The 57,671-nt window shown below is 69.6% G+C and carries 44 protein-coding genes and 4 pseudogenes (1 of these 48 only partly in view); 27 read left to right on the top strand and 21 right to left on the bottom strand.

The genetic code is table 11. The features are described 5' to 3' along the window. Positions 1 to 46, bottom strand: the start of a protein-coding gene (locus DEJ48_RS07125; protein WP_150215359.1) for a sigma-70 family RNA polymerase sigma factor. It extends 539 nt beyond the left edge of the window; 46 of the gene's 585 nt are visible here — the first part of the coding sequence; it begins with the start codon at positions 44 to 46; its stop codon lies off the left edge, out of view. A 202-nt stretch (positions 47 to 248) separates the two neighbouring features. Then, positions 249 to 536 carry a hypothetical protein gene (locus DEJ48_RS07120; RefSeq protein ID WP_150215358.1) on the bottom strand — a complete coding sequence of 96 codons (288 nt, stop codon included), beginning with the start codon at positions 534 to 536 and terminating at the stop codon, positions 249 to 251. Positions 537 to 707: 171 nt separating this feature from the next. Here DEJ48_RS07120 and DEJ48_RS40200 point away from each other — a divergent pair. Continuing rightward, a pseudogene (locus DEJ48_RS40200) lies at positions 708 to 797 on the top strand (DNA-binding protein); the annotation flags it as partial. 319 nt (positions 798 to 1,116) lie between these two features. Beyond that, the gene (locus tag DEJ48_RS41035) at positions 1,117 to 1,557 is read left to right on the top strand and encodes a tyrosine-type recombinase/integrase (protein WP_411757527.1); all 441 of its coding nucleotides are present in this window, start codon (positions 1,117 to 1,119) and stop codon (positions 1,555 to 1,557) included. Between the two features lie 231 nt (positions 1,558 to 1,788). Here the strand turns inward: DEJ48_RS41035 and DEJ48_RS07100 are convergent, their stop codons facing one another. The 5 genes and pseudogenes from DEJ48_RS07100 to DEJ48_RS07080 form a co-directional block, all read right to left on the bottom strand. Beyond that, on the bottom strand, positions 1,789 to 2,028 hold the full coding sequence (locus DEJ48_RS07100; protein WP_223831937.1) for a hypothetical protein: 240 nt from the start codon (positions 2,026 to 2,028) through the stop codon (positions 1,789 to 1,791). 14 nt (positions 2,029 to 2,042) lie between these two features. Then, a complete protein-coding gene (locus tag DEJ48_RS07095; RefSeq protein WP_150215355.1) occupies positions 2,043 to 8,975 on the bottom strand; it encodes a polymorphic toxin-type HINT domain-containing protein in 6,933 nt (2,310 codons plus the stop codon). A gap of 98 nt (positions 8,976 to 9,073) precedes the next feature. Further along, positions 9,074 to 13,345: a LamG-like jellyroll fold domain-containing protein gene (locus DEJ48_RS07090; protein ID WP_190537242.1), complete on the bottom strand. Its 4,272-nt coding sequence runs from the start codon at positions 13,343 to 13,345 to the stop codon at positions 9,074 to 9,076. Positions 13,346 to 13,615: 270 nt separating this feature from the next. Beyond that, a complete protein-coding gene (gene aceB / locus DEJ48_RS07085) occupies positions 13,616 to 15,235 on the bottom strand; it encodes a malate synthase A (RefSeq protein WP_150215354.1) in 1,620 nt (539 codons plus the stop codon). A gap of 333 nt (positions 15,236 to 15,568) precedes the next feature. Then, a pseudogene (locus DEJ48_RS07080) lies at positions 15,569 to 16,174 on the bottom strand (NTP transferase domain-containing protein); the annotation flags it as partial. 174 nt (positions 16,175 to 16,348) lie between these two features. On the opposite strand from DEJ48_RS07080, the gene DEJ48_RS07075 reads away from it, so the two are divergent. Further along, positions 16,349 to 16,636: a DUF5955 family protein gene (locus DEJ48_RS07075; protein ID WP_150215353.1), complete on the top strand. Its 288-nt coding sequence runs from the start codon at positions 16,349 to 16,351 to the stop codon at positions 16,634 to 16,636. Positions 16,637 to 16,679: 43 nt separating this feature from the next. On the opposite strand, the gene DEJ48_RS07070 is transcribed toward DEJ48_RS07075, so the two are convergent. Then, a complete protein-coding gene (locus DEJ48_RS07070; protein WP_150215352.1) occupies positions 16,680 to 18,152 on the bottom strand; it encodes a PLP-dependent aminotransferase family protein in 1,473 nt (490 codons plus the stop codon). Positions 18,153 to 18,269: 117 nt separating this feature from the next. Between DEJ48_RS07070 and DEJ48_RS07065 the strand changes: the two genes are divergently transcribed. Then, positions 18,270 to 18,809, top strand: coding sequence for a universal stress protein (locus tag DEJ48_RS07065; RefSeq protein ID WP_223831936.1), 540 nt, complete (start codon positions 18,270 to 18,272; stop codon positions 18,807 to 18,809). A gap of 490 nt (positions 18,810 to 19,299) precedes the next feature. Here DEJ48_RS07065 and DEJ48_RS07060 read toward each other — a convergent pair whose 3' ends face one another. Further along, the gene (locus DEJ48_RS07060; RefSeq protein WP_150173842.1) at positions 19,300 to 20,115 is read right to left on the bottom strand and encodes an IclR family transcriptional regulator; all 816 of its coding nucleotides are present in this window, start codon (positions 20,113 to 20,115) and stop codon (positions 19,300 to 19,302) included. A 453-nt stretch (positions 20,116 to 20,568) separates the two neighbouring features. Here DEJ48_RS07060 and allB point away from each other — a divergent pair, with 453 nt between their 5' ends. The 3 genes from allB (at position 20,569) to DEJ48_RS40910 (ending at position 24,300) form a co-directional block, all read left to right on the top strand. Continuing rightward, positions 20,569 to 21,897 (top strand): allantoinase AllB, encoded by a 1,329-nt coding sequence (gene allB, locus DEJ48_RS07055; protein ID WP_190537944.1) that lies wholly within the window; start codon positions 20,569 to 20,571, stop codon positions 21,895 to 21,897. 4 nt (positions 21,898 to 21,901) lie between these two features. Beyond that, positions 21,902 to 23,017 carry an allantoicase gene (gene alc, locus DEJ48_RS07050; protein WP_150215349.1) on the top strand — a complete coding sequence of 372 codons (1,116 nt, stop codon included), beginning with the start codon at positions 21,902 to 21,904 and terminating at the stop codon, positions 23,015 to 23,017. Between the two features lie 602 nt (positions 23,018 to 23,619). Then, a complete protein-coding gene (locus DEJ48_RS40910) occupies positions 23,620 to 24,300 on the top strand; it encodes a hypothetical protein (protein WP_317850904.1) in 681 nt (226 codons plus the stop codon). A gap of 63 nt (positions 24,301 to 24,363) precedes the next feature. Here the strand turns inward: DEJ48_RS40910 and DEJ48_RS07040 are convergent, their stop codons facing one another. The 3 genes from DEJ48_RS07040 to DEJ48_RS07030 all read right to left on the bottom strand — a co-directional run bounded on the left by DEJ48_RS07040 (position 24,364) and on the right by DEJ48_RS07030 (position 27,373). Next, on the bottom strand, positions 24,364 to 25,281 hold the full coding sequence (locus DEJ48_RS07040) for an AraC family transcriptional regulator (protein WP_150215347.1): 918 nt from the start codon (positions 25,279 to 25,281) through the stop codon (positions 24,364 to 24,366). 70 nt (positions 25,282 to 25,351) lie between these two features. After that, positions 25,352 to 26,260: a zinc-binding dehydrogenase gene (locus DEJ48_RS07035; RefSeq protein ID WP_150215346.1), complete on the bottom strand. Its 909-nt coding sequence runs from the start codon at positions 26,258 to 26,260 to the stop codon at positions 25,352 to 25,354. Positions 26,261 to 26,632: 372 nt separating this feature from the next. Continuing rightward, on the bottom strand, positions 26,633 to 27,373 hold the full coding sequence (locus tag DEJ48_RS07030; protein WP_150215345.1) for a 3-oxoacyl-ACP reductase family protein: 741 nt from the start codon (positions 27,371 to 27,373) through the stop codon (positions 26,633 to 26,635). Between the two features lie 196 nt (positions 27,374 to 27,569). On the opposite strand from DEJ48_RS07030, the gene DEJ48_RS07025 reads away from it, so the two are divergent. Further along, positions 27,570 to 27,980: a ribonuclease gene (locus DEJ48_RS07025; protein ID WP_150215344.1), complete on the top strand. Its 411-nt coding sequence runs from the start codon at positions 27,570 to 27,572 to the stop codon at positions 27,978 to 27,980. A gap of 1 nt (position 27,981) precedes the next feature. Here the strand turns inward: DEJ48_RS07025 and DEJ48_RS07020 are convergent, their stop codons facing one another. After that, positions 27,982 to 28,188, bottom strand: coding sequence for a hypothetical protein (locus DEJ48_RS07020; protein ID WP_150215343.1), 207 nt, complete (start codon positions 28,186 to 28,188; stop codon positions 27,982 to 27,984). Between the two features lie 158 nt (positions 28,189 to 28,346). Between DEJ48_RS07020 and DEJ48_RS07015 the strand changes: the two genes are divergently transcribed. The 4 genes from DEJ48_RS07015 (at position 28,347) to DEJ48_RS07000 (ending at position 32,062) form a co-directional block, all read left to right on the top strand. Then, entirely contained in the window at positions 28,347 to 29,615 is a 1,269-nt protein-coding gene (locus tag DEJ48_RS07015; protein WP_150215342.1) for a sensor histidine kinase, read from the top strand. Then, entirely contained in the window at positions 29,612 to 30,280 is a 669-nt protein-coding gene (locus DEJ48_RS07010; RefSeq protein WP_150215341.1) for a response regulator transcription factor, read from the top strand. The genes DEJ48_RS07015 and DEJ48_RS07010 overlap by 4 nt, the downstream gene beginning before the upstream one ends. A gap of 87 nt (positions 30,281 to 30,367) precedes the next feature. Continuing rightward, entirely contained in the window at positions 30,368 to 31,597 is a 1,230-nt protein-coding gene (locus tag DEJ48_RS07005) for a cytochrome P450 family protein (RefSeq protein ID WP_411757430.1), read from the top strand. A 9-nt stretch (positions 31,598 to 31,606) separates the two neighbouring features. Then, positions 31,607 to 32,062: a PaaI family thioesterase gene (locus DEJ48_RS07000; RefSeq protein WP_150215340.1), complete on the top strand. Its 456-nt coding sequence runs from the start codon at positions 31,607 to 31,609 to the stop codon at positions 32,060 to 32,062. 48 nt (positions 32,063 to 32,110) lie between these two features. On the opposite strand, the gene DEJ48_RS06995 is transcribed toward DEJ48_RS07000, so the two are convergent. Beyond that, positions 32,111 to 33,124, bottom strand: coding sequence for a Gfo/Idh/MocA family oxidoreductase (locus DEJ48_RS06995; RefSeq protein WP_150215339.1), 1,014 nt, complete (start codon positions 33,122 to 33,124; stop codon positions 32,111 to 32,113). A gap of 138 nt (positions 33,125 to 33,262) precedes the next feature. Here DEJ48_RS06995 and DEJ48_RS06990 point away from each other — a divergent pair, with 138 nt between their 5' ends. From DEJ48_RS06990 to DEJ48_RS06950, 9 genes are all read left to right on the top strand, one after another. Then, positions 33,263 to 34,063, top strand: a complete 801-nt coding sequence (locus tag DEJ48_RS06990; RefSeq protein ID WP_150215338.1) for an SAM-dependent methyltransferase — start codon at positions 33,263 to 33,265, stop codon at positions 34,061 to 34,063. Between the two features lie 176 nt (positions 34,064 to 34,239). After that, positions 34,240 to 34,977: a GntR family transcriptional regulator gene (locus tag DEJ48_RS06985; RefSeq protein ID WP_150221015.1), complete on the top strand. Its 738-nt coding sequence runs from the start codon at positions 34,240 to 34,242 to the stop codon at positions 34,975 to 34,977. 161 nt (positions 34,978 to 35,138) lie between these two features. Further along, positions 35,139 to 36,143: a sugar ABC transporter substrate-binding protein gene (locus DEJ48_RS06980; RefSeq protein WP_150221014.1), complete on the top strand. Its 1,005-nt coding sequence runs from the start codon at positions 35,139 to 35,141 to the stop codon at positions 36,141 to 36,143. 115 nt (positions 36,144 to 36,258) lie between these two features. Then, positions 36,259 to 37,278: a sugar ABC transporter substrate-binding protein gene (locus DEJ48_RS06975; RefSeq protein ID WP_190537240.1), complete on the top strand. Its 1,020-nt coding sequence runs from the start codon at positions 36,259 to 36,261 to the stop codon at positions 37,276 to 37,278. Beyond that, positions 37,275 to 38,330 carry an ABC transporter permease gene (locus DEJ48_RS06970; protein WP_150215337.1) on the top strand — a complete coding sequence of 352 codons (1,056 nt, stop codon included), beginning with the start codon at positions 37,275 to 37,277 and terminating at the stop codon, positions 38,328 to 38,330. The genes DEJ48_RS06975 and DEJ48_RS06970 overlap by 4 nt, the downstream gene beginning before the upstream one ends. Before the next feature lie 8 nt (positions 38,331 to 38,338). Beyond that, positions 38,339 to 39,160, top strand: a complete 822-nt coding sequence (locus DEJ48_RS06965; protein WP_150215336.1) for an ATP-binding cassette domain-containing protein — start codon at positions 38,339 to 38,341, stop codon at positions 39,158 to 39,160. Between the two features lie 371 nt (positions 39,161 to 39,531). After that, complete coding sequence (locus DEJ48_RS06960; protein ID WP_150173868.1) at positions 39,532 to 40,689, top strand: ROK family glucokinase; 1,158 nt, start codon at positions 39,532 to 39,534, stop codon at positions 40,687 to 40,689. Continuing rightward, positions 40,690 to 41,298 (top strand): sugar kinase, encoded by a 609-nt coding sequence (locus DEJ48_RS06955; protein ID WP_150215335.1) that lies wholly within the window; start codon positions 40,690 to 40,692, stop codon positions 41,296 to 41,298. A gap of 71 nt (positions 41,299 to 41,369) precedes the next feature. Beyond that, entirely contained in the window at positions 41,370 to 42,686 is a 1,317-nt protein-coding gene (locus DEJ48_RS06950) for a sulfite oxidase (RefSeq protein WP_150215334.1), read from the top strand. A gap of 50 nt (positions 42,687 to 42,736) precedes the next feature. On the opposite strand, the gene DEJ48_RS06945 is transcribed toward DEJ48_RS06950, so the two are convergent. Then, a complete protein-coding gene (locus tag DEJ48_RS06945; RefSeq protein ID WP_150215333.1) occupies positions 42,737 to 43,663 on the bottom strand; it encodes an ornithine cyclodeaminase family protein in 927 nt (308 codons plus the stop codon). Positions 43,664 to 43,747: 84 nt separating this feature from the next. Here DEJ48_RS06945 and DEJ48_RS06940 point away from each other — a divergent pair, with 84 nt between their 5' ends. Both DEJ48_RS06940 and DEJ48_RS06935 read left to right on the top strand, forming a co-directional pair. Further along, a complete protein-coding gene (locus DEJ48_RS06940; protein ID WP_150215332.1) occupies positions 43,748 to 45,007 on the top strand; it encodes an arginine deiminase in 1,260 nt (419 codons plus the stop codon). Between the two features lie 272 nt (positions 45,008 to 45,279). Further along, positions 45,280 to 46,794: an FMN-binding glutamate synthase family protein gene (locus DEJ48_RS06935; RefSeq protein WP_150215331.1), complete on the top strand. Its 1,515-nt coding sequence runs from the start codon at positions 45,280 to 45,282 to the stop codon at positions 46,792 to 46,794. A gap of 182 nt (positions 46,795 to 46,976) precedes the next feature. On the opposite strand, the gene DEJ48_RS06930 is transcribed toward DEJ48_RS06935, so the two are convergent. The 6 genes and pseudogenes from DEJ48_RS06930 to DEJ48_RS06905 all read right to left on the bottom strand — a co-directional run bounded on the left by DEJ48_RS06930 (position 46,977) and on the right by DEJ48_RS06905 (position 52,804). Next, complete coding sequence (locus DEJ48_RS06930) at positions 46,977 to 48,662, bottom strand: acetolactate synthase large subunit (RefSeq protein ID WP_150215330.1); 1,686 nt, start codon at positions 48,660 to 48,662, stop codon at positions 46,977 to 46,979. Positions 48,663 to 48,899: 237 nt separating this feature from the next. Next, positions 48,900 to 49,198 (bottom strand): annotated as a pseudogene (locus DEJ48_RS41030) (IS5/IS1182 family transposase); the annotation flags it as partial. A 21-nt stretch (positions 49,199 to 49,219) separates the two neighbouring features. Next, positions 49,220 to 50,698 (bottom strand): MFS transporter, encoded by a 1,479-nt coding sequence (locus tag DEJ48_RS06920; RefSeq protein ID WP_150215328.1) that lies wholly within the window; start codon positions 50,696 to 50,698, stop codon positions 49,220 to 49,222. A 324-nt stretch (positions 50,699 to 51,022) separates the two neighbouring features. Continuing rightward, on the bottom strand, positions 51,023 to 51,214 hold the full coding sequence (locus tag DEJ48_RS06915) for a hypothetical protein (protein ID WP_150215327.1): 192 nt from the start codon (positions 51,212 to 51,214) through the stop codon (positions 51,023 to 51,025). A 475-nt stretch (positions 51,215 to 51,689) separates the two neighbouring features. After that, positions 51,690 to 51,872, bottom strand: a pseudogene (locus DEJ48_RS06910) (AraC family transcriptional regulator); the annotation flags it as partial. A gap of 11 nt (positions 51,873 to 51,883) precedes the next feature. Beyond that, positions 51,884 to 52,804, bottom strand: a complete 921-nt coding sequence (locus tag DEJ48_RS06905; protein WP_150215326.1) for an NAD-dependent epimerase/dehydratase family protein — start codon at positions 52,802 to 52,804, stop codon at positions 51,884 to 51,886. A gap of 397 nt (positions 52,805 to 53,201) precedes the next feature. On the opposite strand from DEJ48_RS06905, the gene DEJ48_RS06900 reads away from it, so the two are divergent. The 4 genes from DEJ48_RS06900 (at position 53,202) to DEJ48_RS06885 (ending at position 57,173) form a co-directional block, all read left to right on the top strand. Further along, positions 53,202 to 53,777, top strand: a complete 576-nt coding sequence (locus tag DEJ48_RS06900) for a TetR/AcrR family transcriptional regulator (protein WP_150215325.1) — start codon at positions 53,202 to 53,204, stop codon at positions 53,775 to 53,777. Positions 53,778 to 53,869: 92 nt separating this feature from the next. Then, on the top strand, positions 53,870 to 54,796 hold the full coding sequence (locus DEJ48_RS06895; protein WP_150215324.1) for an acetoacetate decarboxylase family protein: 927 nt from the start codon (positions 53,870 to 53,872) through the stop codon (positions 54,794 to 54,796). Between the two features lie 7 nt (positions 54,797 to 54,803). After that, on the top strand, positions 54,804 to 56,390 hold the full coding sequence (locus tag DEJ48_RS06890) for a succinic semialdehyde dehydrogenase (RefSeq protein WP_150215323.1): 1,587 nt from the start codon (positions 54,804 to 54,806) through the stop codon (positions 56,388 to 56,390). Between the two features lie 72 nt (positions 56,391 to 56,462). Then, positions 56,463 to 57,173 (top strand): type 1 glutamine amidotransferase domain-containing protein, encoded by a 711-nt coding sequence (locus DEJ48_RS06885; protein ID WP_150215322.1) that lies wholly within the window; start codon positions 56,463 to 56,465, stop codon positions 57,171 to 57,173. Positions 57,174 to 57,671 lie beyond the last annotated feature (498 nt).

Below are 57,671 nucleotides of genomic sequence, written 5' to 3'. Positions count from 1 at the left end.
CGGGCCCGGGCGCCGACCTGGCCCCGATGCGGACGACTTCATTCACGCGCAGACCCTCCAGGGCGCAGACCGACGTACACCTCTGATACGTAGCCGTTGGCGCCCCGGATTGGTCAACCGCCACGCGAACCGCGCCGGGTTCCTCAGCCCAGCCGAATTGCGTGCGGGGCCAGCGCCTCTCCGGGGTCGCGGCCAGGCGATCGAGGAGGCGCTGGTCTCGGCGGTGTGTGGATGGAGCTGTCAGCGCCTCAGGAGGTTGATTCGTCGCCAATGGCGCGAAGCACATCGGACAGCCAGACGAATCCGTACCCCACGACACGATCAGGGTCGGAGAGCATGTCTTCCAGGTGGCCCCACGACTCAGAAATCATACCGATCGTGAGGTCTTCGGGCTGGCTGTAGATTTCGTAAGCCCGATCCGGGGGAACGGACCAGAACGCCTCTTTGTTGATTTCCAGCACCTGTTCCCCGGAGTGAATTTTCTCCAAAAGTAGGCAGAGTACGTCTTTAAGCTTGTCTGCGGGGATCGCTACCACTAGCAAACACTCCTGTTAATTTTCGCAATATTGTCGTGGAAGGTTTGTATTTCCTTCCTCAAATGCCGTGTGCGCCCGTCAATGATTCGCTGACGAACCTCTTCGGTCGGTGCGTTTTTCAGGAAACCCTTGTTGTCGTAAGCATCCGGGTCCGCGAGGTAGTCGCGAACCTCGATTACCGTCGGCCGAGCCCGCCGCATCCCCACCCACGCCCTCACCGACTTCATCCGCACCCGCCTCGAACAGGAGGCCGCCGTCTGATGACCACAGCCCGCCCCACTTCGTCCGCCGCTCCCGCACCCGTGCGGACGGAGACGGAACCGTCTACCAGCGCAAGGACAACAGCAGGGAAGCCGCCTTATGTGTCCTCGTCCCCGGCAACGCCCGCAGGCGCGTCCGCGTCAACGGCACGACCAGGAAGGAGGCCCTGGCGAAGCTCACGGAGCAGATTGCCGCCAGCAACCGCGGCCTGCCGGTCGCAGCGCCCGGCAGTACCGTGAGCGCCTACCTCACGTACTGGCCCAACGGCGTCGCCGTTCACCACCTTCGGTAGAACGCCCACACCCGCTACGCCGCCTCCATCCGCCTCCACCTCACCCCCGGCCTCGGCGCCAAGAAGCTCGCCCTGCGCACCGGACTGCGCAAGGGCGAACTCCTCGGCCTCCACTGGGAAGACCTCGACCTCGACAGCGGCACCGCAACTGTCCACCGCTCCCTCCAGCGCACCCGCAGCCAGGGCCTGACCGTACTGAAGACCAGAACCTTCGCCTCTGAACGCCGCATCGTCCTCTCCACCGAATGCATCAACTCCCTCAAGATGCACCAGGAATGGCAGTGGGAGGATCGTCAGGCGGCCGGACCGGGCTGGGCGGACACCGGGCTCGTCTTCACCGCCTCGAAGGGCAGGCCGCTCGCCCCATCAACCTCACCCGCCGCTTCCGCTACGCGGCCGGGCTCCGGACGAACCGCTTCCACGATCTCCGCCACTCGACGGCCACGCTGCTCCTGGAACAGGGCGTAGGCCCGTCGTCATCGAGGAACTCCTCGACCACGCCCACATTGGTGTCACCGCCGACGTCTACGCCCACGTCCGATTCCGCCTCCAGCGCCGGGCCATCGACCCCTCGGCGACGCCCTCAACCCGACCGACACCCCCGACGACCCACCCGCCGCAGCCGTCGTCCGCTGACGTTGCTGTCAAACGGAGTGAGGCCCTCCCTGAATTCTCGGGAGGGCCTCATTTCGATGACTACTAGATTTCAGTCATCCATTCCCAGTCGCCGGGCCTGGCGCGCAGCTGTGCGAACCCTTGCTCCAGGCAGTCATTGAGGCTCGAAGATTCGGCACGGATAAACCCCTGCTCACCTAGCCCCGACCCGGACATCACCAACGTCCAAGGCTCTCCACCTTCCGTCATTCTCTCATCATCCACCTTGAGGATGACAGTGACGCCAGAGCGGCCCAACTTGTCCATAAGCTGCTCGATATCCATCACTTTTGCTCCCATCAATAGCCTCTCAAGGCTGCCGAGATATCGCTGACGTCATGCAGCTGACCTTTACCTACCCTGTCGATGACACCTCGCAGGTCAGCAGAAGTGGGGCCGCTCGTGATGCCGTTCCGTTGCATCAACTGTTCAACGGTAGCCTGAGCAGTTCGCTTATTCCCATTGTTGAACATGTGGCTCCCAGCAATATCCCGGATCACAACTGCCGACTTGTCCCAGAACCTGTTGTAGCGACTGGCGTTAGCCAGGGTGTTTGCTGGCGAACCGCTCAACAACGTTTCCCCACCGAAACCGCGGTTGATATCGGCGATCTCGTCCGCGCTGACGCCCACCTTAAACCCGCCAGTGTGCGGGCAGTTGGAATTGTGAACTAGAACCGGAGTCTGCCCCGCCAGCACATAGTACGTGTGGAGACCCTCAACGGTGAGGTTGTAGGTGCGTGCGTGATCTCGGTACTGGCGAGCCGCTGTGACGCTGACCGTGCGGCCCTCGTCCGTGCGCAGGGTCATGCCCGGCTTGAGGTCACCGGCCTTCACCCAGTCCTTCTTTTCGACCGACCAGAAGGGGTGCTCATACGTGGCCGTCAGCTTCTCGCTGCCCTCGGGGGTGGCGATGGTCAGCTCGGTGAACTGTTTGTCGTTGTCGGTGACGATCGTCGCCGTGACTTCGCGTTCGCTGGTCTCGCCCGTTTGCGGGTCGGTGGCCAGGACCTTGTCGCCGAGTTCGACGTCCTCGATGTTCTTGGACGACCCGTCGGCCATGAGGACACCGGTGCCGGCGAGGAAGCACTTGCAGCCCGAGGGCCTGCCCTTCTTCGCCTTGGCGGCCGACCCTGCTCCGTCCTCCACCCCCTTGACCAATTTCTTGATAGTGCCCTTGAACGGTTTGAGCCACTTACCAAAGGGGGCATCCATGGTCACGTCGAAGCAGTCCATGCTGACGCCGGGGTGCTGCCCGCATGACTTCCAGGAATTGACGTCAGGCAGAACGAAGTCCTTCACCGCCTCGGCTGCGCCACCGCCGGAGAAGAAGTCGTTCAAGTGGCGGAAAACGCCATGGTTCAGGACACCGAAACCACCGTCGATCCCGTACGAGGTCCGGGACATGCTCCTTGTCCCGCCCCCGCGGTAGACGGCGCTGCTGGCGTGCCCGCCGCCGTATCCGCGACTGCGGTATCCGCCACGATTCGCTCCGCCGCCGCCGCGGTAGCCGCCCCGGTTGGCCGAGACCACCTTGTGGAACGTCTTGATGGCAGTTTTGGTGAGTTTCGCGACCGCGCACATCAGGCAGCCGAAGAGGCGTCCCGTCGGATCGCTGAAGGTGACAGGGTTGTTGTTGCCGTAGGTGTAACCGTTGATCTGCTGAGGATCCGTCAGGTCCATGACTGGGTCGACGGAGAGGAAGCGGCCCGTCGTCGGGTCGTACTCGCGTGCGCCCAGATGGGTCAGGCCGGTGGACTTGGTGTCGTCGGTGCCGCCGACGAACCCCTTGGTGCCGGGCCAGGACTTCGGAGTTTCACCGCGCGGCCCGCCGAAGGGAAGCGTGCGGCGCTGGGTCAGCTTCAGATCGGCCGCGGCGACGGAGAGTTGTCCGGTGCCCTGGTGATCGGCGGTGGTGAAGGTGACGTTGCCGTTGTCGTCCTTGACGGCTTGGTGACCCCCGCCCAGGGGGGTGTAGCGGGTGGCCTTGGTCTTGTCCGCGCCGTTGGCCAGGGTGACTTCGGTGTGCCCGAGGTAGAGCGTGGTCTCGGTCGGGGTGCGTCCGATCAGACGGTTGCCGTCGGGGTCGTAGACGTACTCGGTGACCTCCTCCTTGCCGTCCTCGCCGGGTTCGGTGACCTTGGCGAGATGGCCCTCGGCGTCCCAGCTCAGGCGCTGAGTGTCGCCGTGCAGAGTGCGGCTGTCGGTGTTGCCCGTCTCGTCGTAGCCGTAGGAGTCCTTGGTGGCGGTGCCGCCCGGCTTGTCGGTGGTGACCGAGGTCAGCGTGTGTGGCTGCGGTGTGCCGGGCTTGGGGTAGTCGTAGGTCCGCCTGGTGTCCTGCTTGCCGTCTCCCGCGAGGTCGTGCAGGGTTTCGGTCGTGCGGTTGCCGGCCTTGTCATAGGTGTAGGAGTGCCAGTACGGGGCCGGGCCACCCGTCCTGCCCGCCGTCGGAGCCGTCGCACAGGTCTTGTCGCCCTGAGTCCACGCCTCGGTCATCCGCCGCAGATGGTCATAGCTGAAGCACTGGGTGTCGGTGCCTGTGCGGGAGACATCCGAGACGGACAAGACGTTGCCCGCCTGGTCGTAGCGGTAGGTGTCGTGCTGATCGACACCGCTCTGATCCTCGCGGTCGACCCGGGCGGTGGCCAGACGCTGTGTTCCCCACTCATAGGTGTTGGTGGCCCAGATCTTCTTGCCGCCCGTGCCGGCCAACTGGTACTGGAGCGCCTTTCCGGTCCACGAGTAGCTGGTGTCTGCCTGAAAACCGTCGCCCAGGATCGAGACGGGGCGGAGCGTCTCCTTTTCATAGGTGGTCGTGAAACTTCCCCCGGGCAGCGAGCCCGCCTCGGAGTAGCTCACAGTGCCCACCAGGCCGGAGGGCTTGTACGTGGTGCCGCTCTGGTAGGTGCCGGCCAGGGCCCCTTCCTTTCCGGGGATCACCACGGCGGTCTTCGTGGGCCGGTACTGCCGGTCGTAGCCGGTGACCTTGGAGGTGTAGGCGGCGCCGTCCACGTAGCGCGTGGACTCGGACAGCTGGCCCTTGGCGCCGGCCACGGTGTCGTAAGTCCACTTGGCGCGCAGCTCACCCGACGCGCTGTCCTTGTGCAGTTCGGTCTTGCGGCCCAGATTGTCGTAGACGCTGACCAGTACCGTTCCGCGCTGATCGGTGGTCGTGGTCAGCTGGTCCCGGTCGTCATAGGTGCTCTTGGTGGTGCCCCTGTCGGGGTCGGTAGTACGGGTCTGGCGACCCGATTGGTCGTACTCGTACGTCCAGACATTGCCTGCCGGGTCGGTCACCTTCCGCAGTTCGCCGCGTGGGGTGAAGGCGTACTTCGTGGTGTCGAAGTCCGCACCGGCGCTGCGTGTGTGGTGCTGACGGAGTTCAGTCGCCTGCCCCCGGGCATCGGTAAGGGTGGTGGTCGCCGTGGCGCCCTCGGGCGGGACGACCGTGGTGCGGTCGCCGCCGTAGAGGGTCCTGGTGGTGGCCAGCTCCTTGCCGCCGTCACCGTTTCCGGCGATCTGCCGCTCCTCCACGGCGCGGCCGAGACCGTCGTAGGTGGTGCGGGTCTGCGACTCCACGCTCATCGCGTCAGCCGGTTTGAACAGTTCCCGCTTGGGCGGGCCCTCGGTGTAGTACGGAGCGAACGTCTTGCTGTTCAGCCCTCGTTCGTCATAGAAGGAGTCGGCGAGTAGGCGACCGCCCTCGGGGCCCGGTTGCTGGACCTGGCGCTCGCGCAGAAATCCGTCGTACAGCGTGTAGGAGGCGACCTGCCCGCCTTCGTTGTTCAGGGTCTGGGTGCGGACCGCGACCGGCTTGCCCTCGTCCACGAAGTAGGTGAACTGGTAGCTGGGCGTCTGGCTGGTCCTGCGGTCGGCAAGCCAGACCTTCGCCGAACGGCCGAACGCGTCGTACGTCATCTCGGTGCGCTTGCCGTTGGTGTCCACCGTCGCCTTCGGCTGTCCGCGCAGCGGCTCCATCTCGGTGACCGAGGTCTGCGCCGACCCGGGATCGGCAGCCTTGACCGGCGGACCGGTCTCGGTGACCTTGCTCGCGAAACCGGTGGCGGGGCTGTAGCCGGTGGTCGTGGTGCGGCCGTCCTTGCGCACGGAGCGCACCGGATTGCCTTCGCCCGTGACGGTGACGTCCGCTGTGATGTCCGTGGACGTCAGCTTGCGACCGTAGGCGTCGAAAGTGACACCGGATTCCAGGTAGGTGGCCTTGGCGCCGTCGTGCTTCTTCAGCGTCGCGATCGTAGTGGCGTCACCTTTGGTGGGCGCCGCACCGTAAGCGCCGCCGTCGTACGCGGTACGCACGTCGGAGAGGACCTGCTCGGCACGGTCGGGGGCGTCGGCGCACTTGACCGCGACGGCTTCCACCCGCGAGGGCAGGGTGAGGATGTTGTCGTCGGTGTTGGTGGCGTAGGTGGTGCGGGTGCACTGATTGTCGGCCGCCGAGGTGCTGTCTCCGAAGTCGTCGACCTGGGTGACACGGCCCGCTACGGTGTCGAACCGGGTGGCCGTCGAAGTGGTCCGCCATTCCTTGCCCGCACCGTCGTCGAGCGACGTCCACGTCTTGGAGCGGTCTGCGCCCGTGAAGCTGGCGGTCACCGTCCCCCAGTCACGAACCTTCTTCGCGGTCTCGTGGTGCCAAGGACGGTTCACGGTCTTGGTCAGGACCTTGCCGCCCGGCCCGGAGAAGGAAACCGTCTTGTAGCCGAATCCGGCTGTCGCCTCATGGTCGGTGATCGGGTCACCTTCGCCCTCGCCGAGCTGGACGCTGACGGACCTGGTGCCGCCGGAGTCGTCCTTGCGGTCACCGTCCATGCCCCGCAGGAAGTAGGACTCCTCCTGTGACTTGAGGGCGTCGCCTCCGCCTTGGCCGCCGGTCCTCACCCGGACGTGACCATAGCCGCGCCACTGTGACCAGGTCTTGAACTTCTTCTTGGTCAGGCCGTCGTCATCGTCATAGTGCCAGGCGCCGCCGCCTAGGTAGTCGTACGAGGTGACGGCGTCCGGAGCGCCCCCGGTGCGGTCGGAGGTGGTCGTCGAGGTGACGACGTATTTGTTGAACCACTGGCGTTCGGGATCGTCGGAGCTGGAGCCTCCGACGTACTGCGGGAAGCAACGGGTGGTGTTCGAGTGCGGCGTGGGGAGTGCGCTCGCGTCGCAGGCCGGTGCCGAGTAGTTGACGTCGACCTGGCCGCCGGACTCGTCGGCGATCGTGGACAGCCGGGACTTGATGAACGGCGCGTAGCCGTCGCCCACCTTGTCCAGGCGGTTGGCGAGTTGGGTGTACGCGAAGGTGGTCTTCGGCAGCGTCAGGGTGGGCTTGGCGGTGTGTCCGGAGTGCTGCACGGAGTCGAGCAGCAGCTGGTAATCCACATCTGCCTGGCCCCATCGGTGGTCCAGTTTCCAGGAGTCGACGTTGCTGTAAGTGGTGCCGTTCAGAACCTGGGTGGTGACCCCGGTCAGTCGCTTACGGGTGAAGAACGTCGGGGAGAGGCGGCCCTTGTCGCACTCCTCCGTCTCCGTGCAGTTCATGTCCCACGGCGTGTCATACCAGTAGAAGGCGTCCTTGCCGATGTCCCTGCAGTCCGTCTTGCCATCCGGCAGACAGCGTTCTGCAGTGGTGAAGTCGACCTTGGCCAGCGGCTTGGTGCCGTACATCGAGGTTGACTTGAGGCCGTACTCGATTCGGTTCAGCGAACCACCGCGTACGTAGCGGCTGTTGTTCTTGGCCTTCAGGTTGCGGCCATAGGAATTCTTCTCCTGGTCGTAGTAGTACGCGATGGCGTTGCCATGAGGGTCGACGACGTAGTCGAGGTTCCACCGCCAGGCCTGCTGACACCAGGAGTCGGCGAAGGCTGCCTTGTGGCAGGGCTCGTCCTTGTCGTTGCCGAACACGGGAGCCGTCCAGGTCGACCCCGTGGTGGCCCTGCCGTCCTTCCAGCCGGGCAGCCGGTTGTACCCGAAGTAGTAGCGCACGCCGTCGGGGTCGGTCAGACGCCAGTACTCGCCGTCGTTGTCGCCGTTGCCGCGGTCGGCGGACGTCAGCCTCTTGATGCGGCTGCCGTCGTCCTGCTTGAACTTGAACTCGTCGCCACCGGCCGGGACCAGCTCACCGCCCTTTCCGTTGAAGGTGATGAATGCGTTGTCGTAGCCCCAGCACAGGTCGCCGGGCTTGTTGCCGTCCGCGTTCTGCTGTCCGTCGTCGGCGCACGGCTTGTAGCGGCGCTCGATATATCCGGGCCACAAGTCGAAGCCGTCACCGGCCCAGGACGACTGGTTGTTCGTGGTCCCGGTCCGCCCGTCTATGGCCCCGGAGGAGTAGGACAGGCCCACCTCTGGCTTCAGCTCGCCCGGTACCTCTGGCACCGGCATCTCGTACGACCAAGAGAAGTCACCGGTGTTGAGATTGGTGTCCCAGGTGGCGGAGGGCGACAGTGAGGTCGCCTTGTAGTCACCACCGGCACTCTTGTCGTCCGCGACGGCTGCCAGCACGGTCGGCCCCGACGCACGAAGGGCTACCCCGTTTGCCGTCAGGGTCTGCTTCTCCGTGTCGTTGATCGTCCGCACCGGCTCGGGCGTGTGGCGGCACTGTTGCTTCGACGGCGTGTCCAGGACACAGGCCGGAAGCTCGACGAGCGTGAGCCGGGAGGCGTAGCCCCCACCGAAAGCCTCGGCGAAGCCGGAGTAGTCGAGCTCGGCCCGGACTTCGCCGTGCCTGTCGTTTTTCGCGTCACCGTTCTCCAGGGTGAACAGCACGCCGTTCACACCCGCCCGCTCCGCGGCCTTCCTGCTCAGCACCTGGGCCGTGACCTTGCCCTGAGCGGCCGGCTCGGCGGCTCCGGCCCGCCGGCCCGCGCTCTTGGTGGACAGAGCCGGAGGGGCACCCAGTGCGAGCGGTAGCCCCTTCGCCCCGACGGGCGCACCGGCGGTCTTCGGCGATGCATCAGGGATGCGCACCACGGCGGACCCCGGCTTCGGCCAGGCCGCCTTCGGCGCTCTGCCCGGAGTCCTCGGCCCCTTGGAGACCGTTCGCGGTGTGCTCCTGCTGCCGTCGCTGCCCTCGATCGGATTCTCCGCGGAGGGAAGCTTCGGGCGGTTGTTGCCTTGCGCTGCCGCCGCTGGTGCGGCGGCCTGCAGCAGTGTGCCCACCAACGCGGTGGACACCACCAGCGCCGCTGTTCGCCGCAGCGCGGCGAATCGGCGGGGCCTTGTTCTGCCGTTCATGTTCGGAATCAGTCCTTCACACGACAACACCAGCACTCCGCGCGGCAGCGCGGAACGGTGTTGGAAGAGCTCGGTTGTCAGTGGTGTGCCGGGGAGGGTCAGCTGTCGCCCGGCACTGCGGTGGGGAGGCCGGTCAGGGAGCCGGCCAGTTTCTCGATCTGTGCGTCCGTCAGGGCACCCTGGAACGTCCACACGTCATCGATGGAACCGGGGAAGTACGTCCCCTTGGCGTCGCCCTTCGCCCTGCCGACCTGCAGGGACTTGGTGGCCTTGAAGGTCAGGGCGTTGTCACCCCAAGCGATCAGGTCCTGGCACGCGGTGTCGTCCGCGTCCCCGTCACCGTCCGCGTCCCCGCAGGCGACTTCCTGCAGCACGCCGTTGACGTAAAGACGGGCCTCCTTGGCGAAGCCGTCATAAACCACCGCGAGGTGGTTCCACTCGCGGGCGTCGAAGAACTCTGTGTTGGCCAGCCGGGTGACCACAGCGTCGGTGCCGTCCTCGGCGGGCAGCGAGAGCTCCCAACGCCCGAGCCCCTCGGGATCCTTGGTGTCCGGGACGAAGCGCACGTCGAAAGAGCTGCGCGTACCGCCCTCACCACTGACCACGGAGACATCATGCTCCGGGAGCGCCGCGGTCCTGGCCCAGGCGGTGGCGGTGAAACTGCCGCTGGTGTCCATGGGCATCGAAGAGGTGGCCGCGTACGCGTCCGTGCCGTTCAGCTCGAGCCCCTGCAGGTTGATCATGCCCTCGCCGAGCTGGGCACCGCCGTACAGACCCATCGGACGATTCTCCGGCGACGAGTCCGGTGTGGTGGCCGGGCTACTGGTGCTGCCGCCCTCGAAGTTCCAGCGGCCCTTGACGAGCGGGCGTTGGCGGAACATCTGCTGGACCTCTTCGGCCGAGACCGGGCGGTCGAGAAGACGTACGTCGTCGATGCTGCCAGGGAAGTGAGCGGCCACCTTGCCGCCGTAATTGCTCGCGCCCAAGTACATGGACTGGTTCGCGTAGAACGCCCCGGACAGCTTCGTCGACCCGGCCTCGACTCCGTCGACGTACAGGGTCAGGGTGTCGGCGACGGTGTCGTGCACACCCACCAGATGCACCCACTTCTTCACCTGGGCACCGGCGCCGTCCTGTTGCATGGCGCGGATCGGTTTCGCGTCGGCCGTGTCGGAGGAATACTGGTTCACTGCCCACCGGTCGTAGGCGGAGGAGTAATACAGCTCGAATCCAGGGCGTTCCTTGCCCGCCTGCGCGGCGATGACCGCTGCCCCGCCGGGTTTCTTGTCGAGCTTGGCCCATGCGGAAACGGTGAAGCTCCGTGACGTGTTCACATGCGGACCGCTGACCCGGCCGATCCGGGCGTAACCGTCGGTTCCGTTGAACGTCGTGGCCTTGCCCGAGACGCCAGCCACACCGGTCGTGACGCCGCCGTGGTACTCGGCGGGGAGCACGCCGCCGTACCCCGAGACCTCCCTCGCGTCTGCTGCCTCGTCCATATCAAAGATTGCTGTCGCGGGACGACCCGGGTCACCGATGCTCTGTTGTGTGTGCAGCTTGTCGACTTCGTCCTGGGCCAACGGCTTGTCGAACAGCTGGACGGCATCGATCGTGCCGGGGAAGAACCCTGCGGGGGACCCGCTGTAGGAACCGGCTCCGAGCTGAAGGCCGCGGCGTGCTTCCCACGGATTGCTGTGGCCTGTCCGGCCGACCAGCTTGCCGTCGACGAACAGCTCGAGGACATCGCGCGCCGAATCGTAGGAGCCGACCAGGTGGGTCCACTTGCCGGCCGTCACGCCGCCGGGCTCGCCTGCCATTGCGCGGACCGCTCGGGCCCCGGCGGAGTCGGACTCGTACTGGTTGAACACCCAGCGGTCGTAGGACGAGGAGTAATAGAGCTCGAAGCCAGGCTTGTGGTTACCCGGCTGCGTGGCGACGACGGCGGTGCCATCGGGAATACGGGACAACTGTGCCCAGGCCGAAACGGAAAACCCGCCCTTGGTGTCGACTATGGGAATGTCCGTAGAGGCATAACCGTCCGTTCCGTTGAAAGCGACGGCTGTGCCTTGAACGCCGGGCACACCTGGGGTGGCCCCGCCGTGCAGTTGTGCGGTGCGTGACGGGGTTGTCCCCTTGGCCTCGCCGGCACCCGCGGTCTCGTCCAGTTGCCAGGTGGCCCGCTCCGGTTGCCCGGCTTTCACACGGTACTGGTACGTGCGGATTTCGCTGCCGTTGCCCGCGCTGTCGAAGGCTTGGGCCGTGATGAAGTTCAGCCCCGGCTTGGCAGGCAGCGCCCGCGCGGACTTCACTGAGCCTCCGGAAGTGGCCATCTTGTTCTTCGGACTGGGGTCGTGATTGATGCCGTACCGGTAAGAGGTGACGTCACTGTCGGCGGCCTTCAGCGCGAACGATCCGTACTTGCCCACCCCGTCGTACCAGGGGTCGTTCGGGTCCTCGGGGTCGGAGGGCGGATAGTCGCTCGAGGTGACCGTCGGCGCCTTGGGGACCTTGGTGTCGTACACGAAGTAGCAGGCCGTTGGATTCCCGGCGTAGGACCAAGGCGAGTACTGCGCCCCGTCGTAGACGCGTGCGTACCAATTGATCTGCTTGTTCGTCGGGATCGAGGACGGTAGGCCGACGGCGAAGATGTTGTTTCCGGACTTCTTGGCCGAGGTCCGCTTCGGCTTCCAGCTGCCGCCGTCCCACTTGGCCTGGAACTGCACCGAGACGGTGTCGCCGTCCGGGTCCCTTACGTCGTTGGCGTAGATCTTCCCCAATGTGCGCACGTGCGCGGCGTTCCCGGACTTCTTGCAGGCGCCGCCGTATTCCATGCTCAGCTGCGAGCTCTTGAGCTGCGCGGGCGGGCGGTTGTACTTGACGCGCAGAAACGCCTTGTCCGAGAACCGCTTCCAGCCGTACGCGTCCGCCTCGTCAGCGGCTCGCAGCCCGAACGTCATCGTCTTGTCCCGACCGTCAGCCGCAGCCTGCAGGGCTGATGTCACGGAGAATTCGGCGTCCTTCGCGGCGCAGCCGGAGAAGCCGTGAGCGAAGGACGCAGAGGCCAGCCGCTTCTTCCAGAATCCGGATGCGTTCTGTGAGTTCCACGTGGTGGACGATGAGATGTCCTTGGTCCGCCACAGCTCCACCTCTCGCTTGTCGCAGGAGGCCGACCAGGTGTTGCGGACCACGAACTCGGCCGACAGGACCGACTTTCCGGCGAAGGTGGAGACGGGGATGCGGTAGAAGAGCCGTTTGGTGTCATGCGGCTTGCAGTAGTACCAGTTGCAGTAACCCAGGCCGGCGTCATGCTCGCCGTTGAACTTCCATTGCGGCGAACTGTCCCAGTGCTTCGATGCCATCGTCCACGCCCTGGCTTGTGGCGAGGACCACTGCGGGTCGATGAACACCGGGTACGTGGTGTCCTTGGCCTTCAGCGTTTTTGCGTCAGGGGTCAGCACCAGTTCCTTGCCGTCGGGCACATCCACCTCGACGGGTGCGAGTTTGCCGGAGTCGCCCGCTGCGGGCTCGCCCTCAGCCCGGTGAGCGCCGTTCTGTGACGGTCTTGAGGCCTTGAACGCCGCCGAGCGCGTGCTAGCCGTGCTGCCCGGCCCCGGGCTGGAGTCCCACATCATCGGCTTCGGCGCCTCGAACACCACGCCCTTGGCGCCCCTGTCGACGGCTTGGAGCTCGCCATCGGGGGTCTTCCGCACCTCCACACCTTCGGTCGCCAGCCGGAGCCGCAGCTGCGCGAGTTCCGAACTCCGCGCCGCTTTGGCGGACTTCACCACCAGCAGCTGAGTGAAGCCGTCTTCCTGCGCACCCATTCGCAGGTCCACATCGGGCAGTACATCGGCGTAGGTGGCGGTCGAACCCTCGACTCTGGGGGCGGGCAGCCGGCTCGGCCATGACAGTGCCAGCTCGCGCCCGGCCTTCGTCATCCGTACCAAGGGGGCGTCTCCGCCGCCAGAGAACTCAAGCCCGAGCGTCGTCGCCTTCGGGGCGACGAGTCCATTGGACGACTTCACAAGGTCGGTGTCGATTGAGTTCCAGTGCTCGCCCACCCGGGTTCGAACGGGGCGGAGATACTCCCGTGCCTCCAAGTTCCCGTCAGGTGTCGCATATACATCGCGGGATTCACCGCGTTGCGAGGTCACCTCGACGGGTTTTCCCGTGCGCTTGGCCGACGCCAACGCCGCCTCGACAGTGTCCTGTTCGGCGGCGGAACCCGCATTCGCGGAGTTCGTGGCCGCAGATGCGGCCGGCGTGGCCCCCGCGGCTTCCGCCGCAGGGGCGAGGCCGGCCACGACCGCCACACTCATCAGGCTCGCCAATGCCCCTGTCCCGCCGCGCCGACGCGCGCGCCTCCACATATCCCACCCGACCAGTCAGAAAGATGAAAATTCCCTTAAGGAGGGAACCGAGTCGAGACTGTATGTAGTTGCCACGCATGGAGCCAAACGGACTTTTTGTGGCTTGAGGGGCAAATTATCGGCCTGAGTTGTGACTTCACGCATGGTTGTACCTGATTTGGTGTCAGATGGGTAACGTTCGAGGGATATGGCTCTTCCTACTGCACGACCGAGCCCCCGGCGCTGTGCGGTGCCGGGGGCTCGGTCGGGTGATGCGGGGTGTGCGACGGGTCAGCGCAGCTGCTCGTACGCGGGGAGGGTCAGGAAGTCGGCGTAGTCCGCGTCCAGGGAGAGCTGGAGGAGGAGGTCGTGGGCCTGCTGCCACTTGCCGGACGCGAAGGCCTCGTCGCCGATCTCCTCGCGGATCGCGGCGAGCTCCTCGGCGGCGACCTTGCGGGCCAGGTCGGCCGTGGCCGTCTCGCCCGTCTCGAAGACGACGCCCGCGTTGATCCACTGCCAGATCTGGGAGCGGGAGATCTCGGCGGTGGCGGCGTCCTCCATCAGGTTGAAGATGGCGACGGCGCCGAGGCCGCGCAGCCACGCCTCGATGTAGCGGATGCCGACCTGGACGGCGTTGACCAGGCCGTCGTAGGTGGGCTTCGCGTCGAGGGAGTCGATGGCGATCAGGTCACCGGGCGCGACCGAGACGTCCTCGCGCAGCCGGTCCTTCTGGTTGGGCTTGTCGCCCAGGACCGCGTCGAAGGACTTCATGGCGATCGGGACCAGGTCGGGGTGGGCCACCCACGAGCCGTCGAAGCCGTCCCCGGCCTCGCGGTCCTTGTCGTTCGCGACCTTCTCGAACGCGACCTTGTTGACCTCCGCGTCCTTGCGGGACGGGATGAACGCGGCCATGCCGCCGATCGCGTGCGCGCCGCGCTTGTGGCAGGTGCGGACGAGGAGTTCGGTGTACGCCCGCATGAACGGGGCGGTCATCGTCACCAGGTTGCGGTCCGGCAGGACGAACTTCGAGCCGCCGTCACGGAAGTTCTTGACGATGGAGAAGAGGTAGTCCCAGCGGCCCGCGTTCAGGCCGGAGGCGTGGTCGCGCAGCTCGTAGAGGATCTCCTCCATCTGGTACGCGGCCGTGATCGTCTCGATGAGGACGGTGGCGCGGACCGTGCCCTGCGGGATGCCGACGTAGTCCTGCGCGAAGACGAAGATGTCGTTCCAGAGGCGGGCCTCCAGGTACGACTCCGTCTTCGGGAGGTAGAAGTACGGGCCCTTGCCGAGTTCGATGAGGCGCTTGGCGTTGTGGAAGAAGTACAGGCCGAAGTCGACCAGCGCGCCGGGGACCGCGCGGCCCTCGACCTGAAGGTGACGCTCGTCCAGGTGCCAGCCGCGCGGACGCATGACGACGGTGGCGAGCTCGTCGGCGCCCTTCAGCGCGTACGACTTGCCGCTGCGCTCGTCCGTGAAGTCGATGCGGCGCTCGTAGGCGTCGGTGAGGTTGAGCTGGCCGAGGACCACGTTCTCCCAGGTGGGAGCCGAGGCGTCCTCGAAGTCCGCGAGCCAGACCTTCGCGCCCGAGTTCAGGGCGTTGATGGTCATCTTGCGGTCGGTCGGGCCCGTGATCTCCACGCGGCGGTCGTTCAGCGCGGCCGGGGCCGGCGCGACCTTCCAGGAGTCGTCCTCGCGGACCGCGGCGGTCTCCGGGAGGAAGTCCAGGGTGGAGGTGCGGGCGATCTCCGCGCGGCGCTCGGCACGGCGGGCGAGGAGCTCGTCACGCCGGGGCGTGAACTGCCGGTGCAGCTCGGCCACAAAGGCGAGGGCCGCGTCGGTGAGCACCTCTTCCTGCCGGGGCAGGGGCTCTGCGTCGACGATGGCCAGCGGCGACGGCGCTAGTGCGGACATGTCCTGTCACTTCCTTCAGAGAGCTGCACGGACGGTGCCGGGCGAGCCGCCGGGCAGACAGGTGGCACTGGGTGCCACAGGAGCCGAGGTACGGCTTTGGGGCCCCGTCCGAGATAACGGGCCTTCTGGTCAGTGGATACTAGTTTCCTTATGGTGGAAGTTCAATGGTTTGTTGACGTCGAGATTCTTCTCGTCGACAGAACGTGTCGCTGAGTGCCATGCCGGTCACTCCACGTGCGCCGGGCCTCCAGTGGGGCTGGAGGGCAGGGTTCCGGGGCCGGCGGGCGGAAGGGGGTCCGGGGCTCCGGGGGCGGGCGGCAACCCAGTGCCCGGTTCCAGGCGCATCAGATCCTCCGCCGTGTCGATGTCGTACGCCTCCGCCACGTCCCCGCACTCCACGAGCGTGATCTCACCCACGTGCTCCCGCAAGTAATCGCGTGCCCCCCGATCGCCCACCGCACTCGCCGCGATCCCCGCCCAGTGGTCCCTGCCGAACAGGACCGGGTGGCCCCGCACCCCGTCGTACGCGGCCGCCGCCAGCGTCGTCGGTGAGCGGTACGCGGCACGGACACGCGCCGTCGCCGCCGGGCCGATCCCCGGCTGATCGACCAGCGAGACCAGCACGGCGGCGGCGTCCGTGCCCGCGAGCGAGGCGAGGCCGGTGCGCAGCGACGAGCCCATGCCCTCCTCCCACTCCGGGTTGTCGACCAGTAGGCAGCCGGGCAGCGAGGCCCGCGCGCGCACGGCGTCGGCGGAAGCGCCGAGGACCACGTGCACCCGCGTGCAGCCCGCCTCGCGCAGCACCCGCACGGCGTGCTCCACGAGCGGCCTGCCCCGGTGCTCCAGCAACGCCTTCGGCCGCCCGCCGAGGCGCCGCCCGCCCCCCGCGGCGAGCAGCAGCCCGACGACCTCGCCCGCCCCGTCAACCTGCGTGTTCATCGGTTCTGTCGTCATGACTCCTGGATACACGAGATGTTCGCGACACCCGCCGCCGACGGCGTACGCGAAAGTGGCGCCCCGCGTCTCGGGAGCGGTTTACTGACCCGCGGCCCCCTGACGCCCGACCAGCAACGGGGAGCCGGGGAATTGCAGCAAAGGCAAGGGCAAGGGCAAGTGACAGGGAGCGACGAAGACCCGCGGGTGGCGGAACTGCGCGCCGCCGTGGCCCGGCTGCGCCGTGAGCTCGCCGCGCACCCGGCCGAGTTCACCGACCGCGGCATCGCCGAGGACGAACTGGCCGCGCTGTCGGAGATGGCGTACGGCGGCGCCCCCGAGATCCCCAGGATGCGCAGGTCACTCCTGCTGGTGGCCGGCGCGATCGGCTCGGTCAGCGCACTGGCGGCGGGCCTGGCGGCGGTGCGGGTGGCCGTGGAGATATTCGGGGAACCGGACGGGCGGTAGCGCTGGGGAATCGGTTCTGCGGCCGCCGGGGGGCGTGCCGAGGTCAGGCCACCCAGTGCCTGCGGCCGACGTCGTCACCCGCCGTGGGGCGCAGGTCACCCGCCAGAGCCGTCGCCAGTCGGCGTACGGCCTGCTCCGACAGGTCGGCCGACAGCGTGTACGGGATGCGGAGCCGGTGCTCGTGCGTCCCCGGATCCGCGCCGAACCGTGAACCGCCCTCGATCCGTACGCCCTGCGCGAGGACCGCGCGGGCCAGCGAGGACGCGATCGGACGGCCCAGGTCCACCCAGAGCGAGAGCCCGCCCGGAGGCACCTGCCAGCGCCACTCCGGCACGTGGCGGGCCAACGACGCCGCGAGCGCGTCCCGCTGCGCCCGCAGGCGCGGCAGCCGCTCGCGCAGCACGTCGTCCATGCCGCGCAGGAGATGCAGCGCCACGAGCTGCTCGATGACGGGCGTCGCCATGTCGCTCGGCACGCGCTTGGTCGCCAGCTCGGTGATCAGCCGCGACCCGGCCCGCACCCAACCGATGCGCAGCCCGCCCCAGTGCGTCTTGCTCAACGACCCCACGGTGACGACCTGTTCGCCCGCGCCGTGCGGCGCGAGCGAGGCGAAGGGCGCGGGCGGCGGCACGTCCAGCGCGATGTCGGCGATCGTCTCGTCGATCAGCAGCCAGGTGCCGGTGGCGCGGGCGGTCTCCAGGATGCGGACGCGCTGCTCGCGGGGCATCAGGGCGCCCGTCGGGTTCTGGAAGTCCGGTACGAGGTACGCGAGTCGGGGCGCCGCCTGCCGCAGCGACGACTCGACCAGCCCGGCGTCCCACCCGTCCTCCGTCACGGGGACGGGGACGGCGCGCAGGCCCGCGCCACGGATCGCGTCCAGGGCGTTCGGGTACGACGGGTTCTCGACCAGGACGCGGTCACCAGGACGGCCGAGCAGCGCGAGGGTCAGGGACAGCGCGTGCTGGGCGCCGGTGGTGATGAGGATCTGCTCGGGGAGGGTGGGCAGGCCGCGCCGTGTGAAGCGCTCGGCGACGGCGGTCCGCAACTCCGGTATGCCGTACGGGTGGTAGCCCGGTGTCGGCGCGTGCCCGGCCAGCATCGTGCCCGCGGCGGCGAGGGCGGCGCCGAGCTCCGCCTCCGGGGCGCCCGGCGCGGCGACGGCCAGGTCGAGGACGCCGTCGCCCGCGGGGAAGGCGGCGACGCTGGACGGCCGCTGCCCCCGCGGCAGCTCGGTCCAGGTGCCGGCGCCGCGCCGACTGAGGGCGTACCCGCCCTCGCGCAGCACGTCGTACGCCGCCGTGACCGTGGCCCGGCTGACGCTCAGCGCGGAGGCCAGTTCGCGCTCCGCGGGGAGCCGGGTGTGCAGGGGGATGCGGCCATCGAGCAGCAGCGTGCACACTCCGCTCGCCAGCGCGCGGTAGCCGGGGCGCTCGCCGACCGTGCCGGTCAGGAGCTGGGCCAGCTGACGGCTGCCGAGCCTCCTGTCCACGGTGTGGACCACGCGTGCGTCTGCCATGCCAACTCCTGCCGATTGGCCCTGCTGTCCAGGCCAATCAGCGTACAGACTGCGGATCGAAGCACTTCAGTCGGCGTTTGGCCTGGGGAGAGGGGCGAGGGGAGAGGGATGTCTGGGATGTCTGGGTGGGAAGCGGAGGTGTCCGGGCGGGAAGCGGTGGTGTCCGGGCGGGAAGTGGTGGTGGTCGGGGTCAGCGGGTCGCTCGCGAGCCTCGCGGCGCTGCGGGCGGGGGCGGTGCAGGCGCGGCGCGGGGGCCGTGTGCTGGTCGCCGTCCTGGCGTGGGAACCGCCCGAGGGTGAGGGTCTGTACCTGCGTCACCCCGATCCGGCGTGGGCGCGCCACTGGTACGCGGAGGCCCGGGGGCGCCTGGACCGGGCCTTCGACGAGGTCTTCGGCGGGGCGCCGCGGGGGGTTGTCGTCGAGCGGCGCGTGGTTCGGGGGCGGGCGGGGCGAGTTCTCTGCGAGTTGGCCGCGCATCCGGATGCGCTCCTTGTCATCGGGGCTCGGCCGCGTCGGCATGCTGCCCGCACTCACCGCTACGTTCACGCGCACGCGGCCTGCGCGGTTCTCACGGCGCCGGCGCCGGCGCGGCCGCGGGGTATGCGCCGCACGTTGCGGCGGATGACCGCGGAGGACTTCGCCCTGGCGAATCAGTAGCCCCACGCAAGCCGTCCCGCGATGCGCGGCTCCGCGCTCTTCGCCGCACCCGTTGCCCGGCGACGAGCGCGCGCCCTTGCCTCTCCCACCCATCCGTTGCCCGGCGACGGGCGGGCCGGCCCCTCTCCGTCGCTCCGCGACGGGTTTCCCACCCGCCCGCCCGTTGCTCGGCGACCAGTGGGCCAGGCCCTCTCCGTCGCTCCGCGACGGTTTCCCGCCCGCCCACCCGTTACCCGGCGATCAGCGGGCCTGGTCTTCTCCGTCGCTCCGCGACGGTTTCCCGCCCGCCCACCCGTTACCCGGCGATCAGCGGGCCTGGTCTTCTCCGTCGCTCCGCGACGGTTTCCCGCCCGGGTGCCCGGTACCCGGCGATCAGCAGGCCCGGCCCTCTCCGCCGCTTCGCGACCGTTCCACCCGTCGGGTGTGGGCCCTACGGTGAGTCGGTGGTGCCGGTAGTTGGGTGGGTGGGTGGGAAAGGGACGCCCAGGGCTCAGGAGCCAGGTGTCGCGCTGGCGAGCGCGGCCGAGAGTTCCACCGCCACCTGCTGCAGCACCGGCACGATCTTGTCCGTGGCCGCCTCCGTCACCCGCCCCGCGGGCCCGGAGATGGAGATCGCCGCGGCCGTGGGGGAGTCGGGCACCGGCACGGCCAGGCACCGGACGCCGATCTCCTGCTCGTTGTCGTCGACGGCGTACCCCGTGCGGCGCACGTCGTCGAGGGCGGCCAGGAAGCCTTCCGGCGTGGTGATCGTCTTCTCCGTCGCCGCCGGCATCCCCGTGCGGGCGAGCAGCGCGCGGACCTCGTCCGGCGACGCGTGCGCGAGCAGCGCCTTGCCGACACCCGTGGAGTGCGGCAGCACCCGCCGGCCGACCTCGGTGAACATCCGCATGGAGTGCTTGGACGGCACCTGCGCGACGTACACGATCTCGTCGCCGTCGAGGAGCGCCATGTTCGCCGTCTCGCCGGTCTCCTCGACGAGCCGGGCGAGGTAGGGCCGCGCCCACGTGCCGAGCAGCCGGGACGCGGATTCGCCGAGGCGGATCAGGCGCGGGCCGAGCGAGTAGCGGCGGTTGGCCTGCTGACGCACGTACCCGCAGGCGACCAGCGTGCGCATGAGGCGGTGGATCGTGGGCAGCGGAAGGCCGCTGCTGGCGGAGAGTTCACTGAGACCGACCTCGCCCCCCGCGTCCGCCATCCGCTCGAGCAGATCGAAGGCGCGCTCGAGGGACTGGACGCCACCGCTCGCGGCGGGGGTCTTGGAGGCGGCGGTCTCAGCAGGGGCGTCGCTGGCGCTTGACGTCGGCACGGCGCGTTCCTTTCGGTGCTGGCGGGCAAGGAAGCAGCCTACCGGTCGGTTCTTCACGAGGGCTCTTGCTCGGTATGCCGTCGTCGCCGGTCAGGGGGCCTTTGTCCGTGTCTTCGCGGGGTTGTCCCGCGAACCCCGACGCTCGCGTTGTGCGTAGCTACGTTCTGGCCAGCGGAATTCTAATTCCACGTTGTGGAAACGTCCAGTCCGAACCGGAACGTCGCCGGAACCTCGCGGTCGTGAACAAGCACACCCTTGACGTCGCGAGAGCAAGCGTGAAAACTCCTTCAACAGAACGTTGAATTCCGTTAAGCGGAAGCAAAAGGTCTGTGTAGCGGAACAGAAGAAAGCAGAAAGGGGACGCGGGTGTCCGAAAAGGACGTGCACGTGGACGCGACAGCCGGCGCGAGTGCGGCGGATGCGGCAGGTGCGACGGCTGCGACGGGTGCGAACGTGCAACTGGTGCTCCGCTCGACCCGCGTCATCACCCCTGAGGGCACCCGGGCCGCCTCGGTCGCCGTGTCCGGCGGAAAGATCGTGGCCGTCGACGCGTACGACGCCGAGGTGCCGGACGGCGCCCGCCTGGAGGACCTCGGCGACGACACGCTGCTCCCCGGCCTCGTCGACACGCACGTCCACGTGAACGACCCGGGCCGCACGGAGTGGGAGGGCTTCTGGACCGCCACCCGCGCCGCGGCCGCCGGCGGCATCACCACCCTCGTCGACATGCCCCTCAACTCCCTGCCGCCGACGACGACCGTCGACAACCTGCGCACCAAGCAGGACGTCGCCCGCACCAAGGCGCACATCGACGTCGGCTTCTGGGGCGGCGCCCTGCCCGACAACGTCCAGGACCTCAAGCCGCTGCACGACGCCGGGGTCTACGGCTTCAAGTGCTTCCTCTCGCCCTCGGGCGTCGACGAGTTCCCCGAGCTGAACCAGGACCAGCTCACCGCCTCCATGGCCGAGATCGCCGGGTTCGGCGGGCTCCTGATCGTGCACGCCGAGGACCCGCACGAGCTGGACGCCGCCCCGCACAAGAGCGGCCCCAAGTACGCGGACTACCTCCAGACCCGGCCCCGTATCTCCGAGGACACCGCGATCGAGGGGCTCATCGCCGTCGCCAAGCGGCTCGGCGCCCGCGTGCACGTCCTGCACCTGTCCTCCTCCGACGCGCTGCCGCTCGTCGCCGCCGCCAAGCGCGAGGGTGTACAGCTGACCGTCGAGACCTGCCCGCACTACCTCACCCTGACCGCCGAGGAAGTCCCGGACGGCGCCAGCGAGTTCAAGTGCTGCCCGCCCATCCGTGAGGCCGGCAACCAGGACCTGCTGTGGGAGGCGCTCGCGGACGGCACCATCGACTGCGTCGTCACGGACCACTCTCCCTCCACCGCAGACCTCAAGACCGACGACTTCGCGACCGCGTGGGGCGGCATCTCCGGACTCCAGCTGAGCCTGCCCGCCGTCTGGACCGAGGCCAGGAAGCGCGGTCACTCCCTCGAGGACGTGGTGCGCTGGATGTCCACGCGCACCGCACAACTGGTCGGACTCGACCAGAAGGGCGCCATCGAGGCCGGCCGCGACGCCGACTTCGCGGTCCTCGCGCCCGACGAGACCTTCACCGTGGACCCCGCGGAGCTGCAGCACCGGAACCGAGTCACGGCGTACGCGGGCAAGACCCTCAGCGGCGTCGTGAAGTCCACCTGGCTGCGCGGCGAACGCATCCTGCACGGCGGCGAGTTCAGCGAACCCGCAGGCCGACTTCTGGAAAGGAACAACTGAAACAGTGACGGCGATACCTTCCTTCACCGGCGACGCGAGCCCCTACGGCGGCGGCGAGCCCTACGCCGACTACCGCACGGCCGACTTCCCCTTCACCCAGTACGCCAACCTCGCCGACCGGCAGCTCGGCGCCGGTGTGATCGCCGCCAACGACGAGTTCTTCGCGATGCGCGAGAACCTGCTGCTCGCCCACCCGGCCGTGTTCGACCCCGAGCACTTCGGCCACAAGGGCAAGGTCATGGACGGCTGGGAGACCCGCCGCAGGCGTGGTGTCTCGGGCGAGCACCCGTGGCCCACCCAGGACGACCACGACTGGGCTCTCGTACGGCTCGGCGCGCCCGGCATCGTACGCGGCATCGTCATCGACACCGCCCACTTCCGCGGCAACTACCCGCAGGCCGTGTCCGTCGAGGGCACCAGCGTCGACGGTTCGCCGACGCCCGAGGAGCTCTGCGCCGACGACGTGAAGTGGACGACCCTCGTCCCGCGCACGCCCGTCGGCGGCCACGCCGCCAACGGCTTCGCCGTCGACATCGAGCAGCGCTTCACGCACCTGCGTGTCAACCAGCACCCGGACGGCGGCATCGCCCGTCTGCGCGTGTACGGCGAGGTCGTCGCCGACCCCAAGTGGCTCGCCGCGCTCGGCACGTTCGACGTCGTCGCCCTGGAGAACGGCGGCCAGGTCGAGGATGCGTCCGACCGCTTCTACTCCCCGGCCACCAACACCATCCAGCCGGGCCGCTCCCGCAAGATGGACGACGGCTGGGAGACCCGCCGCCGCCGCGACACCGGCAACGACTGGATCCGCTACCAGCTCGTCCAGCAGTCCGAGATCCGCGTGGTCGAGATCGACACCGCCTACCTCAAGGGCAACTCGGCGGGCTGGGCGGCCCTTTCGGTGCGCGACGGCGCGTCGGGCGAGTGGGTCGAGGCGCTGCCCCGCACCCGCCTGCAGCCCGACACCAACCACCGTTTCGTCCTGGACGCGCCGGTCGTCGGCACGCACGTCCGCATCGACATCTTCCCGGACGGCGGCATCTCCCGGCTGCGCCTGTTCGGTTCGCTGACCGAGGACGGCGCGGCCAAGCTGGCGGCCCGCCACCAGGAGCTGGGCGGCTGATCCGCCCCCATTGAACGTGGGGCGCGCCGGGTGGACAGCCCCGGCGCGCCCCACACCCATGTCCCCGCCCGGACGACGGGGTCAGCGAGAGGAGCCGTGTCCCAAGGGATGGCGCAGGACAATGCCACGTGGTGTGTCGTGCGCGGAGGCACCCTGATCGGCACCATCACCGGGGCCTGTCAGTGGCTGGTGGCAGGATCACCGGCATGGTTTTCGTACGTACCACTCCGTCGCGGCCCCTCCAGGTGGGCGCGGTCTTCCCTGAGTTGGCCCCGTTGGCGCGACCTGCCATTCGGTTGCATCCGCGTCCGGGGTCGCCTTCGGTCGGGGACAGCTCGGTCGGTGGGCCGTTGTTGTGGCCGGCGGGGGAGCCATGGCCGCACTGCGAGGACGTGCACCTGCACGTGGACACGGGGTTTCGCGAGTCACTGACCGAAGTGCGGCTGCAGAGAGGCCTGCAGTCCAGGTGGCGCCCTGATGAGCGGCCTCCCGCGTACACACCCGAGGAGGAAGCGCTCAGGGAACGCGCTGCCGCACGGCTCGCCGAACGGCTCGACTCCGGCCTTGCGTGGCCCGCCGAATGCCCGGTCCCGCTGTTGCCCGTGGCTCAGCTGTTCCTTCGCGACGTACCCCTGTTGCGCCCGCCCGGGCGGGCCGATCTGCTGCAGGTTCTGTGGTGCCCGTACGAGCACGAACCGGACTGCAAGCCGTCGGCCGTGCTGGTGTGGCGGTCGGCGGCGGAGGTCGGGGACATCCTTGCCGCGCCGCCGGAACCGTACGAGGCGGACTATCCGGGTTATGTGCCGGAGCCGTGCGTGCTGGCGCCGGAAGCGATCACCGACTACCCCAACAGCCTGGATCTGAGCCCGGAGCTGCAGCGTCTGCTGGAGGACTGGAGCAGGTGGCAGGCGGCCGGGTCCGGTGTGGACAGCTCCTACGCACGGTATCCGCGCGAGTTCTACTCCCTTCATCTGGGCAACGCGCCGGGCTGGAAGGTCGGTGGCTGGCCCCCTTGGGGCCGCACCGACCCGATCCGCCGGTACTGCGCTGTGTGCGAGGTGCAAATGGTCCCGCTGCTGACGATTGCTTCCTTCGAGTGGGACGGCGGTGAGGGCCGCAGCTGGGCGCCGCAGGAGGAACAGGACGCCGTCCTCGCCGGCTCTCGCGGCCCGCGCCAGTACCTCTCGCAGCCGACGAGGGTGGAAGTGGGCAGCACGGACAACCTGCAGATCTACGTCTGTCCCACTTCTCCCGAGCATCCACACACAGACCTGATCCAATGAACTGCGGGCCGCCACACGTCCTCCCGTACGCGGAGGCCGATGTTCCTACCGGTCGAGGCCGGATCACCTGCGAAGTCGAGAACGATATTCGCCCGGGGCCGTGCCTCGGGCACGTCTGAAGGCACGGCTGAAAGCGTGCGGAGAGCCGTATCCGACCGCGCCGGAGATCGACTCGACCGGCTCATCGGTATCGCGGAGCCGGACGGACGCCAGGTCGATGCGCCACTGCATCACGTACGCGCCCGGCGTCTGTCCGAGGGCGGACCGGAAACGCCTGGACAGCGTCGCTCGGGAGACGCTCGTCGCGGCGGCCAGGGTCTCCGTGGTCCAGGGGTGCTCCGGTCGGGCGTGGACGCATGCCAGAGCGTCGCGCACGACCGGATCACGCATCGCTCCCAGCCATGAGCCGGACTGCTCCTGCGGGTGGCGGGCCAGCCAGGCGCGTACGAACTGGACGAGCAGCAGGTCGACGATGCTGTTGATGGCGGCGGTGGTGCCGATCTGCGGCTGTGCGAGCTCGGCAGCGAGGAGTTCGACGGTCCTTCTGAGCTGCGCGTTCTCCCGGGCTGCGACGTGCATCGGCCGAGCGAGGGAGGCAAGCACCGGTGTGCGCACCTCCGGGTCCTGCTCGTAGCGCAGGACGATCACTTCCGTCCGCACCGGCGCCGAGCCCAGCCGCAGGGCCCGGCCATCGGCGAACGACCGGGCCGCTGCCTCCCGGTCGCAGGAACCCATCGTCATGCCGGCGCCGCCGGCTATCCCGTGTGCGGTGCCCGGCGGCACCAGGACGGCGTCCCCGGCCTGCACCTGAAGAGGTTTCTCACCCGTGACATGCAGCCACATGGTGCCGCGGGACACCACGTGCAGGGCCGCTCCTGGAGAGGAGTCCAGCCGCAGGCCCCAGGTTCCGCCGGCCTTCAGCACGGCCCCGAGCCCTCCTCGCGCACCCGAAACGCGCAAGACCTCCGCCAGCACATCCATGGGTCCATTCTCGTCCACCGCCGCGAACGGCCCGCCGGCGGGCGAGGCGCATGTGTCCTCGCCCGCAGCGTCAGACCACGTCAAGAACGACCTTTCCGTGCACCTTCCGCGCGAACAGCGCCCGGACCGCGTCGTCCACGCCCTGCCAGTCGCCTCGCAGTCCGACCGGCGCCGAGAGCCTCCCGGCGGCCATGAGGCCCAGCAGGTCCGTCAGCTCCCCGCCGGTCGGCGTCTTGTCCCCGTAGGTGGAGATGCTGCGGGGTTCGCCGAAGCCGAACAAGGCCCCTGCCGGGAAGGTGGTTTCCTGCCCGGAGGAGTAACCGACCAGATGGATGGTGCCGCCCTCGGCGAGCGCATTCCACGCCTGGGCCACCAGCGGCCCGCCGACCGTGTCCAGGACGAGGTCGAACCGGTCCCCGGTCTCGGCCAGGTCGGTCAGGACCTTGTCGGCCCCGAGTTCACGGAGCCCGACGGCGCGCTCCGGCGAACCGACGAGTGCCGTCACCCGGGCGCCCGCCAGGGCCGCCAACTGGACGGCGAAATGCCCCACGCCCCCGCTGGCGCCGGTGACCAGAACGTCGCGCGCCAACAGGGAACGCTTGCGCAGCACACGCAGAGGGGTGACTCCGGCGATCCCCAGCGCCGCGGCGTGGGCCAGATCGACACCCTCGGGGACGGTGCCGAGCGAGGCGGGGCTGACTGCCACCCGCTCCGCCCACGCGTGGGGGGACATTCCCACTGTGACGCGCGTACCTTCGGGCGGCCCGGAACCGTCGGACGCGGCGCGCACCACGATGCCGGCCGCGTCGTGACCGTGCACAGCTCCGGCCGGCCACTGGTGCACGTAATTCAGCTCTCCGAAGTTGAGACCGATGTGCCGTATCTCCACCAACGCCTCACCGGCGGACGGTACGGGCTCGTCGACATCGGCGAACCGGACGGGGCCGGCCTCACTGTGATCGACCACAAGGGCGCGCATAAGGGGTGTGCTTCCTTCTCTCGCGGGTGCGCCTGAACGCTCGGCGCGGCAGCAGATCGAGTGCGCAGATGCCGCACTGCCGCCTTCTTGGAACCCTTTCGCAGGACCTGGACAGCGACCAGACCCGTGAGAATCAATGAGTTGACGATCTGTGTCAGTGCGACTCGCGGCACGTCGAGCCCTGCCCCGGGGCGCGGGCGTTCAGCCGGGGAGGGGGCGGAGGTGTGGCAGGAGCAGGCCAGGAGCGTCCCGCCGCGGCGCGGCAGGACCTCCGCGATCTGCGGGCTGGTGCTGTGCACAGGGTTCTCCCTCGGGATGGTGGCGCCAGCGGATGGCACGGCAGCGACCTGGCGGCAGGCGGGAGGCTGAAGCTCAGGCCGCGTGACCGCCGTCCACCGACAGCTCGGTGCCGGTGATGTACGCCGCGTCGTCCCCGGCGAGATAGCCGACCAGGGACGCCACCTCGTCGGCGGAGCCGAAGCGGCCGAGGGCGGTCATGGCGCTCTGGCCGTCCGCGAAGGGGCCGTTCGCCGGGTTCATGTCCGTGTCGATCGGACCCGGCTGGACCAGGTTCGCCGTGATCCCGCGCCCGCCCAACTCCCGTGCCAGCGCCTTGTTGAGGCCGATCAGCGCGGCCTTGCTGGTCGCGTACAGGGTGCCGCCGGGGCCCGGGACGCGCTGCGCCATGCAGCTGCCGATGGTGATGATCCGCCCGCCGTCGCGGAGCCGCACGGCCGCCGTCTGCGAGGCGAGGAAGACCCCTCGTACGTTCACGGCCATGACCCGGTCGATGTCGGCGAGCGACAGGTCGCCGACGGGACCGAGGACGCCGATCCCCGCGTTGTTCACCAGGATGTCCAGGCCGCCCAGGTCGTCGGCCGCGCGGTCGACCGCGCCGGCCGCGTCCCCGGCGTCCGCCGCGTCCGCCCGGATGGCGAAGCCGCGCCGCCCCATGGCCCGGATCTTCGTGACCACTTCCTCGGCGGCCGCCTCGTTGTGGACGTAGGTGAGGGCCACGTCCGCGCCCTCCTGGGCGAGGCGCAGCGCGATCGCCGCGCCCATGCCGCGGCTGCCGCCGGTGACCAGAGCCGTCCTGCCGTTGAGAGTAGACATGTCGATACCTTCCGTCTGAATCGCACTGCGGCACGGTCGCCAAGTGCTTGCGGGTTCAATGAAAGGCGTTCGGGCGGGTATCGGCTGGCGGCAATCGGACACGGAGTCCGCCGGTCCGCGCCGCTCGGTTAACTCCCGGAGAATTTCCCTTACTTGTCGTTGACACGACAACCTCTACGCGCGTCACACTGGACCCATGCGAATCCCCCCACGAATCGTCAGCGTCACTGCCCTCGCCGCCGCCCTGCTCGTCGGCGGCCCCGTCGCGGCGAGCGCGGCACCGGCGGCCCCGGTCGCCGCCGTCTCGCACTCCGCCGCCGCCGTCGGCGACATCTGTCTCTCCGCGCTGCCCTCCCAGGCACACGACACGCTCGACCTGATCGAAAAGGGCGGCCCCTACCCGTACCCGCAGGACGGCACCGTCTTCCAGAACCGCGAGGGTGAGCTGCCCCAGCAGAGCTCCGGCTACTACCACGAGTACACGGTCGTCACGCCCGGCTCCGACGACCGCGGCGCCCGCCGCATCGTCACCGGCGAGAAGAGCCAGGAGGACTACTACACCGCCGACCACTACGCGTCGTTCGACCTGGTCGACCACGGCTGCTGAGTCAGTCGTTCCCGAGGCTCCGCAGCGCGGCGAACAGGGCGCAGCCCAGCACGATCAGGGCCACGCTCGCGTACGTCTCGTACCCGTCGAGGAAGCCGAAGCGCTGGATCAGACCCCAGCCGCCCAGTGCGCCGGTGAAGCTGTGGACCAGGCCGACCGCGCCCTGCAACAGCAGGACCACACCGAGAATCTCCAGTAGCTGCTTCATGCGAAGATCCTCGTCCCGCACCTTCCCGGCGGGCATCCGCCGCGGGGCGAGGATCTTCCTCCTGAGCGGGTCCGAAAGTCGCGGACCCGCGCGACTTTGGTAGACGATCACGCGTGAGGACCGTGCGGGGCCGCCCGCGGTGCGTAGATTTGTCGACCATGAGCGGCACAGATCCCGAGCGACCCCCCGAGCCCGTGGGCTCCCTGAGCGGCCCCCTGGCCAGGCGCCCCTGGACACTGCCCTCCGCCATCGCCCGGGAGTTCGACCCGAGCCGCGCCGGACGCGCGTCGCGGCGCACCGTCCGCGACTGGATCGCCGACTTCGCCTGCTTCTTCGCCGCCGTGCTCATCGGGATGGTCGGCGCCGACGCGGTCTCCGGCAACCCGCACATCTCCCCGGGCTGGGCCGAGTTCGACCAGGTGCTCGGCGCCCTGGCCTGCGCCGCGGTCTGGCTGCGCAGGCGGTGGCCCGTCGGCCTCGCCGTCGTGATGGTGCCGGTCGCGGTGGCCTCCGACACGGCGGGCGGCGCCGCGGCGGTCGCCCTCTTCACCCTCGCCGTGCACCGGCCCTTCCGGTACGTCGCCTGGGTCGGCGGAGTCTCGGTCGCCGTGGTCCCCCTCACCTACTGGCTGCGCCCGGACTCCGGCATGTCGTACGGCATCTCCATCGCCTTCGGCGTGCTGATCACCGTCACGGTCATCGGCTGGGGCATGTTCGTGCGCTCCCGCCGCGAACTCCTGCTCAGCCTCCGTGACCGCGCCGTGCGCGCCGAGAACGAGGCCGCGCTCCGCGCCGAGCAGGCCCAGCGGCTCGCCCGCGAGGACATCGCACGCGAGATGCACGACGTCCTCGCCCACCGCCTCACCCTGCTCAGCGTCCACGCCGGAGCCCTGGAGTTCCGCCCGGACGCGCCGCGTGAGGAGATCGTCAGGGCGGCGGGCGTCATCCGGGAGAGCTCCCACGAGGCGCTGCAGGACCTGCGCCAGGTGATCGGCGTCCTGCGCGGCGGCGAGGCCGACGCCTCCGGCCGCCCGCAGCCCACCCTCGCCGCCCTCGGCACCCTGATCGCCGAGTCCCGCGACGCCGACATGAAGGTCGTCCTCGACAACCGCGTCACCGATCCCGATTCCGTGCCCACGGCCCTCGGGCGCACCGCCTACCGCATCGCCCAGGAAGGCCTGACCAATGCCCGCAAACACGCCCCCGGCGCCGAAGTGACCGTCACCGTCACGGGCGCGCCCGGCGAGGGCCTGACCCTGTCCGTCCGCAATCCCGCACCGCCCGGGCCCGTGCCCGCGGTGCCCGGCTCGGGACAGGGCCTGATCGGGCTCGCCGAGCGGGCCTCGCTCGCGGGCGGCAGGCTCGGCCACGAGGCCGGGGACGACGGCGGATTCCACCTGGAGGCCTGGCTACCGTGGGCGTCATGAAACCGATCAAGCTGCTCCTCGTCGACGACGACCCGCTCGTGCGGGCCGGGCTCTCCTTCATGCTCGGCGGCGCGGACGACATCGAGATCGTCGGTGAGGCGGGCGACGGCACCGAGGTCGCCCCGCTGGTCGGCGAACTCAGGCCCGACGTCGTCCTGATGGACATCCGCATGCCCACGATGGACGGCCTCGCCGCCACCGAGGCGCTGCGCAGGCGTCCAGGCGCCCCCGAGGTCATCGTCCTCACCACGTTCCACGCCGACGAGCAGGTGCTGCGCGCCCTGCGCGCGGGCGCCGCCGGATTCGTCCTCAAGGACACGGCACCGGCCGAGATCGTCGCGGCGGTGCGCGCGGTGGCGGCGGGCGAGCCCGTGCTCTCGCCGACGGTGACCCAACAGCTGATCACGCAGGTCACCGGCGTCGATCCCCAGCTCGACCGCAGGCGCCGGGCGTTGGACCGGCTCGCGACGCTGGGGGAGCGGGAGCGTGAGGTGGCCGTCGCGGTCGGGCGCGGCGGGTCGAACGCGGACATCGCGGGCCAGCTGTTCCTGAGCGTCGCCACGATCAAGGCGCACGTGTCGCGGATCCTGACGAAGCTGGACCTCAACAACCGTGTGCAGATCGCGCTGTTGGCGCACGACGCGGGGCTGCTGGACGAGGACTGAGCAGTACGCGTATGCAGCATGGCTGACCAGGAAGGATGAACGCGGCGCGGGGCGGGAACAGAGCGCCGCGTCCGGCACGTTGGTCACATGAGCACTTGGGAGGGGACCCAGATGGTGGAGAGCATCGACCTGGACACGTACGGCACCCGGTTCAGAGAGGACCCGCACTCCGTCTACGCGGAACTCCGTGCCCTGGGCCCCGTCCACCGCGTCCGTCTGCCACCCCCGGAGGACATGGACGACACGTACGTGGTGGTGGGGTACGAGGAGTGCAGATCCGCGCTCCGGGACCCCCGCTTCGCCAAGTCCGCCGCGGCCGCGGGTTTCGCCTTCCACGAGGAGGAGCTGATCGGCACCCACCTGCTGATAGCGGATCCGCCCCAGCACACCCGCCTGCGCGCCCTCATCACCCGCGAGTTCACCGCACGCCGCGTCGAGGGCATGCGCCCCCGGATCCAGAGCATCACGGACGGCCTCCTCGACGAGATGCTCGTCCACGGCGAGTCCGCGACGGCCCGCCGGGCCGACCTGCTCGAAGCGTTCGCCTTCCAACTGCCGATCACCGTGATCTGCGAGCTGCTCGGCGTCCCCGACATCGACCGCTCGACCTTCCGCCGCCTCTCCAACGGAGTCGTGGCGTCGCCGGACCAGGAGGCGGAGCGCGCCGCATTCGAGGAACTGGCCGCGTTCCTCGCCGAACTGGTCGAGGCGAAGCGGCGTTCAGGGCAGGGCGAGGACCTGCTGAGTGCGTTGATCCGCACCACGGACGACGAGGGCGGCGACCGGCTCTCCACCGCCGAGCTGCGCGGCATGGCCTTCCTGCTGCTGATCGCCGGGCACGAGACGACGGTCAACCTCATCGCCAACGCCGTGCACGCCCTGTTCACCCACCCCGCCCAACTGGCCGCCCTCCGCGCCGACATGTCCCTCCTCGACGGCGCGATAGAGGAGGCCCTGCGCTACGAAGGCCCGCTGGAGAGCGCCACGTACCGCTTCGCGACCGAGCCCACCGAGCTCGGCGGCGTGGTGATACCGACGGGCGCGATCGTCCGGATCGGCCTCGCCGCGGCCAACCGCGACCCCGGCCGCTTCCCCGAACCCGACGGCTTCGACATCCGCCGCGCCGCGCAGGGCCACATGGCCTTCGGACATGGTCTCCACCACTGCCTGGGTGCCCCGCTGGCCCGGGTCGAGGCGAAGATCGCCCTCGGCTCGCTCCTGGAGCGCTGTCCCGGCCTTGCGCCGGACGGCCCGCCGGGGGAGTGGCTGCCCGGGACTCTGATCAGGGGGGTGCGGCGGCTTCCCGTCCGGTGGTAGTAGTCGGTCATGACCGACCCTTCGACCGCGCAGCCGGCATCCGACGCATCCGACCCCCTCGACCTCGTCATGGCCCGGAAGGTCCTGGAGGCCCAGCCGTTCAGCCGTCTCGTGCGGGCCCGCATCACGCGGTTCGGTGAGGGCGCGGCCACGTTGGAGATCGACGTCCGCGACGAGCTGCGGCAGCAGAACGGCTTCCTGCACGGCGGCGTTCTCGCGTACGCGGCGGACAACAGCATCACGTTCGCGGCGGGCACGACGCTCGGCCCGGCCGTCCTGACGTCCGGGTTCTCCATCCAGTACGTACGTCCGGCGACCGGCGCGGTCCTGCTCGCGCACGCCGTCGTGGTGCACTCGGGTCGACGCCAGGCGACGGTGCGCTGCGAGCTGGTCGCGGTGGGCGAGGAGGGCGCGGAGACGTTGTGCGCGATCGCGCAGGGGACAGTGCTTTCGTCTACGGCGTGAGCGGCGGCGCTCCGTCCCCGTACGGGGCGCAATCCCATGCGGAGGGGCTCAGTCCCCGTACAACTCCGTGATCTCCGCCATCCGCACCGGCCGCCGCTCCCGCCGCGACAGTTCGCACGCCTCCGCGATGCGCAGCGCGTGCAGCGCCTCGCGGCCGTCGCAGGGGTTCGCCCGTGCGCCCCGGACCACCTCGACGAAGGCGGCGAGCTCCGCCTCGTACGCGGGGGCGAAGCGTTCGAGGAAGCCGGGCCAGGGCTTGACCGGAGCGGGCGGGCCCGCCGGTTCCACGGAGGTCAGCGGCGTGCGCTCGTCCATGCCGACGGCCAACTGGTCCTGCTCACCGGCCAGTTCCATGCGGACGTCGTACCCCGCGCCGTTGCAGCGCGTGGCGGTCGCCGTGGCGAGCGTGCCGTCGTCAAGGGTGAGCACCGCGGCGGCCGTGTCGACGTCGCCCGCGTCGCGGAACATGGCGGGTCCCGTGTCGGACCCCGTCGCGTACACCACCGTGACCTCACGCCCCGTCACCCACCGCAGGATGTCGAAGTCGTGGACGAGGCAGTCGCGGTAGAGGCCGCCGGAGAGCGGCAGGTACGCGGCCGGGGGCGGCGCCGGGTCCGAGGTGATCGCCCGGACGGTGTGCAGCCGCCCGAGCCGGCCCGTGCGCACCGCCTCGCGTGCCGCCGTGTACCCCGCGTCGAAGCGCCGCTGGAAGCCCAGCTGGAGCACGGTCCCCGCGGCCTCGACCTCGGCGAGGGCGGCGAGCGTGCCCGGCAGGTCGAGTGCGATGGGCTTCTCGCAGAACACGGGGAGGCCCGCACGCGCCGCTCTGCCGATGAGCTCCGCGTGCGCGGAGGTCGCCGCGGTGATGACGACGGCGTCCACCCCCGCGGCGAAGACGTCGTCCGCCGAGGCCACCGGAGTCGCCCCGGTCCGCGCCGCGAGGGCGGTGGCCCGCGCGGTGTCGGCGTCGGCGATCACCAGGGACGTCACGTCGGGGTGGTGGCTGAGGGCGGCCGCGTGGAAGGAGCCGATGCGGCCCGTTCCGATCAGTCCGATGCGCATGCACCCACCCTCGCGACGCCGGACGCCCCTGTCAATCCTTTGTCCTGACAACAGAACTTAAGCGACAGTGCCGTCCGGTGGCGTAGGTTCGGCGCAGTCACCGAAGTCCGGTGAGTCCACGGAGAATTGGAGCGGCCCATGCACGGCGCGGGCGATCGGATCGACACCTCGACGGCACATTCGGCGCGCGTGTACGACTACATCCTGGGCGGCAAGGACCACTACCCCGTGGATGCCGCGGCGGGCGACACGATGTGCGAGCACTGGCCCGCGCTGCCGGTGCACATGCTGGAGAACCGCCGGTTCATGCACCGCGCCGGGCACTACCTCGCGCAGGAGCGGGGCATCCGCCAATTCCTGGACATAGGAACCGGGTTGCCCACGGCCCCCAACCTCCACGAGGTGGCGCAGGAGGTGGCGCCGGAGGCGCACGTCGTCTACGTCGACAACGACCCCATCGTCCTGGCCCACGCCCGCGCGCTCCTCCAGAGCACGCCCGAGGGCGCGACGGCGTACATCGACGCGGACATGCACGACCCGGACGCCATCCTGGACAGCGCGGAGTTCCGCGAGCTGATCGATCTGGGGGAGCCGGTCGGCCTGATGGTCATCGGCATCCTCCACTTCATCCTGCCCCCGGACGACCGCCGTCTGGTCCAGCGCCTCCTGGACCCGCTCCCGTCGGGCAGTTTCCTCGCCATGACCATCGGCACCGGCGACTTCGCCCCCGGCGAGGTGGGCCGGGTCGCCGAGGAGTACGCCTCCCAGGGCATGCCCATGGCCCTGCGGGACCTCCCGACGGCCACGTCGTTCTTCGACGGCATGGAACTGGTCGATCCCGGCGTCACCCAGGTCCACAAATGGCGCCCGGGCCCGGAGCAGCAGGGCATCGACGACGCGGCGATCGCGATGTACGGGGCGGTGGCCCGCAAGCTCTGACCCCGCAAGCTCTGGCGCCCAAAGCTCTGGCCCCGCAGGCTCTGACCGCCGCCCGCCTGCTTTGTCCGGACAACAGAACTTCAGAACTTCCCGTCATCATCTCCTGGGACTACGCTCGCCACGTGTCCAAACCAGTCGCCAAAGCAGCTCAGGGCAAGCCGGTCCAGGACCCCACCGTGGACCTCCGGCTCGGCGTAGACCGCAGCAGTCCCGTTCCGCTCTACTTCCAGCTGGCCCAGCAGCTGGAAGCGGCGATCGAGCGCGGGGCCCTGACGCCGGGCAGTCTCCTCGGGAACGAGATCGAGCTCGCCGGGCGGCTCGGGCTCTCGCGGCCCACGGTGCGGCAGGCCATCCAGTCCCTCGTCGACAAGGGTCTGCTCGTGCGGCGGCGGGGTGTCGGGACCCAGGTCGTGCACAGTCAGGTCAAGCGGCCCCTGGAGCTCAGCAGTCTCTACGACGACCTGGAGGCCGCGGGGCAGCGCCCCGAGACCCGGGTCCTGCGCACCGCCCTGGAGCCCGCCACGGCCGAGGTCGCGGCGGCGCTCGGGGTCGCCGAGGGCGACGAGGTGCACCTCGTCGAGCGGCTCCGGCTCGCGCACGGCGAACCCATGGCCCACCTGCGCAACCACCTGCCCACCGGCCTCCTGGACCTCGACCCGGCGCGCCTGGAGGCCACCGGTCTCTACCGCCTGATGCGCGCGGCGGGCCTCACCCTGCACAGCGCCCGTCAGTCCGTCGGCGCCCGCGCCGCCACCGCCGAGGAGGCGGAGCTGCTCGCCGAGCCGGCGGGCGCCCCGCTGCTGACCATGCGGCGCACCACCTTCGACGACACGGGACGCGCCGTCGAGTACGGCTCGCACGTCTACCGCGCGTCGCGGTACTCCTTCGAGTTCCAGCTCCTCGTACGCCCGTAGTCAGAATGTTCTGACAAACTTATTGACGGTCCCGCGCACCCCCCGCTAGAACTCCTCCAGCCGCACCGAGGCGGCCGGGAGACGAGGGGTGGTCCACCATGCGTACATCCCGCACAGTCATGCGTACATCCCGCACAGCCATGCGTACATCCCGCACAGCCATGCACACGTCCCGTACGGCCAAAGGGGTCGTCGCCTGTCTGGCGGTGATCGCGCTCGCCGCCGGCTGCAGCAGCTCGGGCGGCAAGGACGACGAGGACAAGTCCGGGGACGGCGGGAGCGGGGGCGGCACCGGCGTGAACACGCCCAGGCTCAAGATCGCGATGGTCACGCACTCGGGCGAGGGCGACACCTTCTGGGACATCGTCCGCAGCGGCGCCAAGCAGGCCGCCCGCAAGGACAACGTCCAGTTCCTCTACGCCAACGACAAGGAGGCCAAGGGCCAGGCCGAGCTCGTCCAGTCCTTCGTCGACAAGAAGGTCGACGGGATCATCGTGACCCTGGCCAAGCCCGAGGCGATGCGGTCCGTGCTCGGCAAGGCGAAGGCCGCCGGGATCCCGGTCGTCACGATCAACTCGGGCGGCGAGTTCTCCGAGGAGTTCGGCGCGCTCAGCCACATCGGGCAGGACGAGTCCGTGGCCGGCGAGGCCGTCGGCGACGAGCTCGACGAGCGCGGCAAGAAGAAGGCCCTCTGCGTCATCCACGAACAGGGCAACGTCTCGCTCGAACAGCGCTGCGCCGGAGTGAAGAAGAGCTTCGGCGGCTCCGTCGAGAACCTCAACGTCGAGGGCACCAACGCGCCCGCCTCCCAGTCCTCCATCAGCGCGAAGCTCCAGGCCACCAAGGACATCGACGTGGTCGTCACCCTCGGCGCGCCCATCGCCGCGTACTCGGTGAAGGCCAAGGAGGATACGGGCAGCAAGGCCGAGATCGACACGTTCGACCTGAACGCCGAGGTCGTGAAGAGGATGAAGGCGAAGGAGGTCGGGTTCGCCGTCGACCAGCAGCCCTACCTCCAGGGCTACCTCTCCGTGGACGAGCTGTGGCTCTACGAGACCAACGCCAACGTCCTGGGAGGCGGCAAGCCCGTTCTCACCGGGCCCGCCATCGTCACCGGGAAGGACGTGCCGAAGCTGGAGAAGTACACCGCGCGCGGTACGCGATGAACACTCGCGGCACCCGATGAACACACGCGTGATCCGCGTGGTCGATACTTGGGCGGCTGGGGCCGGGGATCCGGACCGGCCGCACAGAGCAGCAGAGCAAGAAGGGCACGGCGTCGTGGCAAGGGTGAAGACAGGGGTACGTACGGTGGGCGCCGTGCTGGTGGCGGTGCTCGGGGTCACCGCGGGACTCACCGGATGCAGCAGCACCGGCGGCAAACGCGCGGAGGACGCCCGCAAGGCGGCGACCGCGCAGGGCAAGGCGGCGGTGAACACACCGCGCTGGACCTTCGGCATGGTGACCCACTCGGGCGACGGCGACACCTTCTGGGACATCGTCCAGAGCGGTGCCGAGCAGGCCGCCCGCAAGGACAACATCAATTTCCTCTACGCCCATGACGACGAGGCCCAGCAGCAGGCCCAGCTCGTGGACTCCTACATCGACAAGAAGGTCGACGGGATCATCGTCACGCTGGCCAAGCCGGACGCGATGAAGGGTGCCCTGGCCCGCGCGAAGAAGGCCGGCATCCCGGTGATCACCGTGAACTCCGGCTCGGCCGAGTCCAAGAAGTTCGGGGCGCTCACCCACATCGGGCAGGACGAGACGATCGCGGGCGAGGCCGTCGGCGAGGAGCTCAACAAGCGCGGCAAGAAGAAGGCGCTCTGCATCCTGCACGAGCAGGGCAACGTCGGCCACGAGCAGCGCTGCGACGGCGCCAAGAAGACCTTCGACGGCAAGATGCAGAACCTGTACGTCACCGGCACGAACATGCCCGACGTGCAGTCCTCCATCGAGGCCCGGCTGCAGACCGACAAGTCCATCGACGCCGTCGTCACGCTCGGCGCGCCCTTCGCGGACACCGCGGTGAAGGCCGCGGACAGCGCGGGCAGCAAGGCCGAGATCGACACCTTCGACCTGAACGAGACGGTCGCGGCCGGCCTGAAGTCCGGCGACCTCGGCTTCGCCGTCGACCAGCAGCCCTACCTCCAGGGCTACCAGGCCGTCGACCTGCTGTGGCTGTACAAGTACAACGCCGACGTCCTCGGCGGCGGCCGTCCCGTCCTCACGGGCCCGCAGATCATCACCAAGGACCAGGCCGCCGAGCTGGAGGACTACGCGAAGCGAGGGACCCGATGACCGCGACAGCACCGGCGCCCGCACCGGGCGACAAAACCGACGAGCGGCTCGTCAAGACCTCGCCGCTGAAGAAGCTGATGGGCCGACCCGAGCTCGGCTCGGTCGTCGGCGCCATCGCCGTCTTCATCTTCTTCTCGTTCGTCGCGGACAGCTTCCTCCAGGCCAGCAGCCTCGCGACGGTCCTGTACGCCGCATCGACCCTCGGCATCATGGCGGTGCCGGTGGCCCTGCTGATGATCGGCGGCGAGTTCGACCTGTCGGCGGGCGTCCTCGTGACGACCTCCGCCCTCGTCTCGTCGATGTTCAGCTACCAGATGACGGCGAACGTCTGGGTGGGCGTCGGCGTCTCGCTGCTCGTCACCCTCGCCATCGGCGTCTTCAACGGCGTCATGCTGACCCGCACGGACCCGCCGAGCTTCATCATCACGCTCGGCACGTTCCTGATGCTGACCGGCATGAACCTCGGCTTCACCAAGATGATCAGCGGCACGGTCTCCACCAAGTCGATCTCCGACATGGAGGGCTTCTCCTCCGCGAAGGACGTCTTCGCCTCGACCATCACGATCGGCGGCGTCGACTTCAAGATCACGATCCTCTGGTGGCTCGCGCTGATCGCGGTCGCCACGTGGATCCTGCTGCGCACCCGCGTCGGCAACTGGATCTTCGCGGTGGGCGGCGGCGAGGACGCGGCCCGCGCGGTCGGCGTCCCGGTCGCCAAGACGAAGATCGGCCTCTACATGGGCGTCGCGTTCGGCGCCTGGATCTCCGGCCAGCACCTGCTGTTCTCGTACGACACCGTGCAGTCCGGCGAGGGCGTCGGCAACGAACTCATCTACATCGTCGCGGCGGTCATCGGCGGCTGCCTGATCACCGGTGGGTACGGTTCGGCGGTCGGCGCGGCCGTCGGTGCGCTGATCTTCGGCATGGTCAGCAAGGGCATCGTGTACGCGGAGTGGAACTCGGACTGGTTCAAGTTCTTCCTGGGCGTGATGCTGCTCCTGGCGACCCTCCTGAACCACTGGGTCCGCAAGCGTGCGGAGGCGACGAAGTGACCACGGACATGACGAAGACCGACGCGGTCCCCGAGGACGGGGGCGGGCGCACGCCGCTCGTCGAGCTCGACGACGTCAGCAAGTTCTACGGCAACATCCGCGCGCTCGAAGGCGTCTCCCTGGAGGTGCACGCGGGGGAGATCTCCTGCGTGCTCGGCGACAACGGCGCGGGCAAGTCGACCCTCATCAAGATCATCGCGGGGCTGCACAGGAACGACTCCGGCTCCTTCACGATCGAGGGCGAGGAGGCGCGGTTCGCCAACCCGCGCGAGGCGCTGGACCGGGGCATCGCCACGGTGTACCAGGACCTCGCCGTGGTCCCCCTCATGCCGGTCTGGCGGAACTTCTTCCTCGGCTCCGAGCCGACGAAGGGCGTGGGCCCCTTCCGCCGCATGGACGTCGACCGCATGCGTGAGACGACCCACGCGGAGCTGCTCCGCATGGGCATCGACCTGCGCGACGTGGACCAGCCCATCGGCACGCTCTCGGGCGGTGAGCGCCAGTGCGTGGCGATCGCTCGCGCCGTCTACTTCGGCGCGAAGGTCCTCGTCCTCGACGAGCCGACCGCCGCGCTCGGCGTCAAGCAGTCCGGCGTCGTCCTGAAGTACGTGGCCGCGGCGCGGGACGCGGGCCTGGGCGTGGTCCTCATCACCCACAACCCCCACCACGCGTACCTGGTCGGGGACCGGTTCGTCCTCCTCAAGCGCGGCGCGATGTCGGGCAGCTACACCCGCGACGAGATCACCCTCGACGAACTGACCCGCCAGATGGCGGGCGGCTCCGAACTGGACGACCTCCGCCACGAGCTGGAGGGCCGAGGGCCCGCCTGACGGCGCGGGGCGCCGCTTCAGGGGCGCGAGGAACTGCGCGCTCAGCCACGTCGGAGCCGCAGCCGCGTCTACCGGCTCGCCCCCGCGGCGCGTCTGCGGCTTGTCGTGGGTTGCTCGCGCAGTTCCCCACGCCCCTGGGCCACCCGGGGCCGGGGTCCTGTTTTGAGGGGCGCGGGGAACTGCGCGATCGGCCACGGCGTACCCGCAGGCGCGTCTGCCGGGCACCTCGCAGACGCGTCTGCGGCTTTTCGTGGGCCGAGCGCGCAGTTCCCCGCGCCCCCGGGTCACCCGGGGCCCGGCCCGGCCGATACGCTCCCCGCGCCGGGGTCCCGTTGTGCGCCGTCCCGCCACCGTGAGGCAGAATCGCCGCAATGAGCACCTACCGCGACCTCGCGCACCGCGGCTCCGCACGAGCCACCGTTCTGCGGACCGTGGGCACCCGCGAACGCCGATCGCATCTGACGGCCCCCCGCGTCAACACCGTCGGCATCGACATCGGCGGCACCAAGGTGATGGCGGGCGTCGTCGACCCCGACGGCAACATCCTGGAGACCCTCCGCACGGAGACCCCGGACAAGTCGAAGAGCCCCAAGGTCGTCGAGGACACCATCGTCGAGCTGGTCCTCGACCTCTCCGACCGCCACGACGTGCACGCCGTCGGCATCGGCGCCGCGGGCTGGGTCGACGCGGACCGCAACCGCGTGCTCTTCGCGCCCCACCTGTCCTGGCGGAACGAGCCTCTGCGGGACCGCATCTCGGGCCGCCTCGCCGTGCCCGTCATGGTCGACAACGACGCGAACACCGCCGCCTGGGCGGAGTGGCGCTTCGGTGCGGGCCGCGGCGAGGACCACCTCGTCATGATCACCCTCGGCACCGGCATCGGCGGCGCGATCCTGGAGGACGGCGCCGTCAAGCGCGGCAAGTTCGGCGTGGCCGGCGAGTTCGGCCACATGCAGGTCGTCCCCGGCGGCCACCGCTGCCCGTGCGGCAACCGCGGCTGCTGGGAGCAGTACAGCTCGGGGAACGCCCTCGTCAGGGAGGCCCGTGAGCTCGCCGCCGCCGACTCCCCGGTCGCGTACGGCATCATCGAGCGCGTCAAGGGCAACGTCCCCGACATCACGGGTCCCCTCATCACCGAGCTGGCCCGCGAGGGCGACGCCATGTGCGTCGAGCTCCTCCAGGACATCGGCCAGTGGCTCGGCGTCGGCATCGCCAACCTCGCCGCCGCCCTCGACCCCTCCTGCTTCGTGATCGGCGGCGGCGTCAGCGCCGCCGACGACCTGCTGATCGGCCCGGCCCGCGACGCCTTCCGCCGCCACCTGACCGGCCGCGGCTACCGCCCCGAGGCCCGCATCGCCCGCGCCCAGCTCGGCCCCGAGGCCGGCATGGTGGGCGCCGCCGACCTGGCCCGTCTCGTCGCCCGCCGCTTCCGCCGCGCCAACCGGCGCCGCGTGGAGCGCTACGAACGCTACGAGCGCTACGCAGAGGCCCGCCGCACCGACGACCGCACATCCCAGGGAACCCAGTAGATGACCGTGCCACGCCAGCCCTCGTCCCCGGACCACCCCGGCGCCCCCGAGCCGCCGGACGGGGAGGGGCCGGCCCGCAAGACCGAGGCCCGCAGCCACATGATCCGCCGCCGCTGGCTGACGGCGATCATCATCGTGCTGCTCATCGGCGTGCCCGCCGGCTATCTGGTGATCTCCGCGAACCAGAGCCGCAACAGCGGCCGCGACAAGGAGGACAAGTACTCCGCGACGGGCCTCACCGCGGGCTGGCCGTCGCGCGTGCAGCGGCGCCTGTACGACGTACCGGTCCAGCCGTACTCGGAAGAGGTCGCGTACTACGAGACGAACAACTGGCGCACCAGCCGTCTCTACGTCCAGTTCCTCACCAGCAACGCGGGCCTGACCCGGTTCCTCAAGCAGATCGGCAGCAAGGAAAGCGCGTTCAAGGCCGACGACATCACCATCAGCAAGCGCGACCAGAACGTCGTCGGCTGGGAGTTCACGGGGCCCGGCCCCTGGTACGGCCTCACGCACACGCAGAAGGATCCGGCGCCCACCCTGGACGTCGTCGTGGACCGCTCGAACGCGCGGCACCCGATGGTCTACGTGGTCTCGACGACGACTCCCTGAATCAGATGTCTCGATTATGAAGATCATGGCTTTCTCCGGTGCGCCGCCGCCGTAGTTCCTACCGTGAGGCCATGACGAGACACACGGAGTCATCAGAGTCAGCGGAGTCGACCGATTCATCGGAGTCCTCGGAGCCAACCGAGTCCGAGGCGTCGTACGACCGGCGCAGACTGCGCCAGTGGGCGGCCGGTCGGGCCCGCGCCGAAGGGGTGGCGCGCCGGGATCTGCTGCGGCTGGTCGCCGCCGCGGGCCTCGCCTCGACCGTGCCGGTGGCCCTGTCGGCGCCCCGCGCCGCGGCGGCGGGCCCCGGCATCGTCAAGCCGCTCCCACCGGAGTGGTTCATCATCCACGGCACGAACGCGGAGGCCCGCTTCGAGTCGTTCGCCGACACCGGCTACACCACCCCGGCCGCCCGCTTCTTCGTCCGCAACCACACGACGACCCCGCGCATCGACGCGGCGTCCTGGAAGCTGAACATCTGGGGCGACGGGCTGACGGGTCGCGCTCGGGAGTTCACCCTCGCGGACCTCAGGCGCTTCAAGCCGGTGACGCGCACGGCGTTCGTCGAGTGCGCGGGCAACGCGAGGAGCTTCTTCGCGACGCAGCAGGGGCGGGCGGGCTCGGGCACCCCGTGGACGACGGGCGCGATCGGCGTGGCCCACTGGCGCGGCGTACGGCTCTCCGACGTCCTCCAGAAGGCCGGCCTCTCCCGCCGTGCGGTGGACATCATGCCGCGCGGCCTCGACGACGAGTACGTCACGTCGGACGGTACGAGCTACGGCCGGGTGCGCCGCCCCATGCCGGTCTCCAAGGCGCTGGACGACGTCATCCTCGCGTATGAGATGAACGGCTCCCCTCTGCCGCCCGACCACGGATATCCGGTGCGTCTCCTCGCCCCGTCCTGGGTGGGCATCTCCTCGATCAAGTGGCTGGGCGACATCGAGGTCTCCACCGAGCCCCTCTACTCACCGTGGAACACGGACTTCTACCGCCTCTTCGGCGACGCCTACCCGGCCGAGGGCAGCGCCCCGCTCACCCGCCAGACCATCAAGTCGGCCTTCGAGCTCCCCTGGAACGCGGATCTGTCCGCGCACACCCGGCACCGGCTCACGGGCCGCGCCTGGTCGGCCGGCGGTGCGATCACCCGGGTCGAGGTGAGCGCGGACGGCGGCGCCTCCTGGCGGGCGGCGCGGCTGCACGACCGCGGGCAGGAGGGTTCCTGGACCCGCTGGTCGTTCCCGTGGAAGCCCACCAGGACCGGCCCGGCCGAACTCCTCTCCCGCGCCACGGACTCCGCGGGCCGTACCCAGCCGGCGACGACGGTGCACAACACCCAGGGATATCTGTTCGGCGCGGTGATACGGCACGCGGTGACGGTGAGCGGCTGAGGGACCGAGCCCGAGCCCGGAGCCGGGGTCGGGCTCGGGGTCTCCGCCACTCACCCGGCGGCCGCCGCCCACCGTTCGTAGGCGGCGGCCGCCACGGCCAGGTCCTCCCAGGCCATCCCTGCAGACTTGAACAGCCGCGGCCGCCCCTGCGCGACCCGCACCTCGCCTCGTACCAAGGCGTCCAGGGTGTGCACCCGCGCCAGGTCGAAGGTGCCCTCGGCGGCCGCGAGGACCAGATCGCCGCACTCCCGCGCCGCCACCGCGCGGGACTCCGCCACCACCGTGGCCCGGCCCACGAGACGGGCGTCGACCTCGCGGGCGTCCGGCTCGTGCGAGCCGACCGCGGCGACCGTGGCGTGGTCGGGCAGCAGGGTGCTGTCGAAGAGGGGCTCGCGTGCCGTGGTGCAGCAGCAGACCACGTCCGCGTGGGCCACGGCGTCCGCCGTCGCCGCGGACGCCGAGAGGCCGAGGGCGCGGCAGCGCGCCACAAAATCCGTCACGCGGTCGGCGTTCCGCGCGACCACGTCGACGTGGCGCAGCCCGGGACGCACCGCCCGCACCGCCTCCACGTGCCCCCACGCCTGCGGTCCGGTCCCGAAGACGACGAGCCGCCCGACGTCCGGCACCGCCAGCTTTCCGACGGCCACCCCGGACACGGCGGGGGTGCGCAGCGACGTCAGGGCGATGCCGTCCAGGAGGGCCAGCGGGGTGTGGGTCCCGCCGTCGAGGAGGACGTAGAGGCCCTGCACGCGGGGGAGACCGCGGTCCGCGTTGCCCGGCGTGACGGTGGCGACCTTCACGCCCGCGTACGACGCCGTGGCCGACGGCATCATGAGCAGCTGCCCGCCGGGCACGTCCACGACCCCGCGGTCCGGCTCCGCCTCCGGGTCAAGACCGGCGGCGAGGACAACCTCCAGCGCGTCGATCGCGGCGGACATGGGGACGAGGCGTTCAATGGCTCCGGCATCGATGTGCATATCAGGACAACCTTCCGTATAAGGGTTAGATTTCACTGCCAGTAGCCCGACGGCTACCCCGACAGCGACCCGGTGAGGCATACCGTGACGAGCACCCACACCGCCGGGCCGGGCTTCGGTGTCCACTCCGAGGTCGGCAGGCTCCGCAAGGTCCTGGTCTGCGCGCCCGCGCTCGCGCACCGCCGCCTGACCCCGACCAACTCCGCCGACCTGCTCTTCGACGACGTGATGTGGGTGGAGAACGCCCAGCGCGACCACGCGGCGTTCGTCGCCGAGCTGCGGCAGCGCGGGGTCGAGGTCGTCGAGCTGCACGACCTGCTCGCACAGACCCTGGGCGTCCCCGGGGCCAGGGACTGGCTCCTGGAGCGGAAGATCACCGCGAACCAGGTCGGCATCGGCCTCATGGACGACACCCGCGCCTACCTGGAGACGCTGGAGCCCCGGCGGCTCGCCGAGTACCTCATCGGCGGCCTCGCCACCACGGACCTGCCCGACGCGTACCGCTCCGCGTACGTCTCCCTCGTCCGCGAGTCCACCGGCGTCGGCGAATACCTGATGCCGCCCCTCCCGAACACCCTCTACACCCGCGACACCACGTGCTGGCTGTACGGCGGCGTGACCCTGAACCCGCTCTACTGGCCCGCCCGCCACGACGAGACCCTCCTCATGAAGGCGGTCTACCAGTTCCACCCCGACTTCACCGGCGCCACCGTCTGGTGGGGCGACCCCGAACTCGACTGGGGCCAGGCGACGTTCGAGGGCGGCGACATCATGCCCGTCGGCAACGGCGTCGTCCTCATGGGCATGAGCGAGCGCACCTCCCGCCAGGCCATCACCCAGGTCGCCGCCGCCCTGTTCGCCAACGGCGCCGCCGAACGCGTCATCGTCGCCGGCATGCCGAAACTCCGCTCCGCGATGCACCTGGACACGGTCTTCACCTTCGCCGACCGCGACATCGTCACCCTCTACCCGAAGATCATGGACGACGTCCACGCCTTCACACTCCGCCCCGGCGAAGGCCCCGCGGGCGTCTCGATCACCGACGAGGGGTCCCGCACGTTCGTCGACGTCGTCACCACCGCGCTCGGCCTCTCCTCGATGCGCGTGATCGAGACCGGCGGCGACGTCTACGCGTCGGAACGCCAGCAGTGGGACAGCGGCAACAACGCCGTCGCCCTGGAACCGGGCGTGGTCTTCACCTACGACCGCAACACCCAGACCAACGCGCTGCTGCGCGAGGCGGGCGTCGAGGTCATCGAGATCGTCGGCGCGGAACTGGGCCGGGGCCGCGGCGGCGGCCACTGCATGACGTGCCCGCTGATCCGGGACGCGGTCGGTTTCTGACGGCCCGGCCCGGTGGGGTGAGCAGACCCCGACAGCCGTGAACATCTGACAGAGCACGGCGGTGGAGGCGTCGAACTACTTCCGGACCGCGGGCCCGGCTGTGGCGTGGAAACCCGAGGCCACCCTCGAGAAGGTCTCCGGCCTCAGCCCCTGCGCCCGTTTCCCCGACCGCGCGCAAGAGGAGAGCCTTCGCCGCTCTCCCGTGGCATTTCGCTGGCGGGGGGTAGCCGGTCGTGGTGAGGTTCGGCCAGTCGAGGAGAGGAACGTCTTTCATGCGTGCTCGGAACATAGGCGCGTCAGCCGCCACGGCGTTGGCGCTGGTGGCCGCCCGCGACCTCGTGCAGAAGAAGCACGCACTGCTGAGGAACTTCCCCGTGCTGGGACACGCCAGGTACTTGCTGGAGAAGATCGGCCCCGAGCTGCGGCAGTACGTCGTGACGTCCAACGACGAGGAACGGCCCTTCAGCCGTGACCAGCGCAGCTGGATCTACGCGTCGGCGAAGGAGGAGAACAACTACTTCGGGTTCGGCACCGACGACGACGTCGAGCATGAGCAGGGTCACGCGTACGTGAAGCAGCGCACGTTCGCCGGTCGGCTGCCCGATCTGCACGACGCGCAGGCGCCGTTGCCCTCGGCAAAGGTGCTCGGCGGACCACGAGGCCGCGCGAAGGCGTTCCGTCCGGCTAGTGTCGTCAACATCTCGGCGATGAGCTTCGGCTCGCTGTCCGGCGCGGCCGTCACGGCACTCAACAAGGGTGCGGCGCTGGCCGGGACGATGCACAACACCGGCGAGGGCGGCCTGTCGCCCTACCACCTCAACGGCGGGGACCTCGTCCTCCAGATCGGTACGTCGTACTTCGGGTGCCGCAACGAGGACGGGACGTTCAACCTGGACAAGCTCAAGTCCGTGGTCGCGAGCGGGCCCGTGAAGGCGATCGAGATCAAGCTCTCGCAGGGTGCGAAGCCGGGGCTCGGCGGCATGCTGCCGGGTGCGAAGGTGACCGACGAGATCGCCGCGATCCGCGACATCCCCGCGGGCAAGGACTGCGCGTCGCCGTCGCGGCACACCGCGTTCCACGACGTGGACTCGATGCTCGACTTCGTGGAACTGCTCGCCACGGAGACCGGATTGCCCGTCGGGATCAAGAGCGCCATCGGGGAGATGGCCTTCTGGGAGGAACTCGCCTCCCTGATGGAACAGGGTGATCGAGGGGTCGACTTCGTGACCGTGGACGGAGGCGAGGGCGGCACCGGGGCTGCTCCCCTGATCTTCGCCGACTCGGTGTCCCTGCCGTTCCGCATGGGCTTCTCCCGCGTCTACAGCGTGTTCGCCGAGCGCGGGCTGACCGACGACATCACCTTCATCGGCTCCGGCAAGCTCGGCCTGCCCGAGAACGCCGTCGTCGCGTTCGCCCTCGGCGTCGACATGGTCAACGTGGGCCGTGAGGCGATGCTGTCCATCGGCTGCATCCAGGCGCAGAAGTGCCACACCGACGCATGCCCCACCGGCATCGCCACCCAGAACCCGTGGCTGACGCGCGGCATCGACGCACCCTCGAAGGCCGTCCGGGCCGCGGGCTACCTGCGCACCCTGCGCAGGGAGTTGCTGAGGGTCTCGGGCGCCGTCGGCGTCGCCCATCCCTCGCTCATCACCCCCACCGACATCGACATCCTCAACGGCGACTACGACGCCCGCACCCTGGCGAGCGTCTACGGCTACAAGGACGGCTGGGGCTCGCTCGGCACCGAGCTCGCCGATGAGATCACCGAGCTGCTCCTTGCCTGAGCACGTCCTTGCCCCCTCGTCGGGTATGCGGAGACACGACTGCGTCCTGATCAGCACGCGACGTCACGAGTTCGCGCAGTCCTGCCCGGGGCGGTCCTCGGGGCGGGACCCTGCGCGCGAGGCGTGACAGCGGCCCGGGCGGCGCGGCCCGTACGGGAGTCGGGCCGCGCCGCGCGGGCGGGTCAGAGCGCCGAGTCGAGGTGCCCGAGGTGCTCGATGAGGTTCATGTTCTCGGCGTAGTCCACCGGGCAGTTGATGATCGACACGCCCGGGTCCGCCAGCGCCTCACGGAGCGTCGGCAGCAGGTCCTTGGCGGACTCGATGTGGTAGCCCTTCGCGCCGAAGCTGCGGGCGTACTGGACGATGTCCGGGTTGCCGAAGTCGGTGTTGGAGTTCTCCCCGACCTCCAGGTCCATCTTCCACTTGATGAGCCCGTAGCCGTTGTCCTCCCAGATCAGCACGGTCAGCGGGATGTTCTCGCGGACCGCCGTCTCGATCTCCTGGGAGTGCATGAGGAACGAGCCGTCGCCGACCGCCGCCAGCACCTTCGTCTGCGGCCTGGCGAGCTGGACCGCGAGCGCGCCCGGCAGCGAGAAGCCCATGGTGGACAAGCCGTTGGAGATGAGGCAGGTGTTCGGCGCGTACGTCGGGTAGAGCCGGGCCATCCACATTTTCAGCGCGCCGGTGTCGACCAGGACGATGTCCTCGCGACCGAGCGCGGCGCGGGTGTCGGCGATGACGCGCTGCGGGGCGAGCGGGTAGCGCTCGTCCGCGGCGCCCTGCTCGAGTTCCTTGGCCAGCAGCGCGCGGGTGGCCGTGGTGTCCTCGTCGTCGATGGTCCACCGCAGGCCGTCGAGCGCGGTGGCGAGGGCGTCGAGGGAGGCGGAGATGTCGCCGATGATGCCGACGTCGACCGAGTAGCTGTCGTCCACCTCCGCCGGGAAGCGGTGGATGTGGATGATCTTCTTGTCGCCGTCCGGGTTGATCCGGGACGGGTCGAACTCCTGCAGCTCGTAGCCGACGGCGATGACGACGTCGGCCTCCTCGAACCCGAAGTTGGTGTAGTCGCGCCGCATGAAGCCGAACGTGCCGGTCGCGCACGGGTGGTCGTCGGGCAGGACGCCCTTGCCGTGGAAGGTGGTCGCCGTCGACACGTCGAGCGCGGTGGCGAACGCCGTCAGCGACTCCTCGGCGCCGCCGCGCGCCGCGCCGTGTCCGGCGAGGATCACCGGCCGGCGTGCCTCCCGCAGCAGCTCCGCCGCCCGCTTGATCTGCTTCGGGGACGGCGCCTCTGGCTGCACGACGTCCCTGCGCAGCGGGCGCAGGTCCGCGCCGTCCGTCGCCTCGTCGACGTCCTCGGGCACGGCGAGGTAGACGGCGCCGGGCCGCTCGGACTCCGCGGTCTTGAACGCGCGCCGCACCATCTCTGGGACGGCCCGGGTGGCCGGGACGTCCGCCGACCACTTCGTGACCGGGGCGAACATGCTCACCAGGTCCACGAACTGGTGGGACTCCTTGTAGTTGCGCTCCTTGCCGACCTGCGCGGTGATCGCGACGACGGGCGTGCTGTTCGTCATGGCGTCGGCGACGCCCAGCATCAGGTTGATCGCGCCGGGCCCCAGCGTCGCGGACATCACACCCGCCGAGCCGGTGAGCCGGCCGTGCATCTCCGCCATGAAGGACGCGGCCTGCTCGTGCCGGGTGAGGATGTAGCGGATCTTCTCCGAGCGGGCGAGGGCGTTGGTGAAACGGATGTTCTCCTCGCCGGGCACGCCGAACACCACCTCGACGCCCTCGTTCTCCAGGCAGCGCACCAGGAGTTCGGCCGCTCCGTCGGGGGTCTGCTTCCGGTGCTCGGCGTCGCTCACGCTGATCGTGTCCTCTCCGGGTTTCGGCCGCGCCGATGGGCGGACCGGTCAGTCGTCTACCCCGGCCCACGGCTCGGACGCCTGCGGACCGGGTCTTACGAGCCGGACCCTCGGATTCTTGAACGCCGCCCTGCGTTCCTCGTCGTCAGAGAGCGCAGCCAGGGTCTGGTGGGTGTGGACGCCATTCCAGAGCATCGGTGCTGTTCAGGCCGCCGGCTGGCCACCCACCGAAGGCTCGCCCCGCCGTGTGATCACGGGCCGGATGCCGCCCTGCCAGAGCCGGCGGCGGTAGACGTCGTGGTCGTAGCTCCGGTCGGCCAGTGAAACCTCCGGGCGTCGACGGGGTCTGCCGGCCCGGCCCGCGGCGGGCGGGATCTTGTCGAGCAGGGACAGGAGTTGGTCGACGTCGTTGCGGTTGCCGCCGGTGGGTGGGACTTCGTCCGGTCCTGGCTCGCCCTCCACGCGGGGACGGGAGAGCCGTCGACCGCGGCCCCGGGGAAGTCCTCGACGTTCGCGCTGTGGAGCTCGGCGAGGAGGCGACCTCGGGGATCATTTCGTCAGGTCTTCTCAGGCGCCTTGGCCATGGCCGCGACCAGCGCTGCAAGGAGCAGGACGCCCGTCGACCACCAGGCCGCGACGGTGAAGCCGTGCACCATGCCCTCCCCCAGGCCCCGGCCCCGGGACGGATGGGCGTCGATGTAGCGGGTGGCGGCGGACGACGCGATGGTGTTCAACAGGACGGTGCCCAGGGAGCCGCCGATCTGCTGGAAGGTGGAGACGGTCGCGGACGTCACTCCGGCGTCCTTCGGGGCGACCCCGGCGGTCGCCGTCGCGTAGACCGGCATGAACGTCAGTCCCATGCCCAGGCCGAGCAGCACCAGCGAGGGCAGCACCCCGGTGGTGTAGGCGGAGTTCATGCTCAGGCGGGTCAGGAGCAGCATGCCGACGGCCGCGAGGAGCATGCCGGGGGCCATCAGGTTGCGGGGGGCGGTGTGGGGCAGGAGCCGGGCGGCGATCTGCGTCGCGCCGATGACGATCGTGACGGACATCGGCAGGAACGCCAGTCCGGTCCGTACGGGTGAGTAGTCGAGGATGGTCTGGAGGTAGTAGGTCAGGAACAGGAAGGCGCCGAACATGGCGACGGTGGCCAGGCCCATCGTCGCGAGCGCCGCCGCACGGGTGCTGTCCCTGACGATGTGCAGCGGCAGCATCGGATGCTTGGCGTGGGACTGCCACCACACGAAGACGGCGAGCAGGATCACACCGGCCGCGATCAGGGTCAGGACCAACGGGTCGGCCCAGCCGGCGGATTCGGCGTCGTTGAAGCCGTACACGATCGCCACGAGCCCGCCGGAGGCGAGCAGCGCGCCGGGGACGTCGAGGCGCACCCCGCGCTGCCCGGGGCTGTCCTTGAGGATGGCCAGCGCGCCGCCGAGGGCGGCCAGCGCGATGGGGACGTTGACGTACAGGCACCAGCGCCAGGTCGCGTACTCGGTGAGCAGGCCGCCCACCAGCAGCCCGATGGCGCTGCCGCCCCCGGCGAGCGCGCCGTAGATCCCGAACGCTCGGCCGCGCTCGGCGGTGTCGGTGAACGTCGTCGTCAGCAGTGACAGCGCGGAGGGGGCCAGGACGGCCGCACAGGCTCCTTGCAGGGCCCGCGCCGCGAACAGCGTCCCGGGGCCGTCGGCCGCGCCGCCGAGCGCGGAGGCAGCGGCGAATCCGATCAGGCCGATCATGAAGGTGCGTTTGCGGCCGGCCAGGTCGGCGATCCGGCCGCCGAGGAGGAGCAGGCCGCCGAAGGCCAGGGAGTATGCGGTGATCACCCACTGCCGGTTCGCATCCGACATGCCCAGTCCGTTCTGGACGGAGGGCAGGGCGACGTTCACGATCGTGCCGTCGAGAATCACCATGAGCTGGGCGCCCGCGATGACGGTGAGGGCCCACCACCGCTTCGGATCGGGCAACTCGGCCGCGTTCGCGGTGGTGTGGAGGGCCGGCGTGGGCCCGATGTTCCCGGGGGAGGACTGCTTGGTCAAAACGATCACATTCCGTGTCGGAGGTGCAGGAGCAGACACGCGGTCCTGCACCCCGGGACGCGACACAAGGGATCGCGAGAGCAGCGGACACCACCATGAGGTGCCGCAAGGGGGAGAGTCCTACCGCGCGCCGAACGGGGGCACACGGCCGGGGGCAACTATGGCCGCAACACTCGTTGTCCAGTTCCAGTCCATGTTTCCCACCTCCTCCCGGCCGGGCACGCGGTACGCATCGACGCCGAACGCGCCGAACGGTGCGGCGGCAGGGCCCGCCGCACATGACCTCCGACAGGGTAGGTCAGCCGGCCGGGGACGCAAACTGATTTACCCGGCGCCCTGGTAGCGGATGCTCACGCTTCGACGAGCAGAGATCGCGCCGTGCACGCCGCCGAGCACCGGCTCCACCTGTGGAGATGAAGGGGCGGGCGGTCGGGGTCCGTTGAGCGCGGTGATCCCGCTCGTCCCGTCAGGCTGCCGCCCGAACACCGCGCGCAGCGAGCCGTTCTCGTCGTACATGTCCAGCGCCCCGTCCTCAAGGCCGGCGTTGACGAGCTCGGGGGAGCGGCGCAGCCGCTTGTTGCGGACCGCTTCGACGGCCCGCTGCTGGGCGCGGCCTTCACCTGCCCCGGTGGCGATGACGACCTGCGCGTACTCGTCGGCGCTGTAGGTGACCGGCGTGTGCCGGACGATGTCGGTGTCCGAAGTGAACGCGATGTCAGTGCGCCGGGCCCCCAGACGCGGACAGCCGATCTGGATACGCCGCAGGCCGATGACCTGTGCCCCACCAGGCGGTGCACGTGTGGTCCGGCGCGTCCGGGGCCTTGATCAGGTCGTCGAAGAGGTCACCGAGGACCGGTGTCGCCCACCAGCTCGTCCCCGTCGTGCCCGGCCGCAGTCTCTTCGCCGGGGGTGACTGCACACGGTGAGCTACCGCTCGCCCCGCCGACTTCGCCGGACAGCGCATGGTTGGATCGGAGGCGCTGAAGCGTCATCGTGGGGTGATGGGTACCAAGTAGGCGATGAACTGCGCCTGTCCGCCCTCCCGTTCGAGTGGCGTCACCGACGGGCGGGCGGTGTCGGCGGCCGAGCCGTAGTCGCGGCGGATCATGTGCGGACACGGGCCCAGGCTCGCCGCAGCACCGGCCGAGGTGAGCAACTGGCCGTTTTCGGAGAACCTGCCACGGATCAGTCGGCGAGGACCCGCTCCACTCCCTCCCGATAGCTCGTGACCTGGAATTCGGGAAAGCGGGCCGCGAACTTCGAGGTATCGAAGATGTTGTCGCCCCGGTAGCGGACGAGCAGTTCGTACATCTCGTCGAGCGGCTTGACGAAGCGGCGCCCGAGGCCGAAGGCGAGCATCGGCAGCACCGTGTAGCCGATCTTGCGGCCGGTGACCTCTCCGGCGATCTCGATGAGCTGGGCGTAGGACTGTCGGTCCGGGTCGACCGGCAGGTGCCACGTCTGGCCGTAGGCATCCGGCGTGTTGCCGAGCAGGGCGAGAGCGCGGCTCGCATCGGGGGTCCAGATCAGGGACCGCTTCGCGTGGGCGTCGACCGGGACGAAGGGCCGCTTGCCCGCCTTGATCCGGTCGAACACCAACGAGTTCGTGTAGCTCTTCGTCCGGCCGGGACCGTAGAACTCGGGCGCTCGTCCGATCAGGGCTTCGACGCGGCCGGCTCGCATGGCCTCGAGCAGCATGGTGGCGAGCTCCGCACGGACCCGTCCCTTGCGTCCGCCCGGTACGAATGCCGTCGACTCGGTCTGGGGCGTCGATGTTCCTGGATACATGTAGGTGTTGTCGAAGAACACGAGCTTCGTGCCGTGTTCGGCGCAGGCGTCGATGACGTTGCGCATCATGACGGGGAACTGTCGCTCCCACAGCTCCGAGTCCAGGGGCAGGCCGACGGTGAGGTAGGCGATGTCGCTGCCTGCGACGGCGCGGCTGGTGGCATCGGCGTCGGTGAGGTCTGCGGCCACGAGCTCATCGGTGTCGTTCACCCTCGACGGCTTGCGGCTGACGAGGCGGATGGCCTTGGTGTGGTTGCGGCGGAGCTCGTTCACGAGCTCGTCGGCGATCGGTCCGCCGGCGCCGAGGACGGTCTGCATGGGGTCTCCTTGAGGTGGATGGTGCGAGTGGTGACGACGGCCCAGCTGCGAGCGGCGTCGCGTCATCACGGATGCGATCGACGCCTGCGGCCGGGGTGCGGACCCAGGCGATGTGGTCGTCGGCCGAGCCTTCGGGCACCTGGTCGCTGGTGTGGTGTCAGCGTGGCACCGAGGCGGACGAGAAGAGGCGATGAGCGAGGTCGGCGCCTCCCCACCGACCGGCGTCAGCGTGTCGTCGCCCAGGCTGATGACGAGTGCCGGTGTGGTGATCGGCTGGTCGACCGCCTACGTCGGTCGGTCGTTGAGCGCCCTGCGGGCCCATTCCCGCAGTGCTCGGTTCCGCCGGGCGTACACTATGTTTACAGTGCTAACCGAGCATAGGAGAGCAAAGTAAGCAATGTCAACATCAGAGAAGGCCGGCTACCACCACGGCGACCTGCGAGCGGCGCTGCTGTCGACCGCGATGGAGATGCTCGAGGGCGGCGAGCCCTTCTCGCTGCGCGCCGTCGCGCGCCGGGCCGGCGTGTCGCCGACCGCGCCGTATCGCCACTTCAAGGACCGCGACGCACTGGAGTCCGCGCTGGCCGTCGAGGGCTTCCGGGGTCTGCTGGCCGACCTGGGAGGCGGGCGGGACCTGCCCGCCTCACTCCCGGACCTTGCCGAGTTCGCCGTCACCTATGTCGCCTTCGCGCTGCGGCGCCCGGCCCTGTTCCGCGTCATGTTCGGCAAGCCGTGCGACGACGCCGACGACGAGCGGGTCAAGGCCGCGGACGCCCTGCGTGAGCTGCTGGCCGACGCGCTCGGTCGAGTCTCCCCCGAAGCGGACGCATCGGCCCTCGCCACGGCCGGCTGGGGGCTCGCCCACGGGCTCGCCTGCCTGCATCTCGACGGCAAGCTGCAGGCCGCGTCGGGCGAGGAGGTCGCCGACCGGGTGCGCAGCGCGTTCCTTGCCATCACATCGACCGGGGCCTGACCTGCATCGCCGCCCCGCATCCACCATTGTTGACGGTGCTCACATCCCGTGCGATCCTCGATGTAGGCAGCGCTCACATTGGAGGACAGTCCATGGCACCGACCGGCAAGCTGACCGACCGGACCGTAGAGGTCGACCTCGGAGGGCGTCTCGTCACCGTTCCTCAAGGCGGCCTTTATGACCGGTTCCGCATGGACACCGACCTCGACGAGGTCGAACGGGACCCGCGGGTCAGCAGCGTCGACTTCTTCCGCCGGATGCCGAAGACCCGCGTGGACTCCCGCATCGGGCCCACGCTGACGCCGAACTTCTACTACCGCATCGCCACGACCCGGCTCACGATGCTCGCGCCGACCAAGGCGATCCGGGCCCGCCTGCCTCAGGAGCTGGACCCGCTCGAGATCGCTCCAGGGCTCGGAATCGTCTCCGTGATGGCCTTCCGGTACGACGTGTGCGACATCGACTTCTACACCGAGGCCGCGGTCGGCATCGCCGTGAAGCCGGCACGGCACGGTGGGCTGGGCTTGCTCGACCTGGTCACCGGGCTCAAGAACGACTCCCTGCACTCCTACGTCCTCTCCCTCCCGGTCAACACCGAGATCGCGCAGGTGCGCGGCCACGACGGCTACGGGTTCCCCAAATGGGTCACCAAGCTCGACGTCGACATCGACAACGCGCGCACCTCCGCCAAGGTCACCAACGACCAGGGCGGCCTCGACCTCGCTCTGTCGGCGCCCACCCCGAAGCAGACCGCCCGGACCACCGGCGAACACGTCTCGACCTTGACCTCCTACACCACGATCGACGGCGCCTGGCACTCCACGACCAGCCAGATCAACATGCTCTCCTCGGGCACCACGCGGCTTCCCCGCGGCCTGGACCTGCAGCTCGGTGAGGGCCGGACGAGCGACGACCTGCGCTCGCTGAAGCCGATCCGAACGATCCAGCTCGACGTCACCACCGAGGGCCAGCTGGCGCTGCACATGCCCGTGCCCACCTCCATCCAGGACCGGAGCTGAGTCCGAGATGACCACCACGAACACTGCCCCCGCCGAGCCCGCCCTCCCGACATCGCTGACGCCGGCCCGTCTCGCCCACCTGGCCACCCTGGTGGCCGCCGGTGCTCGCGCCCGGCGGGTCGCCACGACCTCGCCGTTCACCGGCGCACCGCTCGCGGACCTGCCGGTCTCGACCCCCGAGGACGTCGAGGAATCCTTCGCCCGGGCACGCGCTGCCCAGGCCGGCTGGGCCGCCACCCCGGTGGCCGACCGCAAGCGCATCATGCTGCGCTTCCACGACCTCGTCCTCCAGCGGCAGGAGGAGGCGCTCGACCTGATGCAGGCCGAGAGCGGCAAGACCCGTCGCGACGCGTTCCTCGAGGTCAGCGACATCGCGATCACCGCCCGCTACTACGCGCGCAGCGCGCGGCGGCTGCTCGCACCCAAGCGCCGCAGGGGCGCGATCCCGGTGCTGACCCACACCACCGAACTGCACCACCCCAAGGGCGTCGTCACCGTCATCTCGCCCTGGAACTACCCGCTCAGCATGGCCGCCGGCGACGCCCTCCCGGCCCTGATGGCCGGCAACGCCGTCGTACAGAAACCCGACACCCAGACCGCCCTGACCGCGCTGTGGGCGCTGGCCCTCATGCGCGAGGCCGGCCTGCCGACCGACGTCTGGCAGATGGTGGTCGGCCGTGGCAGCTCCATCGGAGACGCGCTCATGGAAGGCGGGGACTACATGATGTTCACCGGCTCCACCGCCAGCGGTCGCCAGATAGCGCGCAACGCGGGGGAGCGGCTGATCGGCGCGTCCCTGGAGCTCGGCGGCAAGAACGCCATGATCGTCCTCGCCGACGCCGACATCGAGAAGGCCGCCGCCGGCGCGGTCGCCGCCTGCTTCCCCTCGGCCGGGCAGCTGTGCGTGTCCATCGAACGGCTCTACATCGCCGATGAGATCCACGGCGCGTTCGTCGCCGCGTTCGTCCAACGGGTCCGGGCCATGCGCCTGGGTGCGGCCTATGACTTCTCGGTGGACATGGGCTCGCTGACCACCCCCTCACAGCTCGAGACCGTCAGCTCGCACGTCGACGACGCGGTATCGAAAGGGGCGACCGTACTGGCCGGAGGCAAGCCCCGGCCCGACCTCGGACCACTGTTCTACGAGCCGACGATCCTGGCGGACGTGACCCCGGAGATGGCGCTGTTCGACCACGAGACGTTCGGCCCCGTCGTATCGATCTACCGCTACCGGTCGGCCGACGAGGCGGTGACGATGGCCAACGCCACGCCGTACGGCCTCAACGCGAGCGTCTGGGGCCGCAACGGCACCGAGGCCCGCAAGGTCGCGGGACGGCTCCACGCCGGCACCGTGAACGTCAACGAGGCGTTCGCCGCCGCCTGGGGCAGCGTCGACGCCCCCATGGGAGGCATGGGGGACTCCGGCCTCGGCCGCCGTCACGGCGCCGACGGGCTGCTCAAGTACACCGAAGCCCAAACCGTCGCCCACCAGCGCCTCCAGGGCTTCACCCCGCCCCGCGGGGTGCAGCACGAGCAGTGGGCACGGATCCTGACCCAGGCGTTCAGGACACTGCGTGCCCTGGGCATCCGCTGACCGACCGACCGGCCGCCCGCCACGACGCGGCCCGCCACCTCGCCATCCCGGGCACACGAAGGGAAATCAGCCATGACTCAGCGCGTCCTCAACGTCGTCACCAACGTCGGCCACTACGACGACCCTTCCCACACCACCGGCCTGTGGCTCTCCGAGCTCACGCACGCCTGGCACGTCTTCGAGGAACACGGCTACGAGCAGACGCTCGTCAGCCCGGCCGGCGGCGCGGTGCCCCTCGAGCCGCGTGCGCTGAAGTTCCCGAACTACGACAAGACCGCCAAGGCATGGCACGCCGATCCCGGAAGGATGGCCATGCTCGAAAACACGGCGAGCCCGGACCAGATCGACCCGACCAAGTACGACGCGATCTACTTCACCGGCGGTCACGCGGTGATGTACGACTTCCCCGACAGCGAGGGCCTGCAGCACATCACCCGCGAGATGTACGAGCGCGGCGGCATCGTCTCCTCGGTCTGCCATGGCTACTGCGGCCTGCTCAACACCCGGCTCTCCGACGGCTCCTACCTCATCACCGGCCGCAAGATGACGGGATTCGCCTGGACCGAGGAGGTCCTCGCCCGCGTCGACAAGCTGGTCCCCTACAACGCCGAGGAGAAGGCCAAGCAGCGCGGCGCGCTCTACGAGAAGGCGAAACTGCCGTTCGTCTCCTACGTCGTCACCGACGGCAACCTCGTCACCGGCCAGAACCCGGGCTCAGCCAAGGCCACGGCGAAGAAGGTCGTCGAAGCCATCGAGGGCAACGCGTCGAAAGAGCGAGGCTGAGTCGAGACGCAGTCCTTCCGTGACGGTAGGGCACCGGATCGATGTCGCCTGGCTGCCGCCTGGAGCGACACCGGGACCTCCGGCAGCGGTTCTCTGGGGCCATCATCAGGGTCGATATGAATCGAACGGGCCGGTCCCCCACATTCCCACGCACTGCTCCTGCTATCGGTGTCGCCGTCGAAAGCAGCATTCCATCAGCCACTGACATCGGTCACGGCGAGGAGAACTCGCTTGCGGAGCAGGTTGAATCCGGCGCGACCGAACATCTGGGGGTGTGACCGAGATACGCGCCAAAGGGGCAACGGGATGATCTTGAAGCCGTGAGCGCCCGTCGGCCGTCACCCATTCGGCTCAGTGTCGTCGGTGGTGGTGATGTTGAGCGTCGTCCGGGGCCTGGGGTGGGTTGTGACATCAATTGAACGGGCCGCGTATCCGCAACGCCCTGGACATCGCGGAGATCGTGCGGCAGCTGCTGGAGGAGGGACGGGAGATCGCCCC

It is taken from the genome of Streptomyces venezuelae, assembly GCF_008642315.1.
GTDB classification, from domain to species: domain Bacteria; phylum Actinomycetota; class Actinomycetes; order Streptomycetales; family Streptomycetaceae; genus Streptomyces; species Streptomyces venezuelae_D.
The sequence above is the reverse complement of the archived record's forward strand: the minus strand, read 5'-3'. Positions and strand labels throughout refer to the sequence as shown.

Excerpts from the sequence above, each read along its gene's own strand:
- DEJ48_RS06955 (WP_150215335.1), top strand. The coding sequence starts at position 40,690 with ATGACCGTGCCACGCCAGCCCTCGTCCCCGGACCACCCCGGCGCCCCC.
- DEJ48_RS06900 (WP_150215325.1), top strand. The coding sequence starts at position 53,202 with ATGTCAACATCAGAGAAGGCCGGCTACCACCACGGCGACCTGCGAGCG.
- DEJ48_RS06970 (WP_150215337.1), top strand. The coding sequence starts at position 37,275 with ATGACCGCGACAGCACCGGCGCCCGCACCGGGCGACAAAACCGACGAG.
- DEJ48_RS07090 (WP_190537242.1), bottom strand. The coding sequence starts at position 13,345 with ATGTGGAGGCGCGCGCGTCGGCGCGGCGGGACAGGGGCATTGGCGAGC.
- DEJ48_RS07095 (WP_150215355.1), bottom strand. The coding sequence starts at position 8,975 with ATGAACGGCAGAACAAGGCCCCGCCGATTCGCCGCGCTGCGGCGAACA.
- DEJ48_RS07035 (WP_150215346.1), bottom strand. The coding sequence starts at position 26,260 with ATGCGCGCCCTTGTGGTCGATCACAGTGAGGCCGGCCCCGTCCGGTTC.
- DEJ48_RS06905 (WP_150215326.1), bottom strand. The coding sequence starts at position 52,804 with ATGCAGACCGTCCTCGGCGCCGGCGGACCGATCGCCGACGAGCTCGTG.
- DEJ48_RS06895 (WP_150215324.1), top strand. The coding sequence starts at position 53,870 with ATGGCACCGACCGGCAAGCTGACCGACCGGACCGTAGAGGTCGACCTC.
- DEJ48_RS06950 (WP_150215334.1), top strand. The coding sequence starts at position 41,370 with ATGACGAGACACACGGAGTCATCAGAGTCAGCGGAGTCGACCGATTCA.
- DEJ48_RS07025 (WP_150215344.1), top strand. The coding sequence starts at position 27,570 with ATGCGAATCCCCCCACGAATCGTCAGCGTCACTGCCCTCGCCGCCGCC.
- DEJ48_RS07065 (WP_223831936.1), top strand. The coding sequence starts at position 18,270 with ATGTCTGGGTGGGAAGCGGAGGTGTCCGGGCGGGAAGCGGTGGTGTCC.
- DEJ48_RS07070 (WP_150215352.1), bottom strand. The coding sequence starts at position 18,152 with ATGGCAGACGCACGCGTGGTCCACACCGTGGACAGGAGGCTCGGCAGC.
- DEJ48_RS06935 (WP_150215331.1), top strand. The coding sequence starts at position 45,280 with ATGCGTGCTCGGAACATAGGCGCGTCAGCCGCCACGGCGTTGGCGCTG.
- DEJ48_RS07005 (WP_411757430.1), top strand. The coding sequence starts at position 30,368 with ATGAGCACTTGGGAGGGGACCCAGATGGTGGAGAGCATCGACCTGGAC.
- DEJ48_RS06980 (WP_150221014.1), top strand. The coding sequence starts at position 35,139 with ATGCACACGTCCCGTACGGCCAAAGGGGTCGTCGCCTGTCTGGCGGTG.
- DEJ48_RS07000 (WP_150215340.1), top strand. The coding sequence starts at position 31,607 with ATGACCGACCCTTCGACCGCGCAGCCGGCATCCGACGCATCCGACCCC.
- DEJ48_RS06990 (WP_150215338.1), top strand. The coding sequence starts at position 33,263 with ATGCACGGCGCGGGCGATCGGATCGACACCTCGACGGCACATTCGGCG.
- DEJ48_RS06995 (WP_150215339.1), bottom strand. The coding sequence starts at position 33,124 with ATGCGCATCGGACTGATCGGAACGGGCCGCATCGGCTCCTTCCACGCG.
- aceB (WP_150215354.1), bottom strand. The coding sequence starts at position 15,235 with ATGTCCGCACTAGCGCCGTCGCCGCTGGCCATCGTCGACGCAGAGCCC.
- DEJ48_RS07015 (WP_150215342.1), top strand. The coding sequence starts at position 28,347 with ATGAGCGGCACAGATCCCGAGCGACCCCCCGAGCCCGTGGGCTCCCTG.
- DEJ48_RS07020 (WP_150215343.1), bottom strand. The coding sequence starts at position 28,188 with ATGAAGCAGCTACTGGAGATTCTCGGTGTGGTCCTGCTGTTGCAGGGC.
- DEJ48_RS06945 (WP_150215333.1), bottom strand. The coding sequence starts at position 43,663 with ATGCACATCGATGCCGGAGCCATTGAACGCCTCGTCCCCATGTCCGCC.
- DEJ48_RS06885 (WP_150215322.1), top strand. The coding sequence starts at position 56,463 with ATGACTCAGCGCGTCCTCAACGTCGTCACCAACGTCGGCCACTACGAC.
- DEJ48_RS07040 (WP_150215347.1), bottom strand. The coding sequence starts at position 25,281 with ATGGATGTGCTGGCGGAGGTCTTGCGCGTTTCGGGTGCGCGAGGAGGG.
- DEJ48_RS06960 (WP_150173868.1), top strand. The coding sequence starts at position 39,532 with ATGAGCACCTACCGCGACCTCGCGCACCGCGGCTCCGCACGAGCCACC.
- DEJ48_RS07030 (WP_150215345.1), bottom strand. The coding sequence starts at position 27,373 with ATGTCTACTCTCAACGGCAGGACGGCTCTGGTCACCGGCGGCAGCCGC.
- DEJ48_RS06890 (WP_150215323.1), top strand. The coding sequence starts at position 54,804 with ATGACCACCACGAACACTGCCCCCGCCGAGCCCGCCCTCCCGACATCG.
- DEJ48_RS06915 (WP_150215327.1), bottom strand. The coding sequence starts at position 51,214 with ATGTACGACGAGAACGGCTCGCTGCGCGCGGTGTTCGGGCGGCAGCCT.
- DEJ48_RS07100 (WP_223831937.1), bottom strand. The coding sequence starts at position 2,028 with ATGGATATCGAGCAGCTTATGGACAAGTTGGGCCGCTCTGGCGTCACT.
- DEJ48_RS06965 (WP_150215336.1), top strand. The coding sequence starts at position 38,339 with ATGACGAAGACCGACGCGGTCCCCGAGGACGGGGGCGGGCGCACGCCG.
- DEJ48_RS07010 (WP_150215341.1), top strand. The coding sequence starts at position 29,612 with ATGAAACCGATCAAGCTGCTCCTCGTCGACGACGACCCGCTCGTGCGG.